We start from the raw sequence: 57,174 nt of genomic DNA, 5'->3' as shown, positions 1-57,174 counted from the left end.
CGGCCATCGCTTCGGGAGCTCATGTATCTCTATTCCAATGTAGCGGGGTCTTCCTTCCTGGCATCGGAGATAGAAGATCTGGATATCTCTCAGCAGGTAGAACCGGTCATCAGTTCATTTCTGAAAAACTCTGCCGGCAAGTCCATCCCGGTGATTGGCCCTACGGCTAATATCATTCTCGATTCTCTGCTGGAAGGATCTACCAATGCTTTTCTCACCTTGCGTGTCGGCAATATTGCCCTCAAATACTGCGCATGTAACGAGGTGATGGACAAGAAGTCCATCAGGAAAAGCGCCTTTACGGAGTCTGCCAGTCAGCTAAAAGGCATCGTGATGAAATCCTCAGGCCAAATCATGACCGGCCTGCTTAAGGCCACCCGCAAAGCTGGTGTGGACACCCTGAAATCCGGCTGGGAGGGCATCAAAAACACAGGGGTGAAGGTGGCCGAAGGAATCTCCGAGGCTGGTCAAAAAATGAATCCTTTCAAGAAAAAGGAACCAGAAATTTAACCCTACTATTCGACCGATTTAGGTTGATATAATCCATCAAACCCAGGTGTCCAGCTTTCCCCATCCTTTGAGTTCTCAAAAAACTGTCGCACGGTTCCGTCTTCGTTCTGAGTAAAGGTGAGTCGGGATTTGACCACATTACCCTGCTGGTCCCCCCGGTAGTCGCACTGAAACTGAATCATTCCCGGTCCCCGCTCAGTCTCCACATAGTCCAGCACGCCGCCAGCACTGCCCACCCAGGTCTGATGCCATTTATTGTCCAGCTTGTCAAAGTAGTTGATACTTTGTCCGGTATAGGTACCGGGAGTGGTGTAGCTTTCGTGCAGCGCACAACCCCCATTGGCCATGGTGATGCTGTTTTCTCCTACTTTAGCCCCATTGACATACACGTCCCACTCACCCAGCCAAAAATCGAAGTGCCTCCGTACAGAATCGGAGAGGCACGGGTAGGTGTTTACTTTACAAGCATCCACAAGCGCCAAAAACTTCTCATCCTGCTGATAGGCCGTCCATTCCGGATCTTGCTCCATCAGGCGGAAATTGCCAAAACCCCTATCCAAAGCCTGCTGCAGGCTTTCAAAGGCACTTGACTGCTTACCCTGGAGTGCATAGACCTTAGACTTGGTATAAAGCGTGTATCCCGGATAAAAATTACCGGCCACCGCCCGATCGAAATTCTTCAGCGATGCCTCATACTCACCAAGTTTCAGCTGGCAGTTGGCCAGTCTGAACCAGGCCGAAGAATCCTGCTCATTTGTTTTAAGATACTGCTGATAGCCTTTGGCTGCTTCAGCCCATTGCTCATTGGTGTACTGCTCATCTGCAGCTTCACGGGATGACTGAGCCTGAAGCTGTACAGCCACCAGGCAAAATAGTAAGACAAGTATTCGCATGGTTTTTTATGTACCAATGTAGCAGAATGGAGGGGGAGACCGTAAAATCCTAAGATATTTTACTGTTTTTTAGCCGCCATGTGACGGATCATTCTTTCTATAAAGGGCCCATTCACTTTCATTCCCTCTTTGAAGGCTATGAATTTTCCATCCGCGGTGAAGGTAAGCTCAGGGTCAGTAGCGACTTCCAGACCTGTGTAAGGCATTGGCCAGGCATAAGATTCCAATTTGAAGCGAAAATGAATCAATATCCCCTCCGGTCGGAGTTCGATGTTGGCATGGGTGACGTAATGTCCGGCTTTCAGATAATGAGCGAATTCCGGACTTATTTTCGAGATCCCCATTCGCTTAGAACCTATCCCGCCCATCCTGAGTCTTTGTATCAGCGTGTAGGGCTTGCCTACCAGCTGATTGATCTGCTGGATGGTCTCCCGTTTATTATAAGTGGTTTCTAAAATCATGGGTATTCCAAACTTAATAAACCTCGGGCTCCGCCTGCACCACCCGCTGATAGCCCAGGTAGCCGCCGATGGCCGCCCCGGCTAGTCCGCAGAAGTAGCCACCCATCAGGTTATTGAAGATGGTCAGACCTATAAATGCACCGACAAACTCAAAGCCCAGCCACAGCAGCACCATTCTCACAATATAAGGACGTGGGTTCAATCGTTTCTCCACTGCAATATTTCGAATGGTATTCCCAATGGAAAACATGGCAATCAATTCCAGCATATCGAATTCTTTTTGATCCTGTAAATTAGTCGTTCTCGGCGGAAAATCGCGAAAAGAAGTCCGTCATTGCAGCTGAGGATGTTGCCGATTGAGTGCTTTTTTAAACTGAGAAGGTGGAACCCCAACAAATTTCTTGAAGGCGGAGTTGAAGGTGGCTTTATTGTTGAAGCCAGCTAGATAGGCAATCTGAATAATCTTGTAGTGATGCGCTTCGTCCTGGAGTAGTCTCTTCGCTTCCTGTACCCGGTACCGATTCACAAAATCTGTAAAATTGCAGCCTTCCAGCTCATTGACCACCTGCGAAATATGATTGGCCGAAATGGCCAACTCATCGGCCATATGCTGCAATTTAAGGTCATTGTTCAGGTAGCCCTTGTCCTCCTCCATGTACCGCTTCACCTCCGCCAGGAATGCCTCCGCAGCACTTTGTGAGAGCCCCGAACGATCGTATTTAACTCCAACATTGACATGAAAGACCTCTGTGCCTTGATACCCTTTGTATCCGATGGTATAGATAAATGCGGCCGTTACCACAGAAATGAAATAGTCATATTCAATCTTCAATAGACCTGTCCAGACGAGCACATAGTACAGCAAAAAGCTCAGGGCATAGCCCATAAACAGTACAGACAGCACCAGCTTCCATCGGCCACTGGCAAGGGCATTTACCCATGTCCATCGGAGAGCGAGACCAGCATAAATCAGCAAATGGGCGGCTTGCAAGACTGTGACAGAGCGAATTAAGATCCTCCGAACCTCAGGGGATTCCAGTGGAAGTACAAGGAAATGAGTCAGGTAAATGATGAAGGGCACGAAATGCCAGGCTCCTACGCGGAAAAGACGTTCATCGGACCGAACGTAACCATAGAAGAAAGGGCCAAGCAGGAAAGTCATACCCTGAAGCACACCCAGCCAGCGTGGAGTCATGGTATAGTACCCGGTCCAGTAGAGCACATAGTATAGCAGCATCAAACTGAAGGCCAGCATGACACTCCCCAGGTATCCGTTGGCCTGGTGGCGCTTCATCCAAATCACCGCTGCCAGAAAGATTCCCTGTGAGGCGGCAATCAGAAAAATAATGGTCCAGGTATTGAGTGAGGGCTCCATGCTTTTACAAAAACAAGGAAGTAACCCAAAGCCCTCATTCCTTTTTGGAGTTTGCCAACTTTCATTGACACTTGACGGGTATGTTATTAAATCCTATATTCCCTATTTAGTTCTAACCAAACCCGATTTTATGAAAACCAACACCGCTTTACTTTGGGTACTCATCGCCATTCTTTTTGCGGCATGCGGCCCCTCCAAACAGGCCATGGACTGTCCTCAGTTTTACAAAAAGAAGCGTAAGATCAGTCAGCATGCACTTGCTTTCAGATCGATCAAAAAGGTGAAAAAAGAATCTGAAAAAGCCCCCAAACCGATTCAACTTCCCCATTTTGGACTCATTGATGCACCTGAACAATCATACCCTGAAACGGTATCCCTTCATGGCCTGACCATTTCGCCAGCTGAACTCATCGCTTACCGATATAAGCCCGATGCCTATGAGCCCGATGATAAAACCGAAGAACGTTCATTGACTGGAGGGACATTGATCAGGGATGTTTCTCAACCGAAAAAAATAATTTCAAAAAATGAAGTCAAATCCCTTAAAAAAGAGATCCAAAGAGTCAAAGAGACCAAAGGTTCAAATCCCGGTGGCATGGCCATTGCCTCTCTTGTGTTGGGAATTGTAAGTCTGTTTGTAGCCGGTCTGCCTCTGGGAATACTCGCTGTAATTTTTGGAAGTATCTCCATGAGAAGACTTGAGAAAGGTAATGGAAGAGGAATGGCTATTGCCGGATTGATTTTAGGTCTGGTAGGCATTCTTGGAGCGCTGATCATCCTCACCACCATGGTGTAGCGTGTGCAAAGCCGCTCCCACTCAGACAAGTAAAAGGCGCCATGAAGCGCCTTTTTCATTTCTTAAAGAATGAATCTACAAACTCAATCTTATCGAACACCTGTAGGTCTTCGACCTTTTCACCTAACCTATTTGTATGAAAGCATTTTGTCCGGTACTGCCATCCAGTACCAAAAGTACATCGTGGGTGAAGGAAGTAATCAACAGCCCTCATTACTTTTTGGAGTTTACCAACTTTCATTGACACTTGACGGGAATGTTAATAAATCCTATATTCCTTATTCCGATCTAACCAAACCCAACTCTATGAAAACCAATACCGCTTTACTACTGGTACTCATGGCCTTGCTTTTCACAGCCTGCGGTTCCTCCCAACAGGTCATGAATTGCCCTCAGTTTTACAAAAAGAAAGACAGAATCAGGAACCAACACCTCACACTGAGGTCATTCAAGAAGACCAGGAAAGTGGCCAAGGCACCTCAAAAGATTCAACCGAACCAGGAGCGCATCGATGCGCCAGACAATCATTATCCCGAAACAGTATCGCTGCATGGTCTCACTACTCCACCAGCTGACCTGATCACCTACCGATACAAACCCTATGAGTATGAGACTTTTGAGGTGGTCAGAGAAGAGTCGGCCGAAAAGACATTAATCGGAGATGATTTCCCACCTCAAAAAGTAATCTCAAAAGATGAGCTCAAATCTCTTAAAAAGGACCTGAAAGAAGTCAGAAATACTGTCAAAAATACCAAGGGCATGGCTATAGCTTCCCTGATAGTGGGTGTCCTGAGTCTGTTCGTAGCTGGAATACCACTGGGCACATTAGCAGCCATTTTTGGTAGTATTTCTATGAGTAAGCTTGAAAGAGGTAACGGCCGGGGCATAGCAATTGCCGGATTCGTTATAGGCGTCGTGGGGATTTTTGGAGCGTTGATTTTCCTCATCACCATGGCCTAACCATGACCTGAATGAGTTGCTAAAGAAAGAAAGACACAAAGCGTCTTTTTTATTTCTTAAAGAATGAATCTACAAACTCAATCTTATTAAACACCTGCAGATCCTCCACTTTTTCACCTACTCCGATGTACTTCACGGGTATTTTGAATTGGTCCGAGATGCCAATGACCACACCCCCTTTGGCAGTGCCATCCAGTTTGGTAATGGCCAGGGCAGTGACATCAGTGGCTTTGGTAAACTCCTGTGCCTGGATAAAAGCATTTTGCCCCGTGCTACCATCCAGCACCAACAGCACATCGTGCGGCGCATCCGGAATAAACCGCTGAATTACTTTCTTAATTTTGGTCAACTCACTCATCAGGTTCACCTTGGTATGCAACCTGCCGGCCGTATCTATGATTACCACATCAGCGTTATGATCCACGCCATACTTGGCCGCATCGAAAGCCACGGAAGCCGGGTCTGTATTCATGCCTTTTGATATCACAGGGACACCTACCCGCTCGCCCCACATGATGAGCTGATCCACTGCAGCCGCCCTGAAAGTATCAGCTGCTCCCAGCACTACATTTTTACCCAATCCCTTGAGCTGTGCCGCCAGCTTGCCAATGGTGGTGGTCTTGCCTACACCATTCACACCCACTACCAGCAGAACGTACGGGCCATCCACTTTAGGCAATTCAAAACTATCCTGGTCTTTGGTGTTGTTTTCAGAAAGCAGCCCCGCTATCTCCTCCCGGAGGATTTTGTTGAGCTCAGAAGCATTAAGGTATTTGTCTTTGGCGACGCGGGCCTCTATTCGCTCAATGATCTTGATGGTGGTTTCTACCCCCACATCAGAGGTAATCAGAATTTCTTCGAGCTCATCCAGCACGTCTTCATCCACCGTGGATTTTCCTACCACCGCTTTGCCAAGCTTGCTGAAAAAGTTCTCTTTTGTCTTTTCGAGGCCCTTGTCGAGCGATTCCTTTTTTTCCTTGGAGAAAAATCCTTTCAGACCCATAGAGCTATATTTGAGATGTATAAACGCAAAAAGTCCCTACTAAGAGGGACTTCTAATTAGAATATTTTTAAGAACTGATTAGTTTTTTCTAGCCAATACGTTCTTCACCTCTGCCTCAGGTACCATGTCCTCTTTGTAGACATAATTACCACTCTCAGTCTTGATGGCTCTTATAACCTTAGCGAATTTTGCTCCGCCGGGTTGTTTCAGGGTTGCAACTACTTTCTTAGCCATGGTTATTTAATTTCTTTGTGTACAGTATATTTTCTCATGATAGGGTTGTACTTCTTAAGCTCAACGCGCTCAGGAGTGTTTTTCCTATTCTTGGTAGTGATATATCTCGAGGTACCTGGAAGCCCTGTAGTCTTATGTTCGGTACATTCCAGTATCACTTGTATTCTATTACCTTTCTTTGCCATTTTGTTGCCTGATTATTAAAAGGAGTGCAAATGTAGAAAAGAAAATCTAATTGGGCAACTTATTCATCTTCCAAAGCAGGTAAAATAAAATTATCCAATGGACTGCTCTCTTTCATCAACGCCTCTATCTCTTCACTTTTTCGTGGCGCCAGATCCGACAGAAGCTCACAACCCTCCTTGGTGATCAGAAAATCATCCTCGATGCGTACTGGAATGCCCCACCATTTTTCATCACAAGGACTGCCCTCGGGGATGTAAATTCCCGGCTCAATGGTGATGACCATATTCTCTTTCAGCTCGGCATAATCCCCCTTGTCATGCACATCCAGCCCAATGTGGTGGCAGCACCCATGAGGGTAATACCTGTTTCTTCCTGTTTCCGGATTGATCATATCTTCTTCGTCGGTACTGGCATATAAACCCAGCTCTACCAGGCCTTCATTCACCACTTTGGCCGTAGCGGCATATACGTCCTTGAAAGTAGCTCCCGGCTTGCACGCGGCCCGGCCTGCCTCCTGAGCTTCATAGACCAGGTCGTAGATCAATTTCTGCTCTTTGGTAAATTTTCCATTCACAGGAATGGTGCGGGTCACATCGGCCGTATAGCCGTGGTACTCAGCGCCAAGGTCCATCAGTATGAGTTCACCGTCCTCAATCGCAGGTTTATAGTTGTCAATATAGTGCAGCACACAACCATTGTGTCCGGCACCCACAATGCTCGGGTATCCCTCAAACTCTGCCTGGTACTTTTTGAAAACGAACTCATGTAACCCCTGAATTTCCTGCTCAGACATTCCGGGCTTCATGGCCTTCATGACTTCCCGCTGACCCATGGTAGAGATGTCCACCGCCTTTCTGATCAGACTTAACTCCTCTTTGGTTTTGATGCCCCTGAGGCTTCTCATCAGCCCATCCAGGGACTTGGTGTCCAGATTGCTCACCTGAGGCTCAGCACTAATCGCCATAGCGTCCTCGCCATAGTTTGCTTTCTCCTTGAACGCGGCGATCAGGTCAAACAGGTCCGCCTCCTCCTGGGTATCCCGCACGTCTTCTTTGAAATCATAGAAGAGTACTTTATCAAACTTTGAAAAATCGATGTTGAAATCCTGAAAATCCGGTCCTTCAAAGGCCAGTTCAAATTTCAACTTGTCCACGGCACCTTCTTTGCCCAGCCTTGCGCCATCATAGAGCTCTTTCAGGGCATCGTGCCTGCGCACAAATATCAACTCATCGAAGGCATAGTCAGTCACCACCTGTTCATCCTTGAAAATCAAAAGCACGGCATGGGGCTCCCTGTGCCCTGTGAGGTAATAAAAGTCAGGGTCCTGGTGGTACATATAATCCACATCGTTGGCCCTATTCCGCACAGGATTGGCAAAAAAAACAGCCACAGAGTTCTCAGGCATCTTTTCCCTTAGCAAACCCCTTCTCTCCTGATGAAATTCTGTAGAAAGAAAATCATCCGGAAGCTGAGTAGCTTTTTGTCCAAAAGAAAGGAAGGAAATGCCGGTGAGTAAAACGGCAATAATGCTTTTAAGTACCATATTCATGCAAGTTTCGTTCGGGGGCAATTTATCCGTATCAGATCAATAAACCTTTTGAAGTTATTTGAATGGTAACTTTTGTATACGGACTGACTATTTGGCGCCAGTGGTGAAAACCGGATAGATGTAATAATTGGAATCCACCTTCAAAAGAGCCGGATCCTCCACGGAGATTTTTTCCTGATCCCTGAAGTTCCATCTTGTGGTTGGAGTAATGGTATAGGACTCATCACCCACATTAATCCTTACCGGCATGTCAAACCCTTCGATGCAGTTGGTCCAGCGATACAGCAGGTTTCCCTCATAGGTAAAGTATTCCAACACCGGCACTCTGGGATCGCGCAGGTACTGATCGAAAAAGCTGGTCAGGTCAAGTCCGCTTTTTTCTGAAATATAGCCTTCTACATCTGCAGTAGTAACCGTCTGATGATAAAAGGTCTCATTCAACCCTCTGAGGATTTCTCTCCATTTCGTGTCGTCGTTCACCCACTGACGGAGTGTATGGAGCACGTTTGACCCTTTGTTGTACAAGTCCGCACCACGGCCATTTACGCCATAAGGCCCGATCATGGGCTCCTCATTGCCAATACCGTAGCGCATACCCCGAACATATGCCGCCCCGGCTTCCTTGCCATAGTGGTAGTCCACAAAGAGTCCTTCCGAGTAGGTCGTAAAACTCTCATGAATCCACATGTCAGCAGCATCCTTGTAAGTGATGTTATTGGCGAACCACTCATGACCCGATTCGTGGATGATGATGTAGTCCCATTTCAGGCCCCAGCCAGTCAGACTCAGGTCTCGCCCACGATATCCCAGCTCATAGCCGTTGCCGTAGGTCACTGAACTCTGATGCTCCATGCCCAGATAAGGCACCTCCACCAGCTTGTAGCTATCTTCATAAAATGGATAGGGTCCAAACCAATATTCCAGCGCTTCCATAGTGCGTCTGGCATCCTGAAAATGGGTCTTCGCTTTGTCTAGATTGTATGAAAGCACGTAGTAGATCATGTCCAGGTTTCCCTTTTCCCCGTCGTACTTTTCTTCAAATTTCACATAGTCCCCCACATTCAGGTTGACACCATAGCTATTGATGGGGTTGGTTACTTGCCAGGTGAATGTACGGGTACCTTTTCCCTTTTTCACTTTAATTAGTCGACCATTTCCAACGGCAGTAAGGTCTTTGGGCACTGTGAAATTCATGGTAACGCCATTGTCTGGCTCATCCGCCGGGTGGTCCTTGCAGGGCCACCAGATACTGGCACCAATTCCCTGATTGGAAGTGGCAATAAAGGGTTTACCATTTTCGTCTTTGTTCCATGTGAATCCCCCATCCCATGGAGGCCTCCTGGCTACCACCGGGGTACCGGCAAACCGGATGGTGAGTTTCTGAATGCTGCCCACTGGCTGGTCCTCGACCAAAGAGACAAAATGTGCATCTCCTTCATGTCGCACGTCCAATAGCTGATCTCCTTGCTTTGCTTCAGTGATCTCCATAGGGGCCTGCAAGTCTATTTGCAATTCTGTAGCCGCTGACACCACCTTGTAAGTGATCACATTGAATCCTTCGATAGATCGGGCCGCAGTATCAATACTCACACTCAGGTCATAATGCTGCAAATCCCACCAGGCACGCTCCGCTGTGATGGATCCACGCAAGGTGTCCTGCCGTGTAAAAACCTTCTGGGCAAAGCCAGCTGTGCTGAGGAATAAAACAAGTAATAGGGTGAAGGACTTGGATGGGTTCATAGTTGTATAATTTGGGGCACTAAAATATCAAAAACTTCTGAAGTACGGCAGCCACAAATAAAGAAAGCCCAATCCCGCACCGTGATCACATTAATTTCGGGCAATTGAGGGGTTTGCGTGTGGAAAGGATACATCTGGAACTGGCTTGCCCAGGAAGGGACAAAACTCACTCCAGCCCCCTCCTTTGGTAAAATCAACCACCAGCAAGTCTTCCTGCCGCATCCTAAAATAATCAAAAACACCTTGATGATATGCAACATATTTAGCTGCAAAGAGGTCACGATTATAAATAGATGTATCATAAAAATGCGTGTGGATTTCATCTCCTACTTGTCTCAGGTCGCGCGACATTTTTGGCAACTTTCGAAGGAATAACCATTCTACACTTTCCAGCCAACTCTCCAGAGGTCGGGTGGTCATCACAAATCGACTACCCGGACATTTTTGATCTAATTCACGGTAAATCAGTGGAATTGGATTATCCATGAAGGCATCATGTTTTGTGAGAATGGGATGATGTATGTCATAAAATAGAGGAATGCCATGTGGCGCAGGATGAAAACCCAGCACGGTCAGAGCTTGAAACAATGAGGTAGTCCCGGTTCTTTGTAGCCCAATGCCAAATATTTTCCCTCCCAATATCAGATCATTCAAGTGAATTGCTAAATGACTTTTGTATATTATTCATTAATCTATAACAAAATATAGCCATGACTGCCGACAATCCCATATTGAATCCGGAAGAGTTTATCCAATGGAAAAAATCTATGGGCCAGGTCAAAATGACTGTAGTCCCCAGGCGGGTTATATTTATTCCTGAGTCTCTTCATTCCAGAAGAATCAAATGGTCAGGCAGCTCTCTGAAAGGGGTAGGTGCCTGCCTAACCTGTACAAGTAAGGAAACGGGCACTTATGTAGCTTCCAAATGGGGTGTTGGTGCTCCGGCTCTTCTATCGGTTTCCGAACTTCTCCGGGGCCTGGGAGCCACACATTTTGTCCTTTTGGGATTTGCGGGACATCTTAACTCCCCCTCATCTCCAAACCGGGTATACTATGCCTCAAGTGCTCATAGTGAGGTAGGTACTTCTTTTCATTATGCCCCGGAGGGGGAGCTACTCTTCCAGCCAACCACTGATCTGGTCAAATTGGCCACTGAGGAGTTATCCCTGAAAGGTGCTAAATTGATCTCCACTGATGCGCCTTTTCGAGAAACCCTTAGTAAATATACCCATTGGAAATCCCTCGGCGCAGAAATGATCGACATGGAAATAGCAGCCCTATACAGTTTCGCCGCTTTCTATCAACTCAGTGCAATTGGCATAGTTGCCGGAGCTGATTACATAACGCCCTCTGGATGGCGACCCCCCGAGTCACTTGCACAATCTGTAAGTAACCTCAAGAGTATATTACATAAATTACTGGCAACATGAGTCTTCCTGCTATAGTAATCAATGCCTACAATCGACCAAAATCACTGAACAGGTTGCTATGTAGCCTGGATCAGGCGGATATAGTAGAAGGAGTTCAACTGGTCATTTCACTCGAAGGGGAATCCGATCCGGAGGTAGTGACGCTGGCAGAAAATTACCATTGGACTTACGGAAAGAAAAGGATCATCCGACATTCATCCAAATTAGGACTTATTCAACACTTCCTGGCTTGTGGTGATCTTACGGAAGAATATGAGTGCATCATTTACCTGGAAGATGATCTGTTCGTGGGGCCGGGTTTTTATCAATATTCCTGTGCCGTTTTGACTGAGTATGGAGGTGATCCGTCCCTGGCCGGATTTAGCCTTAATAGCCTCTGGTTTAACGGCTATTTGCATTTACCCTTCGTCCCGATCAATGATGGCGGCCTGACATTCTTTTTGCAGGTGCCCTGGTACCAAGGTCAGGTATACACTTACGCTCAATGGACGGCTTTCAAAGGTTGGCTGAAAAACTTCAGGTCCCCTGATTCGGATTTTCCGATGCACCACCTTTTGAAAGACTTTAAGTACTCGGATGACTGGTTTCCGATCAAAACACAATTTCTCATTGAAACAAACAAATACTATTGCTTTCCCCGCGTATCCCACTGTGTTAATTTTGGAGACTCCGGCACCCATTTCAAAAACAAATCCGGCTACTTTCAGACCGAACTAGCTCAGGGGTATCTTCCCGGCCCTTTTCTGTCCACTGACAGAGCCCTGGCCGTCTACGATTCTTACTTTGAAATTTTACCAGAAAAACTCAAGCAATTAAACCATGCGCTTGAGCCTTACGATTTCGAAACTGACTTATACGGCACGAAAGACCTCTCCCTGATCCAAAAAACCTTTGTCCTCACCTCGCAGCTTCACAAGCATTCGGATGATTTAGGTTTTGGACTGGAAATGCGTCCTCATGAACTGAATATTGCCTATCAGATTTCTGGGAGACATTTCGTCATGACAGAAAACAAGAACAGAAAAGTCAGGAATCCCTTTTTGAAGCAATTCGCCTATTTTTTCAGACACAAATTGACCCTGAAGAGAAGAATAAAACTCACACTCCAAAATCTTATTAGGATTTGGTAAAGGATAGAATATAATAGTCTCCAATGCGGTTAAATATGGGCCAGCGACATATTTTTCGGTCTAAAAATATCAAAGCCCTGTAAACCCTGGGTAATTTCGACGGGAAGTTTCGCATGAAGCTTGGTGGAACCAACACGCACAAACCCATCAAATCAATCTCAGTGGCACCTAAGGTTTTCACGTGATCTCTTAAAGAGAAGGGATCGTGATACCAACAACTAAAATACTCTCCTTCAATGTGAGCTGATGATGCTGACCTAAATTTCCTCCTGAAGGCCACCTTCCAATTGGCTTTGAGTACATGAAGTTTTTCCCATAGGGAAAAGGGTGGCATGATCACCAATGTAGCCTGACCGCCGCCGCAAAGTTTCTCATGTAACCTGGATACAACCTCAGCAATATTGGGGATGCAGTTGAGCCCGCCAAAATTACTATATACATAATCATACTCCGACTTCAGGGTATCCAATTCGTCAAAGCCCATCCGCTTAAATGTCACACGGTCAGAAAGTCCCGCGCTTGTAATTTTTGCTTGTGCCTTTTCCACCATGGGCGCACTGATGTCGCCAGCCAATACCCGAAAACCCCGCTGCCCAAAGAAAATAGCATCCGTGCCAGTGCCAGCATTAACCTCCAACATTTTGCTGCCTGCAACAGCTCTATTCATGACATGGTTCCTGATGATCTCTCGCATGTAATTCACGATGGGGTTGCTATCGTAAATCTGATCAAAAATCTTTGACTGTTTGCCAAAAGCCTTCGCCACTATGTCTTCATTCTTCATGGTCAGTGATTGGACTTCTGGAAAGGTACTGAATAGCTACCCACTTATAAAGGCACAAAGGGAGGTAAATCACCGCCTTAGCCACGGACTTAATCATGGAAAGATCGGGAAATACAGGATGAGTAAGTAATGACCAAATCGTATTCCTTCCCTTTTGAATATGGTAGATGAGATGTGTATATCTATGTAGCGTCCTGTAAAATATGGGAGAATAGGTATTACTAAACATCATGTCCAAATCAGAAGAGTCCACCCAATTGTGCTTAGTATCAGCGTCCTTCATTACTTTGTTGTAAAACCCGGTCCCGGGCAGTGGGTAAGAAACCGAAATTCCTAAACGATCAGGCATAAGTCTCTTTATTAAGTGGAGAGTCTTTTTGATATCATTCATAGTCTCCCCCAGATAGCCATATTGAATAAAAAATCCCACTTTCACTCCTTTCGCCTTCAGCATCTTTGAGGCGGTCTCAATTTGGTGAAGTGTAGTGCCCTTCTCCATATCGTCCAGGATCTTCTGGGAACCGGATTCGGCACCAATCCATACCTCGTCAAGCCCCGATTTCACCAGATTGTCAATGGTATTTTCCTTGAGCAGGAGATCAGCCCGCGACTGAATCTTATATCGGATTTTCAGCTGTCGTGCTTCCAATTCCTCTCCAAACGCTTCAACCCAACCAGGCTTTAATCCAAAAATATCATCGCACATCCAAAAATGCTCAACCTGATGATGTTTCAGGTGCAATTCGATCTCATCAACCACATAAGTCGGAGATCGGGAGTTGTATCGGTTGCCGTAGATAGGTTTGGCACACCAGTTGCATTTGTAGGGGCATCCCCTTGTTGTGGCAATGTTTAAATAAAATGGCTGACGGCCCCGGCTCCATTCCTTCCGATAAGAATTGATGTCTACCAAGTCCCATGCCGGCAAGGGCAATTCGTCAAGAACCGTCATGATAGGCCTAGGCTGGTTCAGTATGGTTTTTTTTCCTGCCCTATAGGCAATACCGGGCTGCTCTTCAAAAGTGTCGCCATGTTTCAGTAGCTCAAGTAAGGTCATTTCCGGCTCACCCCTTATTACTACATCGGCTCCATGGTCAAGGTATTTTTCATAGTGGTCTGTGGCATCCGAGCTGGCGGTGATCACTCTGGCTCCGTACCTTCGCCCATACTCCTGCATGCGAAAGGCAGCAGATCTCATGGTAGTCAGGCACATCTTGGTGAGGTAGTTGAAGCCATCATCCACCAATACCAGAAAATCCGGAGCAAAACTCTCCAGGTGTTGTTGGATTTCTTCCGGCGAATTCTTCAACCCCACATCAAACAGACCCACCTCAAACCCATTTTCTCTGAGCAACGCAGCAGCAGTGATGGTCATAAGTGGCGGAAAAGGCTGATGCATCTTCCATTGCTTCTGGTCGTACTTATAGAAATAAGAATGAGTTAGGAGTACTCGCTCAGCCATCTGTCAGTCATATTTGGTGTAAATTCTCAAAGTATTTCTCAATTCCTTTGGGCTGCGAGCTATAGCCGAAAAATCATAATCGACTGATTTGATTTTCTCTGTCAAATCATCCTTGAATAAAATCTCCATCATGTAGTCCTCCTGATAGGCCGGAAAATTTCTGTCCATATTTTTCTTAAACTTTTCTACCACCAGTAGCTGGTATCCCCCCTGCGCCGTTGATTTCCGGCTCAGATTGTAAGCCCTCCAGGGATCAAACTTGAGCTTAAGGTCTCTAAATGGACCAAGCGAAAAATTCTTAACACATCGAAGCAGAGTAAAGAAACCAAAAAGTAGAACACCTAATACTGAAAACCCAACAGGCTCATTGCGAACCTGACCATTTACTGCCTTGGCCCGGAGTTCCGGAAAGAATTCCCAGGACCATTTATTGGTTTCCAACAATGAAGTATATACCCCTTTGTCAACAATAGGGCGCATATTTCGCAACTCATGAGCAGTATAGAAGTTCTGATTATAAACAAGCAAATCAGACTCCTCCATAATGTAATTAAGGCATAGCGGAAGGTTCACGAATCGGAAGTAGAAATTTCTCAAAATGGCCGCCAGCAATATCACAAGCCAAACAGTATTTTGCCGGGCTATCAGAAATAAATCCACATCCACTTTACTCACACTGTTTTCGGCCGGATTACCGGCCGCCAGTGAACCACTCACTCCCACAAACTTAATGATTGGCAGACTGGCCAAATATTGAATTTGCTTCATTCGGCGATCAAGAAGATACCCCGAAAGGCGCTCCTTATCTGCTTTCATTTCCAACTTCTCCTTCAAGTCTGTCACGGCAACATAGGTGGAGTTCTTCACAATCAAACCTTCCCGCTCCAGCTCTTCGAGCTCCTTATCCACCTGCGCTCGATTAGAAGTTCCTATTTTGGCACATAAATCTGAGATGGACAATGCATCATTAAACACGGAAGCATAGTTGATAAAGTAAACTATGCGATGCTTTAGAGAGAGGTGATCCCAGTGGTTTTTTGACACATCAGGTGGGGATTAGTGAATATTTGTCCCAATCGTGTGATCGAGAGTCAACTAAATATAATCAACTCACCTCGAAATCGCACGTCACCAATTATAATTAATCTGGGAAAAGGCATGACCCGGCCAGTAATTGGACATCCGGGAATCGTTTTTGAAGCCTATAAACCAACAAAAGCCCAACCGAATGGCAGGGCTTTGAATATCTATTTGGAAAAATCCGAAGATTAAAGAGAAGTAGTCCCTTTAGCTCTGGCTTTTTTGATCTCAGCGTAAATTCCGTTTTTGTTGATCGTTCTCAACATGGAAGTAGCGACACTAATAGTGATCCACTTATCTTCCTCAGGAATATAGAATCTCTTTTTCTGAAGATTTGGATTGAATCTTCTTTTTACCTTATTGTTAGCATGAGAAACATTATTTCCCACTCTTGGTCTCTTTCCTGAAATTTCACAAACTTTTGACATGATTTACCGGCTTTTTGAAAACGGACTGCAAATATCGCAAGAAAGTTCTAATAAGCAAACCCAGCCCTCATTTTCTTTTAAAGTCGTAAGGGCAATGTCTGCACCCGCTCTTGCAGCAATATCCTCGCTTCAGGTGGTACTTCTCAGTGAATACCATAAATCCCTCCCTGGTAAAGTAATAATCCTCTTCTGCTAATCCTTTGGACTGGTTTCGCTGTGACATCTTCAGACTAAATAGTACTTTTGGAAACTTCTATTTGAAGCGTTTGTTTACATAGTTAATCCAAAAAATATATGACAACATCAACTTCCAAAAAAAACAGCCAGGAATATATAAACCTTGAGAATCAACATGGAGCGCACAACTACCACCCCCTACCGGTTGTGCTGTCCAGAGGAGAAGGTGTATACGTCTGGGACGTCTCCGGCAAGCGATATTATGATTTCCTCTCAGCTTACTCGGCTGTGAACCAGGGCCACTGTCACCCCAGAATTGTGGAAACCCTGAAACAGCAGGCCGAAACCCTCACCCTCACCAGCAGGGCTTTTTACAATGATGTTCTGGGCCCGTTTGAAAAATACATTACCGAATACTTTGGCTTTGATAAAGTACTCCCGATGAACACTGGGGCAGAGGCCGTAGAAACAGCCATTAAAATCTGTAGAAAATGGGGTTATGAGAAAAAAAGAGTAGAAGAAAACAAAGGCCAGATTGTAGTCTTTGATCAAAATTTCCACGGTCGTACGACCACCATTATTTCATTCTCCTCGGACGCAGATGCCAAAAGGAATTTTGGCCCTTACACCCATGGTTTTATCAAAGTCACCTACAATGACCTGGATGCTTTGCGAGAAGTTTTCGAAGACAACAAAAATATTGTGGGGGTCCTGGTCGAGCCTATTCAGGGTGAAGCCGGAGTAATGGTGCCCAGCGACACGTTCCTGGAAAATGTGGCCAAAATCTGCAAGGAAAACAATGCGCTGTTCATGGCTGACGAGATCCAAACCGGCATAGGCCGCACCGGTAGCTTGTTGGCCGTCTGTGGCAACTGTACCTGTAGCGGCCATTGTGAACGTCAAAAAACCTACATCAAACCAGACCTGCTAATCCTCGGAAAGGCACTTTCTGGTGGCGGATATCCGGTTTCTGCGGTCCTTGCAGATAATCCTGTCATGGAGGTGATCACACCCGGCACCCATGGATCTACATTTGGTGGAAACCCTCTGGGTGCCAAGGTAGCCATGACCGCCCTGGAGGTAATCCGGGATGAGAAGCTCACTCAAAATGCGAGAAAACTGGGTAAAGTCTTTAGAACACGGATTGAAAAACTGATTGAAAAAACAGACCTGATCTGCCTGGTGCGGGGCAAAGGCCTGCTGAACGCCATTGTGATCAACGATCATCCGGACAGTAGCACGGCATGGGACATCTGCGTAGCCCTGAGCGAAAATGGTCTGTTGGCCAAGCCTACTCACGGAAACATCATACGCTTTGCACCTCCACTGGTAATGGACGAGGAGCAACTGCACGAGTGCTGTGACATCATAGAAAAAACCATTCTTAATTTCGAGCAAAAGGCCTAGCCTTACGAGAGACAAAGATTCAAAGCGAATGACGAAAGTGGTTCGCTTTTTTTATTACCGCTTCATGGGTTTCCTGAAAGGTGTATGAATGCTTAAATTAGCTGGAAACAGCCTTGCCAAATGAAAAAGCTAATCATCCTCCTGTGTGTGGTGCTCATCGGGTGTGAGTTTACAGAAGACCCCGTAGGCCCCACGCTGCCGGAATCAGTATCTGCGCTTGCTTTTGTGGACTCGATCAACCAGTATTTTTACAAACTCCACAGCCAGAATTTTGAGAATGCCAAAACACAAACCGAAATCGCCATTGCGATAAGCCGGAAAAATACCTGGCCGGACAAAGAAGCCCTGGCTTTGAAAAATTATGGCGTGGTGCTATACATGCAAGGCAACTATGAGCCTGCACAGGCTGCCTTTCTTCGCTCCTACGACCTTTACGACTCCCTTTCCAATAAAAGTGGCCTGGCCAGAGTGTGCAACGAGATGGGTGCCTTTTACAGAAAACACGGCTATGAGGAGAAAGCCATGAACCTGTGGAACCAGGCCGAAGAACTGGCAAAAGAGGCCAATGATCTGGAAGCACTCGGCACCACCTATGGCATGAAAGGCACCTTTTACTGGCTGAAAAAGGAGTACGAGCGATCCGATACTTATTACTTTCAAACCTATGACATCCGCGTGCAGCAACGTGATAGCGTGGGATTGGGGTATGTGCTGGTGGACCTGGCAGACATGGAGCAGCGCAAGGGAAATCTGGAAGGAGCCCTCAGCTACCTGGAGCAATCCAACGCGATCAGGAGACTTATTGGTGATGATCAGGGTGTCACGGACAACCATAAAATGATCGGTGATCTTTACATGAATGTAAAATCCTACACCAGGGCAATCCCCTTTTACCAACAATGTGCACAGGAATGTCTGGCACTTGGTTACCCTGACCTGGCGCGAAAATCCTACGACTCTCTGGCCAGTGCCTATTCGCTCACCGGAGATTACCAGCAGGCCTTCCGCCATCATGTAATGGCCGAGGACCTTGAAGACAGCTTGTTCAACCTGGAAAAAACCAGAACCATTGATGAGCTCCGCACCAAATATGAAACTGCTCAAAAAGAAAAGGAGCTGGCGCAGAAAGACCTGACCATTCAACGGCGCAATCTTCTGACGGCCAGTTTGGGTGTAGGACTCGTGCTCTTGATCATACTCGGCGCGCAGCGCATGCAACGCCAAAAACTGATACATCAAAACGAATTGTCACTGGAAAAAAACCGGTTCAAAGAAGCCCAGATCGAAGCGGCCATTTCTTCACAGGAAAAGGAGCGCACCCGGTTTGCGCAGGATCTGCATGATGGCTTTGGCCAGATGATCTCTATCCTTAATCTGAACCTGAAGTCCCTGGAAAATGAAAATCACGATCGGCATGAGGTATTCCGTGAGTCCGCCAAATTGCTGGAAGACATGTACCAGGAGCTCAAAGGCATTTGTTTTAATCTCATGCCCCAAACCCTCATCAAAAGTGGAATCGTGGCAGCTGTCAAGGAGTTTGCCTCCCGGGTAAACAACACCGGCAAAATCGCTCTGGAAACCGACTTTTTTGGATTGGAGAAACGGCTCACTGAAGTGCAGGAAATCTCCCTTTACAGAATCACACAGGAATGGATCAACAACATTCTCAAATACAGTGATGCTGATCAGGTAAACATTCAGATCACCACCGACCAGCAGGAAATCACCCTGATGATAGAAGACAATGGAAGTGGGTTTGATGCGGATGTACTCCGATCGGGTTCCGGCAATGGCTGGCGAAATATGACCTCCAGAGCCAACCTCATTAAAGGGGAGCTCGAACTAGACACTACCCCGGGACTCAGGGGCAATACGCTGATCATAAATGCACCGGTACAGTTCCTATCTCACCACCAAAATGAAGTATTAGTTTAGGAGTTTGTTAAATTTAACATCGACTAACACCACCTGCCTGAATTAACTAGATTATGAAATTTCCCCTTTTCCTCCTCGCACTGCTTTTACTTGCTGGTAAAATCGTTGCCCAACCACAGTTTGATCAACTGAATGCCGACAGCTTGAAACTGATCCTCTCCAATGCGCCGGACGACACCAGCAAAGTCAATACTGCCCTGCTCTTACATGACAAATACCGACTGTCAGATTTTACTCAGGCCGCCCAATACGCTCAAACTGCCTATGAGCTTTCTAAAAAAATTCAGTGGAATAAGGGGATAGCCTTGTCCGCCAACAACCATGCCGTGGCATTAAGCCTTACGGGCAAGGGAGATGAAGCCGTACCACTGCTTCATGAGTCCATCCGTCATGCAAGGTTGGCCGGAGACACCTCCACTGTAGCCAATTGCTACATGACATTAGGAAACATCGAGTATGACCAAACCAACTATAGCGAGGCCTTGCCTTATTACTTCAAGTGCTTTGAAACTTATCAATCCATCGACAACTATGCCGGTATGTCCAGCGCGCTGATCTGGATTGGGATCATTTATCAGTATGCTCAGGAGGATTACACCCAGGCAATCAACACCTACAATGAAGCGATGATCTATGCCGACATGGGCAAGGCCAATCTCAATAAAGGGTATATCGCTTCAAACCTGGCTACCATCTACTACAACCAGGAGCAGTACGACTCGGCCATCACCTATTACCAAAAAGGGCTTGAGATCAAAATGAAATATAATGATTCAAGGGGTATTGCCAATGGCTACAATAACATCGCCAATTGCTATTTTGACATGAAAAGATATCCGGAAGCCCTGGAGCTATACAACCGCTCCCTGGAAATCAGAAGTGAGCTTTTAGATAGTACAGGCATTGCCACTTCGTTTGTCAATATTGGTAAAACCTATGCCGAAATGGGTGATAACCAAAAGGCCATAGACCTGATGGTACGGGGCCAGGAAATTGCCAGCCGGATTGGCTATAAAGAAGCTATTCAGGAGTCCTATTTGCGCATCAGTGAGTTAGAAGAATCCAACAGAAACTATCAGGCCGCACTGGATAACTATAAACGCTACAAGGAACTGTCTGATGTCATTTTCAATACATCGCGGGAAGAAATCATTTCAGACCTGAAGACCAAATACGAAACCGAAAAAAAAGAGCAGCAAATTGTTCTTCAAAGCGCGGAAATCGCTGAGCAAAAGGCAGAGAATCAGAGGAACCTGGCCCTGATTGTTGGCCTGGTTGCCGTGATCACGCTCCTGACGATTGTCCTCCTGCTCCTCAGAAGCAGAACCAGAAAGAAGCATGCACTTTTGATCAAAGAGGGGCAAATCAAACTGCGGGAAACACAGATAGAGGCGGCTATTTCCTCACAGGAAAGTGAGCGCTCACGATTTGCCAAAGATCTTCACGACGGGTTTGGTCAGATGATTTCTATTCTCAACCTCAACCTGAAATCACTGGAAAGTGAAAATCGTGACCGTCACCAGGTTTTTGAAGAATCTGCCAAAGTGCTCGAAGAAATGTATCAGGAGCTGAAAGGCATTTGCTTCAACCTGATGCCCCAAACTTTGATCAAAAGTGGAATTTCTGCAGCGATCCAGGAGTTTGCAGCGCGGGTTAATACCACAGGTAAGGTCTCCCTGGAAACAGACTTTTTTGGGCTGGAAAGCCGACTGACCGAAGTACAGGAAATATCCCTTTACCGCATCACTCAGGAGTGGGTGAATAACATCCTCAAATACAGTGATGCCGACAGGGTGAGCATACAAATCACTAAAGATCAGGAGGAAATCACCCTGATGATAGAAGACAATGGATCGGGATTTGATCGGGAGCAGCTCATCTCCGGCAAGGGCAATGGGTGGCGAAACATGAACTCCCGTGCCAATCTGATCAAAGGTGAGTTGGAACTGGACACCACCCCGGGCATGAATGGCAACACCCTGATCGTGAATGTTCCGGTGGGTGAGCAAGTTCAGGAGTCCGCCACTTCCATACTATCCTGAGATACGGAGAAACGGAGTTACTTTCTGATGAAAGAATCCCGCGCTTAATATGGGGTACCCTGAGCAATAAAATTCCTGTTATAGTAGCTGAGAATACCCTCTCAATGGTATATCATGCCATCAGGAGTGCCGTTAATTTTAGCCCAAAATTATTCACCATCATGAGGCGCTAAAACCACGGATACGCATGAATTTATTATCTTTCCTGAAAATCAAAACTGCCGCCTTGACCATGAGAATATTCTTGACCGATGATCATGCTGTACTGATCGGAGGACTGATCAAAATCATAGAATCTGAGCCCGACCTGGAAGTAGTAGGAAGTGCGGGAACTGTATCTGACACGATGGATCAGCTCACCCAGAGAAAAGTGGATCTCCTCATTACCGACTATAACTTACCGGATGAAGACGGACTTACCCTCGTCAGAAAAGTCAAAAGAAAATACCCCGACATCAAAATTCTGGTGCTCAGCATGCACGATGAAGCCCATCTGGTCAAAGAGATCCTGAAAGAAGGCATTGAGGGTTATCTGATTAAAAAAGACTCTCACAATGAACTGATTAATGCCATCTACACCATCAGGTCCGGCAAAACCTATCTAAGCTCAGATGTCAGCAAAATACTGATCAAAGGCCTCAATGGCGTAGAAGAACAACGCCTCCTCACGGAGCGTGAGCGAGAGATTGTCAAGCTCATTTCCAAGGAGTTTACCAACCGGCAGATAGCGGAAGAATTGTTTATCTCTGAACGAACCGTAGAAACCCACCGCAAAAACATTTTCAGAAAGACCGGAACAAATAACCTCGTCGGATTAATTAAGTTCGCCTACGCAAACAACCTGATTTGATCGAACTATTTTCTTTCCAGTTTACCTATCTGGAATTCGGCTTTTTTCTATGTGTCCCATTCCTGATAGGTATGGCTAAGACCGGCATTCACGGTGCAGGAATGGCTGCGGTGCCTTTACTGGCACTGGTTTTTGGCGGGCGTCTGTCCAGCGGCATTATGCTGCCTATTCTCTGTATTGCAGACGTGTTTGCAGTAGCCTATTACAACAGACACGCCAACTGGACGCACCTGGGTAAGCTTTTTCCATGGGCCGCTGGCGGGGTGGTTTTGGGGACTTACATTGGAGGAATGATCGACGATGAAGCATTCCGAATGATCATGGCGGTCATCATCTTCGTGAGTCTGGGTATTATGGTCTGGCGTGAAAAATCCACCAATCAGCATATACCTCAGGGCATCTGGTTTGCGGCTCTGCTCGGGGTTTTAGGGGGATTCACCACCATGGTGGGCAACCTGGCCGGCTCGGTGATGGCACTTTACCTTCTCTCCATGCGTCTGCCTAAAAATGAATTCATCGGTACTGCCGCCTGGTTCTTCATGATTGTTAATCTCTTCAAAATCCCTTTTCATGTCTTCGCCTGGGAAACGATCACTCTTGATAGCTTTTTACTGGACCTGACCTCCATACCAGCGGTGGCGCTTGGCGCTTTTGTCGGGATCACCATTGTCAAAAAAATACCGGAGCAGTATTACCGGTGGTTCATCATCGCTACCACAGCCCTGGCAGCCCTCATGATGGTGTTGTAGCCTTCAGTCCTGATCTCATCCAAAAATACCCTGCTCAGGGTATGCGTTTTACGTTCTCGTACGGATGGATTTCTCCTGGCTTCGTTCGGAGATTTGTATTAAAAAACAATGAAAAATCCCGTCTTACTTCTCGCGCTTGTTCTGGTAACACTTGCCCAATTTTCATGCTCAGAAGATCCTGATGATGTCAATGTAGTAGAGCAAAAAGGCATGCTCACAGTGGACATCTCCGGAACCAGCACCATCAATTTTGAGGACGACACCCTCACGGCTTATACCCATGCTGGCCTGTTTATAGTGAAAGCTTCAGATGCAGCTGAAAACAACATCTGGATCATGATGGACATGACCAAAATTGACAATATGATCGGGGAGCATACCGTAGCCACTACTGGTGCTGAAGTGCAAATCAATTTCAACCTTGGAGATGCCTCACACTATTACAGCGCTACTTCAGGAGTGGTCACCGTAACAGAATACGACGAAAAATTCATCAAAGGAACGTTCTCCTTCGAAGCAAAGGATGCTTCAGATTCGAAAGCCACCGTTTCGGGCGCCAACGGTCAGTTCCAGTCCTCCATACAATGATAGAAGCAGTCTCCATCCAAATCATTCAAAACCATCCATCTCATGATTCTCCAAACAAAGAAAATATTGACAGCAGCTCTGCTGACGCTGGTAGCAGCAACCCTGCATGCGCAACAGGTCACCTACCAGGTGTTGGAAGACAATCCGGATAAAGTTTACACCAGGTTTATTGCCCCGGAGTTCGGCATGGAGTCCAACTCTACCAACCTTTCCTTTTTTGCCGGAGCCAATACCCGAATGGGTTTAACGGAAGCCATCACCCTGGAAGGAATCGCCAGATTGGACCTCTATCAACTGAGCGGATCAGGCCCTTCCTTCCTGCTGGAAGCCGGTGGGTTTCTTCCCCTTACCTCCAAAATCAAAAAGAAGGAAGTGCCGATAGTCCTGAGCTACAACCCCTATGCGGGTACGGTCTATAAAGATGGCCGATCGTACAACGTGGAGGAAACCAAATCCATCAAAATACCAGAGGGCCAGTACCGAAATGAGCTTGGAGGACGTGGAGGATTGTACATGCGCAAAACCGGAGCTGAAAGCCTGGCCGGAAATGCTTCCTCACACATTTTTCTCACCGGTGCCTATCTGGGCGGACAGTGGACCTCACAGGCCTACGTGAAAGCCAAGATCAACAACGATGTAGAGCGTATTGGCGCAGGATTCACCAGGGTTTATGCAGATCTGCTCGTGCTTCCGGTCTCCACTTTGGATGACCCTGCCGCCAACGAAGGGCTAAAACCAGACGGTGCCATAGGCTGGCGACTGGGCTTTCAGTGGTATGTAAGTCCGCACGACGGAGACTACAAATTCCTGAGCAACTCCGTTTTCACTGCCGAGCTGGGTAAGCGCCCCTTGACCGGGTTTTTATTCAATATGTCCTGGGGCTTTGCCTTCATGAATAATCGATAATCACTGCCTCAAAATTTCAAATTCAATCACAACAATGCACTTTTCAATAAAATCAATTGACATGAAAAAAATCGTTCTAACAATGGCCATCATCGGCATGATCTGCGGATCAGCCCTGGCTCAATCCGTCACTGAAAAAGAGGTCAAAATCTCAGGATACGGTGAGAAAAAACTAAAAAAAGCTCCCAGAAAAGTTTACATCGCCAATTTCCGGGTGTACTTCCATGTGATCGCTTCAGCCACCGCCAAATCCACTGGTGGATCTACCATAGGTGGCGGTTCTTATAAAGGCAACACCTCCACCACCATGACTGTAGCCGTAGACGGGGTGGATGTACCGGATTTCCAAAAAATAACGGACGAAACCTACAACCGATTTGTGGCTGACCTAAAGTCCAAAGGATTCGAAATCATCAGCACTGCTGATGCCTCTAAAATCGACTTTTATGAGGACTGGGAAATGAAAGAAGGCGGCCAGGTGAACTATGCCAACGTGCCCGGCTATGTATCAGTAACCCCTACAGGCACACAGTATATGGTGAAAAAAGAAACCCGTAAGGGCCGTGAAAAAGCCACCTTCATAGACCGCACACCACGCATCTCCAAAGAGCTGGAAGACGCCATCATCATCGAAGCTACATTTGCCTTCCCTTTTATAGAGATGAAAACCAACTCTTCCAATATGGTGGGCTTTTCATCTGTGAAAGCTAAAACCAGCTTCGAGCTGGGTGGAGCAGCAGGTTCTGATGGGCTTACTAACCTTTATGAAAACTCTCAGGTTAAATTCACCTCCGGCAGCGGAGCCGGAGCTGCTGCTGAATCATACCTGGCGGCCGATCTCAAAAAACCCATTGCGCTACCTGGTGTATTCAAGGATGAGAAATTCAAGGAGTTTTCTGCCGCCAAGAGCACCCCGGCCTATTATGGAATTGTATTCGTGACCAATACCAAAGATCAGGTAACCAACACTGCCACGTGTGACCAGCAGAAATATGTAGAGGCCACCACCAAAGCGATCAATGGATACATTGACCTGGCACTGGAAGCCTTCTACGACAATGCCATTAAATAATCTTTTCAATTATTCACCTTTCAAAGGTCAAGTGAAAGGTGCATAGTTTGCCCTGGCGGATTTCCGTCAGGGTTTTTTATTTTACATAAAAATACGACCATGTTTTTCTCCAGAAAACCCAAAGGCCCGAGCAAAACGTACATCGCCTACAAATCCAAACTGGCGAAATACCGAAGTGTGATGACCGTGCTTACAGAAAAATCCGGCAAAAATCTGATGGTATATTTCTTTGAGCAATCCGCGAAGGAAGTGCGTCAGCTATGTGAAGTTCTCCACCTGAGTATCTCCGAGCCGGGCATTTCTTCTGGTGGAGATATTACACTGGTCAGTGCTTATGATCTGGGCAAGCACCCTTTGCTTGATTTTTCAGAGATCGCCTGTATAGAAGTCCATCCTTTGTCCGGCGTGAATGTGCTGGTGGAAGAGGCATTTCAACACAAGACCGGGGGACAAATCACCTACTATATCGGGATGGATGAGCCATTATTTGAGGTCTTTGGTGCAGAGCGGATACTCCGGATGATGGAGCAAATGGGAATGGAAGATGATGAACCCATTGCCCATCCTATGATTAGCAAGAGTCTGGAGCGCGGGATGGAAAAGCTTCAGAAAACCCTCGTCAATCCCAGGGACATCCGAACTTCACCAGAAGATTGGCGTGCCGCCAACCTTGCCACGTGATCCGGAACCCGCAAAACCTTACTCCTCACTTTTGAGTTTACTAGCCTCATGCAAAGTCTGCGTTTCCATCTGATCCCTTTCTCCCTGCTTGGCATCCTGGCCTGCAGTGAACCCCCTATGGTCATGGTGCTCTCTCCCACCCAGGTGGCAGTACAGCATGCAGATGACATACTTGTCATCGATGACACCCTCGTCAAGCCGGTGCTCTATCACAACCTGCCACACTTTGAGGAGCTCCCCGTAGAAGAATCCAAAGCAAAATTTATTGGTGCGGTACTGCCCGCCATCCTCATTGCCAAATTCAAAATAGACAGTGTGCGTGAAGAAGTAAAGGCCCTCACCCTAAAGAAGAAGTGGAACCACAAGGATTCGGCCCTTTACATGGCTCAGTCGGAAAGATTCAGGGCAAAAAGTACCGCATCTCTGCTGGATAAAATGCGGACGCACCCCAACAGCATCGTGTTGGCGCAGGCCATAGTAGAAAGCGGCTGGGGATCATCCCGCTTTTTTCAGGAGGCCAATAATCTATTTGGAATCTGGTCCTACAACACCTCGGAGCCTCGAATCGCTGCCGGTAAAAGCCGAAACGGCACCCGCATCTTTTTGAGAAAATATGAGAATATTTCGGAGTCCATCGTGGACTATTTTGAAACCGTAGCCCGGGCCCAGGCCTACAGGCACTTTCGGGAAGCCCGCAAAAACACCAATGAAGTAACCTCCCTGGTGCCCTATCTCCGATATTACTCCGAGCGGCGAGATGAGTATGTGGAACAGCTCCAGACCATCATCCGACAAAATGACCTCACCCGGTATGATGGCCACCAACTCGATCCGGCCTATTTCATTGCCAAAACACTCCCTAAATGACAGTAATTACCGTACATATGCTGCTCGCTCTGAGCATATTATTTAGCGGCCCTGCGGATGCTGTGACTACAGATAGCAAAGAAGTGGTTTGCTTTGTTTATCACCGCTTTGGCGATGACAGGTTCCCTTCCACCAACATTTCATTTACAGATTTTGAAGCGCACCTCCAATACCTCAGGGACAATAACTATCAGGTTTTATCTTTTGCAAAAGCCATCGAATACCTTCAATCCGACCAGCCATACCGTAAAACAGCCGTCATCACCATCGACGATGGCTATAAGAGTTTTTATGCCAGTGGCCTTCCCCTGCTGGAAAAGTATGGCTACCCAGCCACGCTCTTTATCAACACCAAAACCGTGGGCGGCGGGGATTATATGGATTGGGAAGCACTACAAAATGCTGCAGCACGTCAAATAGAAATCGGCAATCACACGCACAGCCACGCTTATTTCCTCAATATGCCGGAAAGCAGCCGCTACAAGACCTTCGAAGATGAAATACGTCTAAGTCAAAAAATCATTACGGAGCAGCTCGGCAGTGCGCCCACATCCTTCGCCTATCCCTATGGAGAGCTGGATTCCAAAATGGAGGAGATCATTCGCAGCGCCGGATTTACAGCCGCAGCAGCGCAAAATTCAGGGGTGATTTCCTCCCGGAGCGACTTTATGAGGTGTCCCCGGTTTCCCATGTCAGAATCGTATGCTGCCATAGAAAAGTTTTCCGCAAAAGCCCGGATGCATGCCTTGATCATTAAAGAAGAAAACCCGAGCTCCTTTTTGATGCCAGAGGATAATCGTCCGGAGCTCACCCTTCGGTTCGACAAGGGTGAGCTTCAAACCAACCAGATTCAATGCTTCATTCAGGGGAGTGAATGCCAGATGACCGTGACTGAAAAAGGTGGAGAAATCATCCTGAAACTATCTGCAACAGGAAAACTGACCCGGCGGAGAACACTGTACACTGTCACTGTTCCAGATAAAAATGGACAATGGCATTGGCACAGTCATCTTTGGATAGACCCATCAGCCAGGTGAGCTTATCTCCCCAAAATCAGAAGCAATAAGCCCAGCAGTATTCCGCCGAGGTAGACCCCTTTCTTTCTGATATTTTTCTCCTGATAGAAAATAGCCCCAAAAAGGAAAACGATGAGCACATTGGAGCGACGCACCAGGCTGATGACCGAGATCAGTGAATCGGGCAGTGAAATGCTGTAAAAATAGAGGTAATCCCCGATCAGCAGGAAAATACCAATGAATGGAATGCTCCACCGCCACTGGAAAGTCGTGGTTTTGGCTCGCCCCGGATACCAGAGTAGCATCAGCACAGGTACCAGCAGCACGGTCTGGTAAAAGGTGAAGTAGGCCTGTACGGCCAGCACATCCGTCTGACGAAGCAGGTGCCGGTCATACAGGGCGCTGCACGTGCCAAAAAGTGTTCCGGCAATCAGAAACCAAATGAACTTATTGTTTCGGAAGGAAATGCCCTCCAGCTTACCGGCGGTGGAAAACAGGTAGAAAAAGACAAAAATAACCAGCACTCCCGCAAGCTGGAAGAAGTTCAACCTTTCTGAGAAAATCAAAAAAGCCCCGAGCATGGTCCAGAGCGGCCCGGTGGAGCGAATGGGAGCCAAAATGGTCAATGGCAGATTTTTCATGGCAAAGAAGGTGAAAATCCAGCTGCTGAGGACGATCACCGTTTTGAGAATAATTCGGAGGTGATCAGCCAAACTCACCGGAGGCACGTACATCAGCTGATCACTGGTGAGGTATCCCATCGCAGAGACAAGTACCAGCACCAACATAATCACTGAGGCCATTACCGTGGAAAAGAAAAGGGTCGGAATCACTGCATTTTCATTGAGCGAAATCTTTTTGAAAATGTCATAAAAGCCAAGAAAAAATGCTGAGGCAAAAGCCAGGATGAGCCACATGTATATCTGTAATTGAGTGGCCACAAAGGTAGGAGAAAGACATCCCATGAGCGGTACTTCTTCAAAACCCTCAAAACAGTTCTTTTCAATATTTAACAGAATTTCTTAACTTTAGTCAGCTATCCGCCCAAACCATGGGATCAAATAGAACTTTGACCGCCCTCCTTTTTGCGCTCGCCATCTGCTCGTCAGGTTTGCTGATCAACTGCGCCTCCTATTCGAGTTTTCAAACCGCGAGAACGCTACCCCAGGGTAAAGTATCCGGTACCGCCGGTCTGGGATACAATTACCTCGGGGAGGAAAGTTTCGTAGATCTGGCCCTGCGTGTAGGACTGAAAGACAGTGTGGACATCGGTCTGAAGGCCAATTTCACCAACTGGGGCAGTTCCCTGATCATGGGTGATTTGAAAAAGCAATTGGCCACCTCATCACCCAATTTCAGCAGTGCCCTAGGTCTGGGGTTTTCGGCAGTCACTGCAGATGATGAAGGCATGGCCTTGCACGTTCCGGCCTTTTTCAGTTTTCACTCTACCAATCAAAAACTGGCATTGTATCTCAACCCACGGGTTTTTTATTATTTCGACCTAAGAAACAGCGAGGACAGGTCACACAACAACTCCGGACCGGGGGTTGGCAATTCGGTGGGATTAAAACTTGGAAATAGATTTGCCATCATGCCAGAGTATAGTTTTTTCGTGGGGCAGTACAATGATGAACTCAAAGTCAACACCTTATTCAGTGTAGGTCTGGGTTTTCGGGTGCCGTAAACCTCACCGAACACAGCCAAATATTTATCTTCGCTACCAACCAATTGATCAAAATCAGATGCAAATAGTCGTGGCTTCTAAAAACCCCGTGAAAATCAATGCCACCGAGGAAGGATTCCGGCAAATATTTCCAAAGGTTGAGCATTCGGTAACAGGGCTGAGTGTTCCATCCGGTGTCCCTGACCAACCCATGACCGATGAAGAAACCCTCCAGGGGGCTGCCAACCGGGCTCAAAACGCCCGCCTTGAGCGACCTGATGCCGACTATTGGGTAGGCATAGAAGGTGGCCTGGATGAAACCCGCCAGGGGCTGATTGCTTTTGCATGGGTGGTGATCCTCTCCCAAAATCAAATGGGACAGTCCCGAACGAGCACCTTTCACCTTCCCCCTAAGGTCACAGAGCTTATCCATCAGGGCATAGAGCTTGGTCATGCCAACGATCAGGTGTTTGGTGAGCGGAACTCCAAACAAAAAGGCGGTGCCGTAGGATCACTCACTGATGGTGTGCTGGGCCGAACAGAATACTACGTGCAGGCTGTCATGCTCGCGCTCGTCCCTTTCAAAAACCCCGATATCTACCCCATTCTCTGACCACAACTGGCACAATTCAGCAAAGCTTAAATAAAATTACCTGAGAATAAGTATCTTAGAGAAACTGGTTGTTTCTATTGAACACATGAAGATTCTCTACACCTGTCTATTGCTCTCCTGTCTGCTGCTCACTTCCTGCTTTGAGTACGAAGAAGAACTCTCTCTGGTACAGTACGGTAGTAGGGACTATGCCCTCTCCGGGGTCCTTCAGGAGGACTGGGGGGCACATTCTGGTGAGCACTATAACATGGATTTTACCATCATAGGAGAGCATTCTGTTTTTGAGGAAAACCAAAACGCTTTGGGTCAAACCTACTTCACCCTCAGTGAGGATTTTGACTGTTACATTTTCACAGAATTTTTTTCCCCGGGTAAAGATGGATTTCAGGAAGGCACATTTACCTCGTTGGGAAATCGTAAACTCTCAGAGGCCGAGGGCGAGTTTGTATTTAGGCGGGTGCAATTCGGGCGATCATTGGAGGAGGCCATCTATGGCGATAGCGGCACCATCACCATTGTGATCACCAGCAAAGGGGTATATCGCATGAAATATGACATCCTGATGCAAAACGGAAGAAAGCTGGAAGGCACATTCATAGGAACGCCCCAATACCTGGACAGGAAATAAAACCTCACTACTCGTAAACTATTTGTAGGTGATCCGCTGTTTCATCTCCGTTACCGATGAATAGGAAAGAATTTATTTACCGATCATTAAGCAGTCTATTTGCCATGTCGCCACTCAAGTCTTTTGCTCAAATGACCAACGACCTGCCTGTGCAGGACAAGAAAATGCCAGTGCTTTTCATGGGCCACGGATCTCCTATGAATGGCATAGAAGACAATGAATTTACCAGAAAGTGGGAAAGCATAGCCAAAGAGATCACCCAGCCTGCGGCAGTGCTCTGTATCTCCGCCCATTGGCTTACGCGGGGTACGCACGTCACAGCCATGAATCATCCCAAAACCATTCATGATTTCGGAGGTTTTCCGCAGGAGCTTTTTCAGGTACAATATCCGGCACCTGGTGATCCCGCTTTGGCGGCAGAAACCAGCAAACTCATTCAATCTACCAACGTGGGTCTGGATCATGACTGGGGGCTGGACCATGGCTGCTGGTCGGTGGTGAAGCGGATGTACCCAGAAGCTAACATCCCGGTACTACAGCTCAGCATAGACTACCATCAGCCTCCGGCCTATCATTATCAACTGGCACAGGAGCTTTCTACCCTTCGCAAAAAAGGTGTGCTTATTCTGGGCAGCGGCAATATGGTGCATAACCTGCGCATGGTAGACTGGCAGCATTTCGATGTGCCCAATTATGGATTTGACTGGGCACAGGAAATAAACGAAAAATTCAAAACGAACATCTATTCAAAGGAGCATTCCAAACTGATTAATTACACGGACCTGGGGCCGGCCGCTAAACTGGCGATCCCTACTCCGGATCATTATTATCCGTTGCTCTATGCGCTGGGCCTTCAGGATCAAAGAGAAGAAGTGGAAATCTTCAATGATCAGTATGTCGCCGGATCATTAACCATGACTTCCGTCAAGATTGGATAGCATGACACTTGGACTGGGCGGAGGATGTCACTGGTGTACGGAAGCCGTTTTTGCAAGACTCAAAGGGGTATCCGCTGTATCGCAGGGTTGGATCTCTTCGGTAGCGCCTAATGAAGCTTTTTCGGAAGCTATTGAGGTACAATTCGACCCTGAAATAATCCCTCTGGAAGTCATTATCCATATTCATTTACGCACGCATTCATCTGCTTCGGAGCACGCCATGCGGCACAAATATCGCTCAGCGATTTACACCGTCAGGGAATCCGATGCCCTGGCAGCGGAAGCGTCACTTGCAGCCCTTCAACCTCACTTTCCGCAGCCCCTCATCACTCAGGTATTGCCACTTGTTGCCTTTCGACTAAATAGCGAGGAATACCTTGATTACTACCTCAAAAACCCTGAAAAGCCTTTTTGTAAAATCTATATTGATCCCAAAATCCGGCAAATTACCCACGATTTCTCCCCCTACTGCTCTTGAAATCCCGCAGCGTTGATTTTCTTTAGTGCTCCTTTTCTGGTAAATTGAAGGAAAGATTTCTTCAAATCAACCAACCTACTAAAATGGAAAATCAAGACGTAAAAGTACCCGTATGGTTCTGGATCGTGGCGGTGGCCATGCTCATTTGGAACCTGATGGGGGTAGGCTCCTTCATACAAAACATGATGATGTCGGAGGAGGCGCTGCTGGCACTCTCTCAGGCAGAGCAGGATCTGTATGCCAACTATCCCAATTGGACCAAGGTTGCATTTTTTGTGGCGGTATTTGGTGGCTCCATTGGGTCTCTGGGTCTCGTGCTTCGCAAGGCCTGGTCCCGATCAATCCTGATCGTTTCTCTGGTGGCGATAATTGCCCAGATGATTCACAGTTTATTCATTGCCAAAGCCATGGATGTGTATGGGCCTGGTGCCGCCATCATGCCGGTGATGATCATCGTGTTTGGATTTTTTCTGGTCTGGCTGTCCAATTTTGGCATTCAAAAAGGCTGGCTGAGATAAGTCAACTCCCGGTTTCTTTCAGCGTCCGGTAGAGAATTTTCCGGGCGTTGATTTCTTTGAGTTTCTCCTGAACATCGGAAACCAGTCCCATACTCACATGTTCATCTGCCCTCAACAGTATGATCATCTGATCTTTTTGAGCTTCCGGAAGCTGCTCCCTTTGCTCAATCCCCCACTGTGGCAGTTCTTCAAGTGAAATAATCCGGCCACCAGCCTCAATCGAGGGTGATGACCCGTAACGACTGCTCTTTGGCAAGCCAATGCTGATTTCCCTAAGGAGTGATTTTTGATCCACCTTAGTCAGTGCTTGCGCTTTTGGAATCTCCACCGTGATCATTTCCTCTTTGGTCTTGATGGTCGCACTCACCATGAAGAAGAATAACAAAAGGAAAACAATGTCTGGCAATGAGGCCGTTGATATTTCGGCGGTATGCTGATTCTTCTTTTTGAATCGATTAGCAGTGTTCATAAGCTTGATCTTTAGGGTTTAGTCTGGGTCGGCTATTGAAATATTCATCGGTAGTCCTTCTTTTCCTTGCAGGTAAAGTTGATACTCTGAGGGGTCACGCTGGTCCAACTGGCGGTACGCTTCAGCGGTCATTCCTACCTGCTCTCCATACAGTTCATAATAAGCTTCCTTCACCTCATCCAGCACTTCAATAAAATATTGGTATTCCGTCCCCCGATTGGTTTTGATAGAGATGATGGCCTTTTCCGGGTGGTCCGAAAGTGTAGGGATGGCTCCACGGTTCATCACGAAGCTCTTCACCTGTGATCGGAGCCCGGAGAGGTCGGGACTTATCTCACCTCTTATGAGATATTGATTCTGGGAGTTGATGAGAATTTTGAATAGGTTCCGCTCAGAAATTTTGGCGGTATTCTGCTCCTCTGGTTTGGGGGGAAGCTTCAGTATAAGCCCCTGTTCCTGAAGGATGGTGGTAGATACCAGGAAGAAAATCAGGAGGAGGAAGGCAATATCGGCCATTGAGCCGGTATTGATCGCTTCGGGTTTTAAGGATCTGGGTTTCATTGGCTTTTTCTCCTATAATCCCGTTTATCAAAATAGTCACACTAAAAAAACGTTTAACTATGTGACTATTTAGCCTTTCAGGATTAGTCATTTGACAATGACCGGGTCTTCAAATCATATTGACCTAAAGGAAGAAAAGAGGTGGATTGAGTTGTCCCAAGAGGACATTCAGAACTTCAGACCTCTTTACGAAAGATACTATGCCTCCATATTCCGGTACATTTTCAGAAGGACAGATGATGAAGACCTGACTGCAGACCTGTGTTCTCAGACTTTTCTGAAGGCCATTACTAACATTAAAAAGTTCCGGTGGCAAGGAAAACCACTCGCATCATGGCTCTTCACTATTGCCGGCAACGAAATCAAAAAACACTTCAGGGATCAAAAAGAAATTTTTGTGATCGAAATCGATAAGTTTTCAGAGCTCCCGGAATTCAAACCGGAATGGCGCCACCTTACACAAGACCGAATGATCGCATTACTTAATGTCCTTGATGAAAAGGAGCTTCGAATCATCGAGTTAAAATATTTCGAAGAAAGCACCTTTATGGAAATGGCCGTTATTCTGGGGTTGAAAGAAAGCACCATCAAGATGAAATTGTATCGACTCCTGAAAAAACTGAAATTACAACTTGAAACCCATGACACGGTACGACTTTAGGTTCAAACGACAAGCATTCCGCTCTCATAACATAGCCAAACATAAAGACTTTGGCTCGTTGGAAAAACTCTATTCCGCACGAAAAAGGAGCAGAAACATTGGAAGGCTCTTGCTCATCCTGATAGGACTCATCCTGCTCATCATCACCCTGGTATTCACCTCAGCGGCGCAGAACCTACCAACAGATCAGTACAACTCAACAGAACAAGCCTTTAAAAATTTACCGAATCGCCTATAAAATATCGGTCGTCCCATGATTAAACTTCGCGTCCTTCCGTAACAACCTACTTTATTTCATCTAACGCTCTCATTTTAACCTGTTATTGTGTATTTTTTCTCACCAGATCATTAAGACATAAAATAATACTCACTATTTAGTTCTATTAAATTCATGAATGACTTCTTAATTTTTACCCTGGCCGTGCTGGCTGCAGGGAGTATTCTGTTTGGAGCCAACTACATCATGTTAAAACAATCATTCCTGTACAGGATAGGAGTGGTTTTGATTGTACTCACTTGTGCGATCGCTATAATCACTATGGTAGTTGGTGTTTTTGGGATTCAGTACATGTTCCTGACCATTCCCCTCGGATGCGGTTTTGGCGCTATTGCACTATTGGCAATCATCCGAATCGTGCGCAAGCCCTTCCACGAAATGCGCAGTTACCTCAAAGCCATCTCCACCGGAAGCATCGCGATGGACGGGCAGTCAAACGCACTGGAGAAAGACACAGAGACGGGCAGATTATTCAGTCTGCTTCATTCTTACCTTCAGCGGATAGATAATGTATCGGTATTTGCCTCGGAAATAGGCAACGGAAATCTGGAAGTGGAGTTTATCTCCGCCGGAGAAAATGACCTGCTGGGAAACTCCTTAATAAAAATGAGGGATAATCTGAAAGCCGTCATAGACGACTCCAAGGCCGTAGTGAAGCAGGCCACCGAAGAAGGTAAGCTGGAAGCCAGAATAGAAACCTCAGGAAAAGAAGGCGCCTGGAAGGAGCTCGGAGAAGCCCTGAATAGTCTTTTAGTCTCTTTCTCTATGCCTTTGCTGAGGTTCAACACCATCATCAATGCCCTGGCCAATGGTGACCTCACCAACCGATACGACGATCAAGCCAAGGGTGACATTCTAGAAATGACCCAAAGCCTGAACTCCGCCCTGAGTAGTATTGATGAGTTGCTCAGTCAGGTGGCACAAAACGCCACAATTATCGAGGAATCTTCCAGCGATATGCGGGTATCTGGCATAGAAATGAGCTCCAATACCAACGAAATCGCCTCCTCTATTGTGGAGATGAGTCATGGTGCGCACCTTCAGGTGAATAAAGTGGATGACGCGTCCAGCCTCATGGAAGGTATCTTAAACTCTTCGAAAGAAATGGGCCATAAGGCCGAGACTATCCATAATGCGGCGAAAATGGTAGCAGAAAACAGTAAAAAAGGAAATGTGATGATTGATGAAGTGGTAGCCAACATGGGGCAGATCGCTGGTTTCTCAGATAAGACCAACGATTCCATTAAGGTGCTGACGGAGCGATCTCGTGAAATCTCCCGGGTACTGGGGGTGATTACTGAAATTTCCTCACAAACCAACCTCCTGGCACTCAACGCCGCCATAGAGGCGGCTCAGGCGGGTGATGCCGGGAGAGGCTTTGCCGTGGTGGCCGAGGAAATCAGAAAGCTTGCCGAAGATTCTAAAAAATCCGCGAGGGAGATAGAAGCGCTGGTAGTAGATGTGCAAAATGACACCCTCAAAGCCTCGGATGCCATGGCGCAGATGAGTACAAGTGTAAAAAGTGGGGAGACCACCTCACGGGAAGCTGCTGACTCATTCAAGGTCATTCATGATTCTTCACATTTGAATCTTGAAATTTCCGAAGAAATTCTAAACGCTACACAAAATCAAATTCTGGATATCAATAACGTAGTGAACATCACCGAGGGTATTGTGGTCATCGCAGAGGAAACAGCTGCCGGCACTGAGCAAATTGCCAGCTCTGCGGCAGAACTATCCACCGGAATGGAAGTCTACAATCAGAAAATAAAGAAGCTGGCAGAGGTAGCCGAATCCTTGAAAGCCGGGGTGAGTATTCTCAAACTGTCTGGTCAGAATCACCCGTATAGCATAGAGCATAATCAGGAAAAAGAACCCCTGTTGCTGGATTCATTAGTGAGCGAAACTGCCGGCGAAATGGAATATGAAGAAATGGATCAAAAAGAGGGTTAACCCTTAATCTTCTGTTGACCGAAAGGATCGGATCAGCGCACTATCCACTACTAAGCGTTCATACTCTGAAGAGTGGGTAGTGCCTCCCATGATCACATTTGGGTTTCTGTGGGTCATCTGGCTTTCCAGAAGCTTCCGGCCTGATACGTGACATTCCCGTACGCCTGTTTGAGCAACGAGCTGCTGAATGTTGTGAGGCCGCACTCCACCCCCGGCCAGGATAATAATGTTGGATGCAGCGTGGCTTACCAGGTCAGCAATCATCCCTGCCCCGTCCGAAGCAGTGGCATGCAACCCCGATGTTAACACCCGGTCGACACCCAGAGTCACCAGAGCGTCAATGGCTGAGAATGGATCCCGCACCATGTCAAATGCCCGATGAAAGGTCACATTCATGGGTCTGGCTAAAGCCATCAGCTCAGACATACGCTCCATGTCCACATCGGCCTCTCTGGTCAGGCAGCCAAATACCACTCCATCAGCCTTCAGGTCTTTGGCTACCTGAATGTCGTATTTCATGGCCTCTATCTCAGCGGGTGAGTACAAAAAATCTCCGCCGCGGGGCCTGATCATCACCTGTAGCCCTATGCCAATCCGGACCCTAACCGCCTGAATGATCCCGGCACTTGGCGTGGTCCCTCCTTCCGCCAGGTTATCACAAAGCTCCACCCGATCTGCTCCGCCTGCTTCAGCATTCACCGCAGATTCTATAGAATCAACACATACTTCAATGATTGTTTTCATTACGTGCCTTTTGACCCGCTAAGCTAAATCGGAAGACTCACAATAAACGTGCTACCTGTACCATTCGGCGTTTCCAGCCATACCCTTCCCCCCAGGTCTCCTACATATTTTTTCACAATGGAAAGGCCCAGGCCCATGGACTGTTCGCCTCCAGTAGGTTTAGCACTCAATTTTTGAAATCTGCTGAAGAGCAGCTCCCGATCCTCCTCTGTAAATCCCGGACCCTGATCACAAACTTTGAAAAGCACAGATTCATCCTGCTTTTCTGTTTCCAGCCGGATACATGTGTTCGTATCCGAAAATTTCACCGCATTCGACACCAGGTTTTCCAGAACCAAAAAGAGCAACATGTGATCCGTCTCTATGATCTGATCATCGTGTTTGTGTGACAATTCCATTTTAATACCCTTTTGGGCAGCCGCCATCCGGTACCGACTGACGATATCTTCGGTGATCTGGGTGACATCCACCTGCTCCCGAAGTACAATGCTGCGGGTCCCTTCCACCACCTCCACATCCAGTATTTTAGAAATCATCTGATTGATCCTTTTGGCTCCCGTGCCAATCTGTATCAGCAGCTCTTTATCCTCCTCAGACAACTCCTCGGCGTGTGTATTCAAAAAATCTGAAAGACCAATGATCTGGCCCAGGGGTGACCTCAGATCATGTGCAAAAACCTTCATCAAAACATTCTTCTCTTCATTGAGGGCAATGAGCTGCAAATTCCTGTTCATAAGCTGCTCATTCTTCTGACGGATGTCATTCTGCTGGGCCTCGATCTGATCCTTTTGGGTTATCAAAAGCCTGGTATTTCGTCGGTTTTTGAAAAACAAAAAACCAATCACTCCCAAAAAGATACTGACAAAGATGATCCCGACTATGAGCACACGCTTGATGTTCCTGTCCTTCTGAAGTTTCAGGTTGGCGTTCTTGATCAGAGCGAGCTGAAGCTCCTTCTCCTTGGTGAGAATGGAGGTTCCTATCTCCGTGCCTCCGTAGAGGTTTTCTATAAATTCATACAGTTCGGCACCCAGGTAGTTGGAAATAATGCGAGCCACTTTTTCACCATAGCGGGGATCAGACAGGAACTGATTGAAGGGTATCTGCCAGTCGCTGGCCCTGGGCATGATCACTCCATAACCTGTCCCGCGAACATTATAGAGGTTTTGACGGGTCAGGTCACCTCCCTTTTTCATCAGCATCAGATAGATTGGCAAATCAATAAACCCAAAACGATTCTCCGATTCTGCAATGTTATCTAACACGTTTTGATCGCTGTGTATATGTAAAATCTCAAAATCAATATTCAACTGATCCTTGAGGTTTCGAAGGAGATTTTCATAACTGGTGCCTTTGATGGTGACTGCCACCTTCCCGTCCAGCATTTCCTTAAGTTCCTGATAGGTCCTGGCAATGGGGGTTCCCTGACCCGTGACCAGCACGGTAATATCCGGGAGATAAGCGTCAGAAAAATTCAAATACAGTTTTCTATCCTCAGTGATAGAAAAAGCCGAGGTTCCCAGAATGTCGGGACTTTCAGGATCTTTCATGATATCAAGAATGCTATGAAAGTTTTCAGCCTCAATCCACTCAATAGATAGCTCCACTCCCTGGGTTTCCTGCAGGTATACCGAGAATTCCATCAGCAGGTCATATTCAATCCCATGCAATTGGCCTTGCTCCTCATAGATGAAAGGCACAGAAGTAAACCAGTAAACTTCCAAAGTGCCGGTTTTGTGCTTTTGAGCCTCCTTCCAGCTGTTACTGATGCACACCTCGGGAATCAGAAACAAAAACATCCAAAAAAATAACTGCCGATACATAGCCTAAATATGTTCATTATTAGAAGGCTGTACAACGGGCTCAGACTGAACAGGAGAAAGCAATGTCTAATCGGGAGTTTTAGTGCCAAATCTGGAAATGATCTTGCTCACCAATAGAAAAAATTAATTTCTGAAAAGTTGAGGTATTTATATATTGTAGGATTAAATGTTTACCCAAAAGCAAAGGGATGGATACAAGCGAAACAGTGGAAGAATACATTGCCAGGCACCCGGAGTATAACGTAGAGCTCAATAAATTAAGGGCGATCATTCATACCACAGAACTCAAGGAGACGGTCAAATGGGGGATTCCCACCTACACGATCAATAACAAAAATGTAGTGGGAATAGGTGCCTTCAAAAGCTATGCCGGCTTGTGGTTTTTCCAGGGCTCCTTTCTCAAGGACGAAAAAGGCCTGCTTATCAACGCACAGGAGGGGAAAACCAAGGGCATGCGCCAGATGCGCTTTCAGTCCATCGAGGCAATAGATGAGCAAATCATTCGTAGGTACCTTCTGGAAGCCATAGAAAACCAGAAACAGGGAAAAGAAATCAAACCCGAAAAGAAGCCTTTGGTCATTCCCGATGAGCTCAAAGAGCAGCTCAGCAAGGACGGTAAACTCTCGGAAGCTTTTGATCAGCTGAGTCTCTCCAAAAAGCGGGACTATGCCGAGTATATCCAGGAAGCTAAGCGTACGGATACCAAACAAAGCAGACTGGAGAAAATCACTCCAATGATTTTGGCAGGAATTGGCCTCTACGATAAATACAAATAAATGCATATAAGTAAAAACCTGGGTGTTGTCCTCCTCCTCACAGCAATGGGCTGTGCTCCAAAACCCACCACCGTGAAGAAAGCTCCAATAACGAGCCCCACCAAAGCATTGTTGCAGGCCATCAGCATTGTAGATGAAAAGACCGCCTGGGTGAGTGGACACAAGGCAACCTTTCTCCGCACCGTCAATGGCGGGTCAGACTGGAGGACCTTCACCTATGAGCTGATAGACTCCCTACAGTTTCGTGACATACATGCTTTCACCAGTGAGGAAATCGTACTTATGAGTGCCGGGCCAGGCAACCTCTCCCGAATCTTTCGGTTCAGCATTCAGAAGGGTTTTGAAGAAACTTATGTCATGCCCTATGAACAGGGCTTTCTTAATACCATCGAGTTCTGGGATGATGAAAGAGGCCTCGCCTTTGGGGATAGTTTTAATGGGGAGCTTTTTGTCTTAAAAACAGTGGATGGTGGGCGCAGTTGGACCAGACTGGATCCTAAAAGCCTGCCACCCGCCGGAGAAGGTGAAGGGGGGTTTGCCGCAAGTGGTGCATGCATCTCCACCAGACCTGATGGTAAAGCCTGGATCGGCACAGGTGCCGGGGGAAACTCGCGGGTGCTCTGCACCAGTGACTTTGGTCAGACGTGGGAGACCTATGAAGTCCCCATGGTTAAAGGACCCTCAGCGGGAATCACCTCCATCCGAATGTCAGATGATCAAACAGGACTTATAGTGGGTGGAGATCTGGCCATCACAGATCAGTACACTAACAATGTGGCCCTGACGGATGATGGGGGGAAAACCTGGCAACTGACTAGCCACCCAGTGACCAAAGGAGCATTTTATGGAAGCGATCTGATCCCCAGGGATAACGCATTTGTAATGATCGCCTCTGGTCCTAATGGCATTGACTACAGTACCGACCTGGGACGAACGTTCATCAACCTTGATACCGGCAATTACTGGGCCGTGGACCTTCACCCCTCCGGTTTTGGACTGGCCACCGGCACAGACGGCAAGATTTTGAAGCTCACCCTCGAATAGCGTGATTGCCCTCCAGAGATCTGACAAAGACGCTCATATTAGTGGGTGGATTCACTTTCCACTGATTGGTCTCTTCGTTAACTTTGGGTCATGGAAAGACGCCCCAGAAGAAACCGTGCCTCCCAGGCCATCAGAGACCTGAGTCAGGAAACACATGTCACCGCCAATGACCTGATCTATCCTTTATTTCTCCTGGAAGGGAGTCATAAAAAGACGGAGGTAAAGTCTATGCCGGGGATATTCAGGCTAAGCATTGACCTCATGCTTAAGGAAATGGAGGAGTGTCTGAAATTGGGCATTAAGGGATTTGATGTGTTTCCGGTGGTGGAAGATTTTCATAAGGATAAGCTGGCTACGAAAAGCTACGATCGTGGATTTTTCTATCTTCAGGCCCTCCAGACCATCAAAAAAGAATTTCCTGAAGCACTGATCATTACTGATGTGGCCATGGACCCCTACAGCTCAGATGGGCATGACGGTATCGTAAAAGACGGAAAAATCCTCAACGACGAAACGCTCGACGTATTGGGCCAAATGGCGTTGGCACAGGCGGAAACCGGCATTGACATGATCGGGCCCTCAGACATGATGGATGGTCGGGTCGGTCACCTAAGAAATGTACTGGACGAAGCGGGATTCTCCCATGTGGGTATCATGGCTTATACTGCCAAATACGCGAGTGCATTCTATGGTCCCTTCAGGGATGCCCTGGACTCAGCTCCGAAGTTTGGGGACAAGAAAACCTATCAGATGAACCCCGCCAACCGCAAAGAAGCCCTTATAGAAGCGGAGCTAGACTATATAGAAGGTGCAGACGTGCTGATGGTAAAGCCTGCCCTTAGCTACCTGGATGTAATCTCCGACCTGAAAGCAAATTATGACTTACCCATAGCCGCTTACAACGTATCCGGAGAATATGCCATGATCAAGGCTGCCGGGCTTCAGGGCTGGCTGGATGCGGACCGCGTGCGAGACGAGGTGTTGCTCTCCATCAAGCGATCCGGAGCAGACATGATTCTCACCTATTTTGCCAAAGAATTTTGCTCCAAAACCAGGGCATGATCTGAGGACCCCATGGATAGGAATGACTTTTGATTAGTCAGGGGTCCTTCTTTTCATAACGGTATTTCTTGTCTGAGGTCCCCTTGTTGCGAATCGACCGCTTGATCGACAAAATCGGCCTGTTCGACTAACAACATTATGCAACACTTGTCGGCATTCGTACATTCGTTAGACAACCAAGCCCTAACAATTATGATCACCATAGACAACGACCCCAACGAAGACGAGATGACTCTTGACTGTGCTTTGAAAATTGTACAGCATCTGGAAAGGAACATTATTAAGCACCGCGAAAACATCAACACGGCGAGTAAGCTTGCATCTATGAATAAATTCATTCAAATGAATTATATCCATAATATGGCAGAGACAGCCTAGATCAAAAGAACGATAACAAGTAGTCATTCCGTCGTTAGCCAACCTCCCATCGGGCATAACTCATCGACTAAAAAGGAGCACTCACCTAAAAACCATTATTTAGGATAGAAATTTTAATCAGTTTTGTGACATAAGACCTCACGAATATGAAAAACATGACCGAACAAGAACTGATTGAATGCGCCCAAAAAATCGTCCGTCATCTGGAAAAAAACATCGTCAAGCATAGGGACAACCCTTCTGTGGCTTGTAAGCTCGCCTCGATGAACAAATACATCCACATGTGCTACATCCAGCGAGTCACCGCCCTCTAATCAAACAGATCTTCCTCCCGCTCCAGCATGAGTATCGAGCTTTGTGGTACAATGAAATATTTCTCACCTTCATACACCACCTCAAAGGCGCCTTTTTGAAGAAAAATGGCCAAATCTCCGGCCTTAGCCTGTAGAGGAATGTATTTCACCTTTTCCTCCTCTTGCTTCCACGCATCATCTTCGTCAGCCGATACCGGGATCGGATAGCCGGGTCCGGCTTTTACGATATAGCCGGTCTGTATTTTTTCTTTTTCCTGTACTCCAGGTGGGAGATAGATTCCACTACTCGTCTTCTCCGATTCGGCTTTGGGTCTGATCAAAACCCGATCGCCCACGACAATGATATTCTTTAGCTTATTCTCTGCTGTGAGTTGCGTTCTCATTTTTTTCTTCTAACACTCTTTAACCAAACAAATTTCCGGAAGGGGTCTCCTCAGGCTTTTTGATCGCTGCAGAGGCATCGGCCCGCTCCAGCAGTTTCTCATTCATATCCTTGCTCGTTTTGGCACCAAGTTCCTTCAGGCGCTCTGTTTTTCGGATCAGGTTGTCCTTGCCATCATAGAGCTTCTTCATAGCTTCCGTATACTGCTGCTTTGACTTATCCAGCGATCGCCCCACTTCCATAAGGTCATCCACGAAAGCCTTAAATTTATCATATAAGGCTCCACCCTGTCGGGCTATTTCCAGTGCATTTCTATCCTGATACTCATGCTTCCAGATGCTAGCCACAGTGCGTAATGTAGCGATCAATGTAGCCGGACTCACTATGATGATGTTCTTGTTGTGCGCCTCGTTGTAAAGCTCTCCGCCCTGCTGCACCAGCAGCGCAAAAGCTGACTCTATGGGCACAAACATCAGCACATAATCCAATGTTCCTGATTCGAACAGTTTGTGATAACTCTTTTCACTCAACCCCTTGATATGCGCCCGCAATGAGATCAGGTGCTCCTTGAGGTATTGCTCCCGCTCCTGCTCCGAGTCACTGTTCACATATTTTTCATAGGCCACCAGCGATGCTTTTGCATCGATGACAAGGTTCTTATTGTCGGGTAGCCTGATGATCACATCCGGCCTCAGCCTGCGACCCTCTTCGTTGGTAAAAGACTCCTGAGTAAAGTACTCCCGATCCTTCTCCAGTCCGGATTTCTCCAGTATTCTCTCCAGAATCACCTCTCCCCAGTTACCTTGCACTTTCGTGTCGCCCTTGAGTGCCTTGGTGAGGTTTTCTGTTTCTTTAGTCATCCGCTGATTCAACTCCCGCAGGCTTATGATCTGCTCTCGCAAGGCTGTACTTCGCTCCAGGCTGTCTTTATTGGTTTGCTCCACCTTCCGCTCAAACTCCACGAGTTTTTCGCCAAGTGGTTTCAGCAAATGATCCAGGTTAGACTTGTTCTGATCAGTAAACTTTTTACTCTTCTCCTCGAAAATCTCATTGGCCAGGTTTTTAAATTCTGCGGCAAATCGCTGTTGCAGATTATTCACCTCTTCCTTTTGCTCACTGAGTCGCTCCTGGAGATTTCTGAAATTGGCCTTCAGACTGGAGTGTTCGCTGTTGATATCCATGAAGCGCTCTCGCTCCTCCCTCAGCTCACCATTGAGTTGTGCCAGTTCGGCCGTCAATTTATTGGATCGCTCCTGCTCCATCTGCAACTCCATCCGCAGCTTGGGAGCATCATCCACCACTCCTTTGGATTGGAGCCTGGCTACCAAATAGCCAATGATCGCTCCCGCCACCAACCCAATAATCAAAACCATCAACGAATCAAACTCCATAGGTTAAAGTTAAATGAAACTCTGCAGATAGCCGAACAACTCCATGGCCCATGCCACTCCCATATGTATTATTATTCCTCCCCATACATTTTTACTGTTGTAGGAGATAATACCCAAAATATACCCACCAAACACCGAGCTGATGGCCTCCGTCAGGGGCTTTCCGAAATGGAGAAAAGCATAAGAAGCCACCATCGGTAATACCGCGTATCCACCAAGTGTCTTTACAAAAGCATGAATCAGAAATCCTCTGAAAAACACTTCCACCGAGACAAAATCACTGCCATAAGCGATTTCATAAATCAACACTGACATCCAGACAGGAAAACCATGGGCCTCGGCAAAATTGTCACCACCGGCATACTGAAACCGGGGATAATAACTTTGTATGTCAGAGAAAAACGAACCAATACCGATGAAAACCATGGCACCTGCCAGAAGTATGAAATACGGTTTTGGATCAAATCGCTTCAGTGCCAGTCCATAGTAGGTCTTTGGTCGTTCCGATTCGAAGATGGCATAGACCAACATCAGCGGTATTACATTCAGAAAAATACTGGATGACCAGTTGAGGCACCTTGCCATAAAATGATAATCAGCCGGGCGAAGGCCTTTGATCACCTGCATGTGTCCTGTAAAGGACCTGTCCAATGCCAGAATCGCAAATCCAATCACCAACATCAGCCAGAATGAACCCGTGAACACGGTTATTTGTTTTACCCGTGCAATGAGCAGGCTCACACCCAAAAAAGGAAACATCATCCACAAAAACATATACAGCCAATGCAGGAAAGTGCCTCTGTAACTATCAATTACAGAATCTTCAAAGTCATAGGTATAGTTAAAGACAAAGCAGAGGGTGAGAAATAGACCAATGAGAAGGTAGAGTTTGAGGTCAAAGTGTTTTCTTTGATACTCTTTTAGGTAATCAAAAATTTGCCGCATGCTAAAAATTTGCCCAAAGATATGTGTCTCATAGTATTTGCCTGGGATGTACACCCAAAATATCGGCTCATAGTGGCCGCTAATCGGGATGAGTTTTATACCCGCCCCACAGCACCCGCAGACTTTTGGGATGACGAGCCCGATATTCTGGGTGGTCGCGACCTGCAAGCGGGTGGCTCCTGGATGACGGTTTCAAAGCATGGAAATTTCGCGGCGGTCACCAACTATCGGGACCTGGCAAATATTAGAGAAAATGTGCGGTCGAGGGGTGAAATTCCCATCCATTTTATGGATCAGAACCAAAAACCACTGAGCTATGTCAAAGGTCTGCACGAGTACTCGACAGAGTACAACGGATTCAATGTGCTGACTGCCAACCCTCAGATGATGACCCACTACAGCAACTATGAGCGCAAGGCCAACGTCATTACTCCGGGCATTCATGGATTGAGCAATGCCCTTCTGGATACCCCATGGCCTAAAGTAGAATTGGCCAAAGCCAAATTTCAGGAACTAATCAGCAATAGCTTCAACCATGGAGAGTTAATAGAGATGATGAGTGACACCTCAACCGCCGAAGACAGCATATTGCCAGACACGGGAGTGTCCAGGGAGATGGAAAAAGCATTGTCAGCCATGTGCATTCGTATGGAAAATTACGGCACCTGCTGCTCCACGGTTATTACCCTGGACAGAGATGGACTCATCGAATTTTCAGAAAAGTCCTATCCCGTCGGAGGCAGGACAGAGAAGGTTGTAAATTATCAATTCAAAATTCAAGAAAATTGAGCCTGAAAAATATTGTACCGCGACTGTTATTGCTGATGCTTTTACCTGCCGCAGGGTGCTTATCGTCATGCGAAGACGATATCAGTGGTTTTGATCTGGAGAAGGATCCCCTCAAGGGCAAAATAGGGGGCGAAGAGTGGCAGTACGCCGTTGGCAGTGCGAATACCAATAACTCTTCCTACTACCTGGAAGGGCTCATCGTGGGCGAAAGTGCTCAGGATCCCTGCGCCATCAGGGTCTCAAGCAAACCTCATCTTTCCCTAAAAATCCCTGGCAGAAAAGGAAGCTACAACCTCCCTTTTGCGGCAAATGAAGGTTATGTTGTTTTCAATTTGCCCAATGGCGCCAAAAAACTCACCGCTTCCGGTGGGTTTATTGAAGTGGTGGCCGTGGGGAGTCAGCAACTGATCGGGTACATAAGTGCCGATTTTGACGATGACAATACCGTGAAGGGTTCATTTCTGTTAGAGTTTTGTAACTAGCCGGCTATTCATCCTTTAAAATATCTGCAGGGTTGGTTTTTACCCCCTTTAAAGTCTGAAGCGCGATAGTACTCAACAAAACAAGTCCAATAAACCCCAGGGTGATCATGTAACTCATGGGTGAAACGTCCACTCGATAGGCAAAGCCCTCCAGCCATCTGGAAATGAAGAAATAGCTAAGTGGAATGGCTACCGCCCCGCTGACTATTAGAACCATGAGGTACTCCCGACTTATCAATTTTACTACCGAGATAAATGAGGCTCCAAGGACCCTTCTGATGGCCACTTCCCGGGTACGTGTTTTTAAAGAATAAACGATCAAACCAAAGAGGCCAATGAAAGCAATAACCATTGCAAGACCACTCAAGAGATAGAGGAGTTGGAGCTGTTTTCTTTCATTCTGATAAAGTTTAGCGTACAGGTCATCTACAAAATGATACTCGAAAGGGTACTGTGGAAAAAGCTGATTCCAGTTATCTTCAATCAATTCTAATGTGGATTCCATATGATTCGTTTCCACTTTCACCAGAAAGTTTCTCAACCAAAGGGGCTCGAAAACAAAGACTATCGGATCTATCTTATTCTTCAAAGTTTCCTGATGGTAATCTTTGATGACTCCTACCACCGGTCCTCTGGCCAACTTGTATTCACCCTGCGACCAGGCAATGCTCTTGCCCAAAGTCTCTTCGGGAGACTCCCAACCCATCGCACGCATAGCCGTTTCGTTCAGCAGATATGCTCTTCGTTGATTAATAAGGTACTCGGATACCCCATCTCCATTTAGAAACTCTGGAATAGGAAGATAGGTTAGGCTCTCAGGAAGAGGTTCGCCGGCTGCCAGTGATATCCCCATTACCTCCAGGTAATCATGATCAATCACCTGAATGTCCATAGATGGGGCACTCTCATCATTTTCTTCCATTCCCTCTGATGTAACGACTCCACCATCCCTTATTTCACGCGAAGGGACTTCCAGGCTGGCAGTCACCCCCGCAATACCCGCCTGACCCGATAGCTGATCTTTGAACAACTTAAACTTATCTTTTACTTCATCCGGCACATCCGTCATCGCCAGAACCTGCTCCCTTTCTATCCCAAGGTTTTTCTCATTGAGATATAAAAACTGGTCCCGGGCAATCAGAGCACTTGCGATCAATAAAATAGAAATGGCAAATTGAAGCGTAATAAGACCCCGTTTGAGATTGAACTGACTCGAAGTTTTTCCCAATGAAAAAGTAGTGATGTTCCTCATGCTCTTCACCAGATTAAGCGACGACAGTACCACTGCAGGATATACCCCTGCTACCAAACCCGTACAAATAGCGCTGGCTGCAAGTCCAATAACGAGGGTCCCTGGGTAAAGCAAATTTTGGACGCCTATCATCTCACCAAAAGACGGAAATAGCAGGAATGCCAGACCTCCCCCTATAGTGGCAGCGATCAGACTGAACAATACTGATTCTGTTAAGGAATAGAAGATCAATTGCCTACGTGCAGCACCCAATACTTTACGTACACCAATTTCCCTGGCCCTCGCCATAAACAAGGCGCTTGACAAATTCATAAAATTGACGGTGACCAGAATCAGTATTAGCATCGCCACAATTGAAAAAACCCGCACATATAAGATAGATCCATTGGCACGAATCTCCCTGGCAAGATCAGAATGCAAATGAATATCCGAAAGGGGCTGAAATACATAATCAGTGCCCTCCAAAGCATTTGATCCATATCTTTTTATGGCCATAGCCTCCAGCTTAGACTGAACAGTGGCAAGGTCAGCTCCCTCCTGAAAAAGCAGATACGTGTAGGCCCACCACGATCGTTCTTCTTCATTTTGAAAAGAAAGAAGCATATCCACTGGTAAATGAGTATTAGCAGGAAGGCTCTTCATTATCCCCGTGATCTGATAACGATTTTCCTCGGAAGACCAAAAGCCCGTAATGGCTATTTCTTCACCCATAGCATTGCCATCGGGGAAATATTTCTCCGCCAAAGCTTCAGAGATCACTACCGAATAAGGAAGCCTGAGTGCACTTTTGGGGTCTCCACTTAACAACTCAAAATCAAAGACGTCAAACACATTTCCGTCTGTTGAAAAAGCGTTTTCTTGTCGAAATTTATGCTCCCCAATTTGTACATACCGTGTCTCCTGATTTTGAAAACGAATGAGGTGCTCCACCTCAGGGATGCTATTGGGAATGTCATTAATCCAGTCAGCATCTACCCGGGCAAAATGAGTATCATATCCGTTTGGGGAAGTGTAATGAACCGTAAGTCGGTAAATGCGTTCAGATTTACCGTGAAAATTCTCGAAGCTAGTTTCAAAGTGCAGGTAAATAACGATGAGCAGTACGGCGGCAAAGCCTATAGCCAGGCCTGAGATATTGAGCAGCGAAAACAGCCGATGATGTTTAAAATTTCGTCGGATGACTTTGAGGGAATTAATGAATATGGAATAATTCCAAAACCTACCTCCAGAAACTTCTTTTCTCCAAGCGTAACCTCTAAAACACCGCATGACATTGTACCAAAATAGCAGATTGGCAATAGTAAGGTTTCGGGCATTCAGGCTGGCATAAAACATTTCCAGAAGATCACCCTCCAGCTCCTCCTGTCGATCTCCACGGCAGTACCATCTGAAAAAGCGCAATGCCCACTTTGGGGGCTCAGGTCGATTTGGATTCATTCTTTCGGCGGTTTAGTTCTGTGTGGCGATGGTAAGTGGGGGAATTTGTCGGCGTAGTTGCTCTCGCAATTCTGCTAGCTCATCAAGAGCCTTTCTACCATAAGGAGTTATGGAAAATAGCCTCTTACGTTTGCCTCCCCTGTAGTCGCCGGCTTCTCCTAACCTGGATTCCAGAAAACCCTTATCCTCCAATCGATAAAGCACCGTATGGATAGCGCTTATATTAATGCTTTTCCCTGTTTGCTTTTTGTATTCCTCGACTATCGTTACTGAATAAGCCTTATCACACAAGACTCCTACGAGCAACAATACCAATTCCTCAAAATTCCCCAGTTTCAAATTTTCCATTTTTGTCACATTTGTAAGGAATATACTGAAGGAGGGATCCAAAAGTTTCACTTTTGTAAGTAAAATAATCACCATCACAAGAGATCAGAGGTTTTTAGGCATAAAAAATGCCCTGATTCGCTTCGAACCAGGGCATTCTTTGAAGTCAGATATCCAACCGTCTACACCAACTCAGCAGCCTCTGCATAAGCCTCTACCGGCACACAGCTGCACATTAGGTTTCGGTCGCCGTAAGCACTGTCTATTCTGCTCACCGAAGGCCAGAATTTATTGTACTTCAGCTCTGGCAGTGGGAAAGCCGCTTTCTCTCTGCTATATGGCAGCTCCCAGTGCTCCGCTATGACCGTGCGCTGAGTGTGTGGCGCGTTCTTTAGCACGTTATTGTCCTTATCAGCCACTCCGCTGACGACCTCTTCTATTTCTTTGCGAATAGAGATCATCACATTGCAGAATCGGTCAATCTCCGATTTGGTCTCGCTTTCGGTCGGCTCTATCATCATGGTGCCAGCCACAGGAAACGAAACTGTAGGTGCATGATAGCCATAATCCATTAATCGCTTGGCAATGTCCTCTACCTCCACTCCAAATTTTTTGAAGTCCCTGCAGTCGATGATCAGTTCGTGAGCATTCCTGCCTTTTTCATTGGCATAAAGCACAGGATAGTGGTCCTTTAGTTGCTGCCCGATGTAGTTGGCATTCAGGATGGCTAGTTGAGTAGCTGCTCTAAGTCCATCGCCGCCCATCATGGCTATATAGGCATGAGAGATAGGTAAAATACTGGCACTACCATAAGGAGCACTGGAAACATTCACGTCATCCACTCCTACGTGTGTGTTCCCTGGCAGATAAGGTGCCAGATGTGCTCCCACTCCGATCGGGCCCATGCCCGGGCCGCCTCCACCGTGAGGAATACAAAAAGTCTTGTGAAGATTCAGGTGACAAACATCCGCTCCAATCATCGCCGGTGAAGTGAGTCCCACCTGGGCATTCATATTGGCTCCATCCATATACACCTGACCTCCGTGGGCATGAACAAGCTCACAGATTTCTATAATGCTTTCTTCAAAAACACCATGAGTAGAAGGATAGGTCACCATCAAGGCGCCTAGGTTTTCACTGTGTGTTTCTACTTTGCTCTTGAGGTCCTCCAGGTCAATGTTTCCCTGATCATCACATTTGACGATCACCACTTCCATACCAGCCATCACTGCACTGGCGGGATTGGTACCATGTGCTGATGAAGGGATCAGGGTGATGTTTCTATGATGGTGTCCATTGGCCTGATGATAGGCCCTGATGACCATAAGTCCTGCAAATTCTCCCTGAGCACCGGAATTGGGCTGAAACGAAACCGCTGAAAAGCCTGTAATCTCCGCCAGCCAGTCGTGTAGCTCTCCGATCACCTCCGCATATCCCGCGACCTGTTCTTTAGGAGCAAAAGGGTGGATACTTCCAAACTCCGGCCAGGTGACGGGAATCATCTCAGTAGTGGCATTGAGCTTCATGGTACATGATCCCAGCGAGATCATTGAATGAACCAGCGAAAGGTCTTTGTTCTCCAGTCGCTTCATATAGCGCAGGATCTCATGCTCACTGTGATTCACATTGAACACCTCATGAGTCATAAAGTCCGACTGCCGGGCCAGTCCATTCGGATAAGCAATTTCCACCTGCGTGCTTATGGGATATGCTTCCTTTCCCAGCGCTTCCGCGAAAATAGAAACCACATTTTGAGCGTCTCCCGGAAGATGCGTCTCATCAAATGAAAGCATTACCTGTCCGTCCAGATATCTGAAGTTGAGTTGATGGGATTCCGATACTTTCTTTACCTTTTGAAGAGTGGCTTCATCCAGTGTAAACCTGAGTGTATCAAAATACTCAGTATTTTCTTCTTTCAATCCCATGGCTGAGAGTGAAGCAGCAGTTGCCCTGGCCAGGCCTCTCACTCTGGAAGCTATCTGCTTGAGTCCCACCGGCCCATGATATACTCCATACATGGAGGCCATGACCGCCAGCAGTACCTGAGCCGTACAAATGTTGGAAGTGGCCCTTTCTCGTTTGATGTGCTGCTCTCTCGTTTGCAGAGCCATCCGATAGGCCGGATGACCCTCATCATCCTTTGAAACACCGATGATTCTTCCAGGAATGTATCTTTTGTATTCTTCCTTTGTAGCAAAGAAAGCCGCATGCGGGCCTCCATATCCCATAGGAACGCCAAAACGCTGTGAAGTTCCAACCACCACATCCACTCCCCACTCCCCGGGAGGGGTCAGCAGGCAAAGTGCCAAAAGATCAGATGCTACTGCGACCGAAACTCCATGTTCCTTGGACTCCGCTACAAACGCCGAGCGATCAAAAGTCTCCCCGAAATTATCCGGGTACTGGAAAAACACCCCGAACAGGTCAGCATCGCTAAGATCAATATTTTCTATTCTGGCCACCACCAGCTCCAGACCAAGAGGCTTGGTTCTGGTTTTCAAAATTTCTAAGGTCTGTGGAAAAACCCGTTCGTCTACCACCACTTTATTGGCATGCTTTTTCTCCTTTTTTCGGGTGGCATGCAGCATGGCAATAGCCTCTGCCGCTGCAGTCCCTTCATCCAAAAGAGATGCATTGGCTATCTCCATACCGGTGAGGTCAGAGACCAGCGTCTGAAAATTGATGAGGGCTTCCAATCTGCCCTGGGCAATCTCGGCCTGATAAGGCGTATAAGCCGTGTACCATCCTGGGTTCTCAAGTATATTCCGCTGGATCACAGCCGGCACCACACAGTTATAATACCCCTGCCCCAGAAAAGATTTGAACACTTTGTTTTTTCCAGCCGTCTTCTTGAGCTTGTTGATGTACTCATATTCATTCAGAGGAGCAGGCAGGTTGAGCCCCTGTTTCAGTCGGATTTTCCCGGGAATAGTTTGAGCGATCAACTCGTCTAAAGAGGAGACACCCAAAGCATCCAGCATTTCCTGGATTTCCCCTTCAGAAGGTCCATTGTGGCGTGTTTGGAAGGCTACTCTTTCGTTTAAATCAACAGTCATAATGTGGTGGTATTATGGATGAAATTTCAAGGTGCAAATGTATAATGAATTCAACATTTTATTCGCGCATCTCCACGGGATAAAAACGTATAATATTTGTTTAGCTTTGGGGTTTTCAAAATTTATACAAAATGAAGCATCTATTATTTGGCTCAATCCTGCTTTTATTCTTTATAAATGGGTTTTCACAGGATAAAAGAGCTGTCAAATACTCAAATACAATAACAACTTCGGATTTGAAGGATTATCTCTCTGTGCTGGCATCTGACAGCCTTGAGGGGCGTGAAACTGGAGAAAGGGGTCAAAAAATGGCCGCTGCCTATATCGCAGAAAAATTCAACTCTTTTGGGCTTGAGGCTCCCGTAAAAACCGATGAGGGAATGTCCTATTTCCAGAGCTACCCACTGAAGAAAATGACTTACCGCACGGCCTATCTCAAAAAAGGTGAAGAGGTAAAAACGAACTTTGAGGATTTCATCTACAACTCACGTGAGGAAACACTGGGCGAAGAATATGTAGACATTCTTTTTGCAGGCACTCAAACCATAGAGAACCTCAAGAAAATGGATCTCAGCGGGAAGTTCCTGGCGGTAGTCACCCAGGAAATGGGCAACTGGCGAAAGGTACTTGCGGAGGTCAAAGACCTGGATGCCGCCGGTATTATCCTCATCGTGGAAGACGAAAGCAGATTCGGGTTCATCATGACCAGGTACAGCAGGTATCTACAAGGGTCGAGAATGGCTCTGGAAACCACCACCAAAGGCAATAAAATAATTATTGGGAACCCGGAACTGGCCTCCTGGATTTTTGATATGTCCTACGACGAACTAAAAGAGAAAGGCAAGGGTAAAACTTCCAGACTGATCCTCAATGCGGATATGTTGGTAGAAGATATCACGGCCGAGAATGTTTTGGGTTTTCTGAAGGGAAGTGAGAAGCCCGAAGAGGTGCTGGTGGTCACTTCACACTATGATCACATTGGCATTTCAGAGAATGGCGAGATCAACAATGGCGCCGATGACGATGGATCAGGTACCGTCACCGTACTGGAGATTGCACAGGCCTTTTCTGAAGCTGCTGCCAAAGGGATCAAACCCAAACGAAGCATCCTTTTCATGACGGTGTCTGGTGAAGAAAAAGGGCTACTTGGCAGTGAGTATTACACCGAAAATCCGGTATTCCCCTTGGCAAACACAGTGACTAACCTGAACGTGGACATGGTGGGAAGAGTAGATGAGGAGCATGAGAAAAACCCGGGTTACGTGTACGTGATCGGTGCGGATAAACTCTCGAAGGAGTTACATGAAGTTTCTGAAATGGCCAATAAAACCTACACACAGCTGGATCTGGATTACACCTACAATGCGGAAACCGACCCGAACAGGTATTACTACCGTTCGGATCATTACAATTTTGCCAAAAAGAATGTGCCTATCATCTTCTATTTCAACGGATCACATGCTGACTATCATCGCCCTACGGACACGATCGAGAAAATTAACTTCGAGATCATGCAAAAGCGAGCACAGCTTGTTTTCTTTACAGCATGGGAGCTGGCCAACCGAGAGCGCCGGGTTCAACTGGACTAGAACAATAGCACAATGGCATCAAAGTACCTGATCAAAAACGCACAAATAGTTAACGAGGGCAGTATCTATTCCGGAGATCTGTTGATTGAGCATCAGCGGATCGTGAAAATAGGAGCTGACCTGAAGGTGGATGGGGCAGTGAAAGAAATCAATGCCGAAGGAAAATACCTCCTGCCCGGGCTCATAGACGATCAGGTACACTTCAGAGAACCGGGACTCACCCATAAAGCGGAAATCTATACAGAAGCCAGGGCCGCGGTAGCTGGCGGGGTTACCTCTTTCATGGAAATGCCCAATGTCATCCCGCAAACCACCACGCAGGAGCTGCTGACAGCTAAGTATGAAATAGGAAGACAAAAGTCACTGGCCAACTATTCCTTTTTCATAGGAGCCACCAATGACAACCTGGACGAGGTGCTAAAAACCAACCCTATGGAGGTCTGCGGCATCAAAGTATTCATGGGCTCCTCTACCGGTAACATGCTGGTGGACGATGAAAAAACATTGGAAGAGCTTTACAAAAATGCACCGATACTCATTGCCACGCATTGCGAAGATGAAGCCACCATCAGGAAAAACATGGAGCAATATGTGGCTCAATATGGGGATGAAATCCCGTTTGATCTGCATCCGGTGATCAGAAGTGCAGAAGCATGTTACAAGTCCTCCTCGATGGCTGTGGCATTGGCCAAAAAACACGACACCCGGCTGCACATTCTCCACATCTCCACAGGCATCGAGACGGCTCTTTTTGACAATACCATTCCTCTGAAAGACAAGAGAATCACTGCTGAGGCCTGCATTCATCATCTGTGGTTTTCAGATGTAGATTACAAAGAAAAGGCCCAGTGGATCAAATGGAACCCTGCCGTGAAAACGGCTGGCGACCGGGACAAGGTATGGGAGGCCCTGCTGGATGACCGGATCGACATCATCGCTACAGACCATGCGCCCCACACCATTGCAGAAAAAAATAATCCTTACACCAAAGCACCATCCGGAGGCCCTTTGGTACAGCACTCACTGACGGCCCTGCTGGATTTTTATCATCAGGGAAGGATCAGCCTCGAGAAGATCGTAGAAAAGGCATGCCATGCCCCAGCGGAGTGTTTTCAGGTGGCAGAGCGAGGATATATTCGGGAAGGCTATTTTGCGGACCTGGTGCTGGTAGACCTGCATAAACCCTGGAAAGTTACTTCGGAAAATATCCTGTCAAAATGCGGCTGGTCACCCTTTGAAGGTCATACATTCCAGTCCTCGGTGGAGCAGGTTTGGGTGTCGGGACACCTGGCCTATTCGGAAGGAAAATTTGATGAAAGTAAAAAAGGAGCAAGACTCACTTTTGATCGCAATTAATTTTTGCTAAAATCCTTGAATGCATTTACATTTGCATCCCAATTTAGACGGTGGTTGTAGTTCATCCCGAAGTATCGGGAGGTTAGAACGCAACAACCCAAACATGGTGGTTGTAGTTCAGTTGGTTAGAACGCCTGATTGTGGTTCAGGAGGTCGCCGGTTCGAGTCCGGTCTTCCACCCTTAATAAAAGCAGTTACATTCATTTGTAGCTGCTTTTTTTGTTTGAAGGACATCTAACTCCCCTCTTGAGAGGGGTCGGGGGTGTGTCCTTATTTTCTACACCATTTTTAAAGGTCATCTCCAAGAAATAGAACCTGACACTTGAACCTGCCAAGGTAATTTTTTAAATAAGATCAAGTCACGTCGCCGGCCAAAGGTTGGCCCCGTCGTGTCCGGTCTTCCACCCTTATCAAAAGCAGTTACATTCATTTGTAGCTGCTTTTTTGTTTAAAAGGGCTTCCAACTCCCCTCTTGAGAGAGGTCGGGGGTGTGTCCTTATTTTCTACACCATTTTTAAAGGTCATCTCCAAGAAATAGAACCTGACCCTTGAACCTGCCAAGGTAATTTTTTAAATAAGATCAAGTCAGGTCGCCGGCCAAAGGTTGGCCCCGTCGTGTCCGGTCTTCCACCCTTATCAAAAGCAGTTACATTCATTTGTAGCTGCTTTTTTGTTTAAAGGGCTTCTAACTCCCCTCTTGAGAGGGGTTGGGGGTGTGTCCTTATTTTCTACACAATTTTAAAGGTCATCTCCAAAAAATGGGACTTGATTAAATAAGATCAAGTCAGGTCGCCGACCAAAGGTTGGCCCCGTCGTGTCCGGTCTTCCACCCTTATCAAAAGCAGTTACATTCATTTGTAGCTGCTTTTTTGTTTAAAAGACATCTAACTCCCCTCTTGAGTGGGGTCGGGGGTGTGTCCTTATTTTTAAGGTCATCTCCACAAAATAGGACTTGAT

At 46.7% G+C, this 57,174-nt stretch carries 60 protein-coding genes, 1 tRNA gene and 1 pseudogene (1 of these 62 only partly in view); 35 read left to right on the top strand and 27 right to left on the bottom strand.

What is annotated here, in order from left to right:
* Positions 1-510 carry the 3' portion of a DUF697 domain-containing protein gene (locus RIH33_RS16185; protein ID WP_406654921.1) on the top strand. Its footprint begins 501 nt before the window's first position, so 510 of the gene's 1,011 nt are visible here — the last part of the coding sequence; its start codon lies beyond the left edge, outside the window; it ends in the stop codon at positions 508-510.
* Positions 511-515: 5 nt separating this feature from the next.
* Here RIH33_RS16185 and RIH33_RS16180 read toward each other — a convergent pair whose 3' ends face one another.
* The 4 genes from RIH33_RS16180 to RIH33_RS16165 all read right to left on the bottom strand — a co-directional run bounded on the left by RIH33_RS16180 (position 516) and on the right by RIH33_RS16165 (position 3,239).
* A complete protein-coding gene (locus RIH33_RS16180) occupies positions 516-1,403 on the bottom strand; it encodes a tetratricopeptide repeat protein (RefSeq protein ID WP_406654920.1) in 888 nt (295 codons plus the stop codon).
* Between the two features lie 59 nt (positions 1,404-1,462).
* The gene (locus tag RIH33_RS16175) at positions 1,463-1,864 is read right to left on the bottom strand and encodes a hypothetical protein (protein WP_406654919.1); all 402 of its coding nucleotides are present in this window, start codon (positions 1,862-1,864) and stop codon (positions 1,463-1,465) included.
* A 13-nt stretch (positions 1,865-1,877) separates the two neighbouring features.
* Positions 1,878-2,132, bottom strand: a complete 255-nt coding sequence (locus RIH33_RS16170; protein ID WP_406654918.1) for a hypothetical protein — start codon at positions 2,130-2,132, stop codon at positions 1,878-1,880.
* Between the two features lie 63 nt (positions 2,133-2,195).
* Positions 2,196-3,239, bottom strand: coding sequence for a helix-turn-helix domain-containing protein (locus RIH33_RS16165; protein WP_406654917.1), 1,044 nt, complete (start codon positions 3,237-3,239; stop codon positions 2,196-2,198).
* 130 nt (positions 3,240-3,369) lie between these two features.
* On the opposite strand from RIH33_RS16165, the gene RIH33_RS16160 reads away from it, so the two are divergent.
* Positions 3,370-4,035: a DUF4190 domain-containing protein gene (locus RIH33_RS16160; protein ID WP_406654916.1), complete on the top strand. Its 666-nt coding sequence runs from the start codon at positions 3,370-3,372 to the stop codon at positions 4,033-4,035.
* Positions 4,036-4,090: 55 nt separating this feature from the next.
* On the opposite strand, the pseudogene RIH33_RS16155 reads toward RIH33_RS16160, so the two are convergent.
* Positions 4,091-4,221, bottom strand: a pseudogene (locus RIH33_RS16155) (signal recognition particle-docking protein FtsY); the annotation flags it as partial.
* 120 nt (positions 4,222-4,341) lie between these two features.
* On the opposite strand from RIH33_RS16155, the gene RIH33_RS16150 reads away from it, so the two are divergent.
* Positions 4,342-4,995: a DUF4190 domain-containing protein gene (locus RIH33_RS16150; protein ID WP_406654915.1), complete on the top strand. Its 654-nt coding sequence runs from the start codon at positions 4,342-4,344 to the stop codon at positions 4,993-4,995.
* A 49-nt stretch (positions 4,996-5,044) separates the two neighbouring features.
* On the opposite strand, the gene ftsY is transcribed toward RIH33_RS16150, so the two are convergent.
* The 6 genes from ftsY to RIH33_RS16120 form a co-directional block, all read right to left on the bottom strand.
* On the bottom strand, positions 5,045-5,998 hold the full coding sequence (ftsY, locus tag RIH33_RS16145) for a signal recognition particle-docking protein FtsY (RefSeq protein ID WP_406654914.1): 954 nt from the start codon (positions 5,996-5,998) through the stop codon (positions 5,045-5,047).
* Positions 5,999-6,076: 78 nt separating this feature from the next.
* Positions 6,077-6,232, bottom strand: coding sequence for a DUF4295 family protein (locus RIH33_RS16140; RefSeq protein WP_159582666.1), 156 nt, complete (start codon positions 6,230-6,232; stop codon positions 6,077-6,079).
* A 2-nt stretch (positions 6,233-6,234) separates the two neighbouring features.
* The gene (gene rpmG, locus RIH33_RS16135) at positions 6,235-6,417 is read right to left on the bottom strand and encodes a 50S ribosomal protein L33 (RefSeq protein ID WP_159582665.1); all 183 of its coding nucleotides are present in this window, start codon (positions 6,415-6,417) and stop codon (positions 6,235-6,237) included.
* A gap of 59 nt (positions 6,418-6,476) precedes the next feature.
* Positions 6,477-7,967, bottom strand: coding sequence for an aminopeptidase P family protein (locus tag RIH33_RS16130; RefSeq protein WP_406654913.1), 1,491 nt, complete (start codon positions 7,965-7,967; stop codon positions 6,477-6,479).
* 87 nt (positions 7,968-8,054) lie between these two features.
* On the bottom strand, positions 8,055-9,707 hold the full coding sequence (locus RIH33_RS16125) for a M1 family metallopeptidase (RefSeq protein WP_406654912.1): 1,653 nt from the start codon (positions 9,705-9,707) through the stop codon (positions 8,055-8,057).
* Between the two features lie 90 nt (positions 9,708-9,797).
* A complete protein-coding gene (locus RIH33_RS16120) occupies positions 9,798-10,346 on the bottom strand; it encodes a sulfotransferase family protein (protein WP_406654974.1) in 549 nt (182 codons plus the stop codon).
* 71 nt (positions 10,347-10,417) lie between these two features.
* On the opposite strand from RIH33_RS16120, the gene RIH33_RS16115 reads away from it, so the two are divergent.
* Both RIH33_RS16115 and RIH33_RS16110 read left to right on the top strand, forming a co-directional pair.
* Positions 10,418-11,137, top strand: coding sequence for a hypothetical protein (locus tag RIH33_RS16115; RefSeq protein ID WP_406654911.1), 720 nt, complete (start codon positions 10,418-10,420; stop codon positions 11,135-11,137).
* The gene (locus RIH33_RS16110; protein ID WP_406654910.1) at positions 11,134-12,267 is read left to right on the top strand and encodes a hypothetical protein; all 1,134 of its coding nucleotides are present in this window, start codon (positions 11,134-11,136) and stop codon (positions 12,265-12,267) included. The genes RIH33_RS16115 and RIH33_RS16110 overlap by 4 nt, the downstream gene beginning before the upstream one ends.
* On the opposite strand, the gene RIH33_RS16105 is transcribed toward RIH33_RS16110, so the two are convergent.
* From RIH33_RS16105 to RIH33_RS16085, 5 genes are all read right to left on the bottom strand, one after another.
* Positions 12,254-13,051 carry a class I SAM-dependent methyltransferase gene (locus RIH33_RS16105; RefSeq protein WP_406654909.1) on the bottom strand — a complete coding sequence of 266 codons (798 nt, stop codon included), beginning with the start codon at positions 13,049-13,051 and terminating at the stop codon, positions 12,254-12,256. The genes RIH33_RS16110 and RIH33_RS16105 overlap by 14 nt on opposite strands.
* On the bottom strand, positions 13,041-14,513 hold the full coding sequence (locus RIH33_RS16100) for a B12-binding domain-containing radical SAM protein (RefSeq protein ID WP_406654908.1): 1,473 nt from the start codon (positions 14,511-14,513) through the stop codon (positions 13,041-13,043). Before RIH33_RS16100 ends, RIH33_RS16105 begins: the two co-directional genes overlap by 11 nt.
* A 3-nt stretch (positions 14,514-14,516) precedes the next feature.
* Complete coding sequence (locus tag RIH33_RS16095) at positions 14,517-15,557, bottom strand: hypothetical protein (RefSeq protein ID WP_406654907.1); 1,041 nt, start codon at positions 15,555-15,557, stop codon at positions 14,517-14,519.
* Between the two features lie 224 nt (positions 15,558-15,781).
* Positions 15,782-16,021: a 50S ribosomal protein L28 gene (rpmB, locus tag RIH33_RS16090; RefSeq protein WP_159582662.1), complete on the bottom strand. Its 240-nt coding sequence runs from the start codon at positions 16,019-16,021 to the stop codon at positions 15,782-15,784.
* Positions 16,022-16,088: 67 nt separating this feature from the next.
* Complete coding sequence (locus tag RIH33_RS16085) at positions 16,089-16,244, bottom strand: DUF5522 domain-containing protein (protein WP_406654906.1); 156 nt, start codon at positions 16,242-16,244, stop codon at positions 16,089-16,091.
* Positions 16,245-16,315: 71 nt separating this feature from the next.
* Between RIH33_RS16085 and rocD the strand changes: the two genes are divergently transcribed.
* The 11 genes from rocD (at position 16,316) to RIH33_RS16030 (ending at position 28,332) form a co-directional block, all read left to right on the top strand.
* A complete protein-coding gene (rocD, locus tag RIH33_RS16080; protein WP_406654905.1) occupies positions 16,316-17,605 on the top strand; it encodes an ornithine--oxo-acid transaminase in 1,290 nt (429 codons plus the stop codon).
* Between the two features lie 120 nt (positions 17,606-17,725).
* On the top strand, positions 17,726-19,540 hold the full coding sequence (locus RIH33_RS16075; RefSeq protein WP_406654904.1) for an ATP-binding protein: 1,815 nt from the start codon (positions 17,726-17,728) through the stop codon (positions 19,538-19,540).
* 53 nt (positions 19,541-19,593) lie between these two features.
* Positions 19,594-21,582, top strand: a complete 1,989-nt coding sequence (locus tag RIH33_RS16070) for a tetratricopeptide repeat protein (RefSeq protein ID WP_406654903.1) — start codon at positions 19,594-19,596, stop codon at positions 21,580-21,582.
* Positions 21,583-21,769: 187 nt separating this feature from the next.
* Positions 21,770-22,432, top strand: a complete 663-nt coding sequence (locus tag RIH33_RS16065; RefSeq protein WP_406654902.1) for a response regulator — start codon at positions 21,770-21,772, stop codon at positions 22,430-22,432.
* Positions 22,429-23,181 carry a sulfite exporter TauE/SafE family protein gene (locus RIH33_RS16060; protein ID WP_406654901.1) on the top strand — a complete coding sequence of 251 codons (753 nt, stop codon included), beginning with the start codon at positions 22,429-22,431 and terminating at the stop codon, positions 23,179-23,181. The genes RIH33_RS16065 and RIH33_RS16060 overlap by 4 nt, the downstream gene beginning before the upstream one ends.
* Before the next feature lie 108 nt (positions 23,182-23,289).
* Positions 23,290-23,769, top strand: a complete 480-nt coding sequence (locus RIH33_RS16055; protein WP_406654900.1) for a hypothetical protein — start codon at positions 23,290-23,292, stop codon at positions 23,767-23,769.
* A 42-nt stretch (positions 23,770-23,811) separates the two neighbouring features.
* Positions 23,812-24,675, top strand: a complete 864-nt coding sequence (locus RIH33_RS16050) for a hypothetical protein (RefSeq protein ID WP_406654899.1) — start codon at positions 23,812-23,814, stop codon at positions 24,673-24,675.
* 61 nt (positions 24,676-24,736) lie between these two features.
* Complete coding sequence (locus tag RIH33_RS16045) at positions 24,737-25,747, top strand: hypothetical protein (RefSeq protein WP_406654898.1); 1,011 nt, start codon at positions 24,737-24,739, stop codon at positions 25,745-25,747.
* A 99-nt stretch (positions 25,748-25,846) separates the two neighbouring features.
* On the top strand, positions 25,847-26,428 hold the full coding sequence (locus RIH33_RS16040; protein WP_406654897.1) for a hypothetical protein: 582 nt from the start codon (positions 25,847-25,849) through the stop codon (positions 26,426-26,428).
* Positions 26,429-26,476: 48 nt separating this feature from the next.
* On the top strand, positions 26,477-27,295 hold the full coding sequence (locus RIH33_RS16035) for a glucosaminidase domain-containing protein (RefSeq protein WP_406654896.1): 819 nt from the start codon (positions 26,477-26,479) through the stop codon (positions 27,293-27,295).
* Entirely contained in the window at positions 27,292-28,332 is a 1,041-nt protein-coding gene (locus RIH33_RS16030) for a polysaccharide deacetylase family protein (protein WP_406654895.1), read from the top strand. The genes RIH33_RS16035 and RIH33_RS16030 overlap by 4 nt, the downstream gene beginning before the upstream one ends.
* Positions 28,333-28,334: 2 nt before the next feature.
* On the opposite strand, the gene RIH33_RS16025 is transcribed toward RIH33_RS16030, so the two are convergent.
* Positions 28,335-29,276 (bottom strand): EamA family transporter, encoded by a 942-nt coding sequence (locus RIH33_RS16025; protein WP_406654894.1) that lies wholly within the window; start codon positions 29,274-29,276, stop codon positions 28,335-28,337.
* Positions 29,277-29,362: 86 nt separating this feature from the next.
* On the opposite strand from RIH33_RS16025, the gene RIH33_RS16020 reads away from it, so the two are divergent.
* From RIH33_RS16020 to RIH33_RS15995, 6 genes are all read left to right on the top strand, one after another.
* Entirely contained in the window at positions 29,363-29,995 is a 633-nt protein-coding gene (locus RIH33_RS16020) for a hypothetical protein (protein WP_406654893.1), read from the top strand.
* A 58-nt stretch (positions 29,996-30,053) separates the two neighbouring features.
* On the top strand, positions 30,054-30,587 hold the full coding sequence (gene yjjX, locus RIH33_RS16015) for an inosine/xanthosine triphosphatase (RefSeq protein WP_406654892.1): 534 nt from the start codon (positions 30,054-30,056) through the stop codon (positions 30,585-30,587).
* 85 nt (positions 30,588-30,672) lie between these two features.
* On the top strand, positions 30,673-31,215 hold the full coding sequence (locus RIH33_RS16010; RefSeq protein WP_406654891.1) for a hypothetical protein: 543 nt from the start codon (positions 30,673-30,675) through the stop codon (positions 31,213-31,215).
* 104 nt (positions 31,216-31,319) lie between these two features.
* A complete protein-coding gene (ygiD, locus tag RIH33_RS16005; protein WP_406654973.1) occupies positions 31,320-32,153 on the top strand; it encodes a 4,5-DOPA dioxygenase extradiol in 834 nt (277 codons plus the stop codon).
* Between the two features lies 1 nt (position 32,154).
* Positions 32,155-32,631 (top strand): peptide-methionine (S)-S-oxide reductase, encoded by a 477-nt coding sequence (locus RIH33_RS16000; RefSeq protein ID WP_406654890.1) that lies wholly within the window; start codon positions 32,155-32,157, stop codon positions 32,629-32,631.
* An 83-nt stretch (positions 32,632-32,714) separates the two neighbouring features.
* Positions 32,715-33,149 carry a hypothetical protein gene (locus RIH33_RS15995; RefSeq protein ID WP_406654889.1) on the top strand — a complete coding sequence of 145 codons (435 nt, stop codon included), beginning with the start codon at positions 32,715-32,717 and terminating at the stop codon, positions 33,147-33,149.
* Position 33,150: 1 nt separating this feature from the next.
* On the opposite strand, the gene RIH33_RS15990 is transcribed toward RIH33_RS15995, so the two are convergent.
* Together RIH33_RS15990 and RIH33_RS15985 are read right to left on the bottom strand one after the other, a co-directional pair.
* A complete protein-coding gene (locus tag RIH33_RS15990) occupies positions 33,151-33,618 on the bottom strand; it encodes an ExbD/TolR family protein (protein ID WP_406654888.1) in 468 nt (155 codons plus the stop codon).
* A gap of 18 nt (positions 33,619-33,636) precedes the next feature.
* Complete coding sequence (locus RIH33_RS15985; RefSeq protein WP_406654887.1) at positions 33,637-34,179, bottom strand: ExbD/TolR family protein; 543 nt, start codon at positions 34,177-34,179, stop codon at positions 33,637-33,639.
* 97 nt (positions 34,180-34,276) lie between these two features.
* Here RIH33_RS15985 and RIH33_RS15980 point away from each other — a divergent pair, with 97 nt between their 5' ends.
* The 3 genes from RIH33_RS15980 to RIH33_RS15970 all read left to right on the top strand — a co-directional run bounded on the left by RIH33_RS15980 (position 34,277) and on the right by RIH33_RS15970 (position 37,070).
* Positions 34,277-34,840 (top strand): RNA polymerase sigma factor, encoded by a 564-nt coding sequence (locus tag RIH33_RS15980; RefSeq protein WP_406654886.1) that lies wholly within the window; start codon positions 34,277-34,279, stop codon positions 34,838-34,840.
* Positions 34,821-35,078: a hypothetical protein gene (locus RIH33_RS15975; RefSeq protein ID WP_406654885.1), complete on the top strand. Its 258-nt coding sequence runs from the start codon at positions 34,821-34,823 to the stop codon at positions 35,076-35,078. Before RIH33_RS15980 ends, RIH33_RS15975 begins: the two co-directional genes overlap by 20 nt.
* Positions 35,079-35,231: 153 nt before the next feature.
* Positions 35,232-37,070: a methyl-accepting chemotaxis protein gene (locus tag RIH33_RS15970; RefSeq protein ID WP_406654884.1), complete on the top strand. Its 1,839-nt coding sequence runs from the start codon at positions 35,232-35,234 to the stop codon at positions 37,068-37,070.
* 3 nt (positions 37,071-37,073) lie between these two features.
* Here the strand turns inward: RIH33_RS15970 and RIH33_RS15965 are convergent, their stop codons facing one another.
* Positions 37,074-37,814 (bottom strand): copper homeostasis protein CutC, encoded by a 741-nt coding sequence (locus tag RIH33_RS15965; RefSeq protein WP_406654883.1) that lies wholly within the window; start codon positions 37,812-37,814, stop codon positions 37,074-37,076.
* Between the two features lie 23 nt (positions 37,815-37,837).
* Entirely contained in the window at positions 37,838-39,637 is a 1,800-nt protein-coding gene (locus RIH33_RS15960; protein ID WP_406654882.1) for an ATP-binding protein, read from the bottom strand.
* A gap of 188 nt (positions 39,638-39,825) precedes the next feature.
* Here RIH33_RS15960 and RIH33_RS15955 point away from each other — a divergent pair, with 188 nt between their 5' ends.
* From RIH33_RS15955 to RIH33_RS15935, 5 genes are all read left to right on the top strand, one after another.
* A complete protein-coding gene (locus tag RIH33_RS15955) occupies positions 39,826-40,413 on the top strand; it encodes a YdeI/OmpD-associated family protein (RefSeq protein ID WP_406654881.1) in 588 nt (195 codons plus the stop codon).
* A complete protein-coding gene (locus tag RIH33_RS15950; RefSeq protein WP_406654880.1) occupies positions 40,414-41,457 on the top strand; it encodes a WD40/YVTN/BNR-like repeat-containing protein in 1,044 nt (347 codons plus the stop codon).
* 90 nt (positions 41,458-41,547) lie between these two features.
* Positions 41,548-42,519 (top strand): porphobilinogen synthase, encoded by a 972-nt coding sequence (gene hemB, locus RIH33_RS15945; protein WP_406654879.1) that lies wholly within the window; start codon positions 41,548-41,550, stop codon positions 42,517-42,519.
* A gap of 192 nt (positions 42,520-42,711) precedes the next feature.
* On the top strand, positions 42,712-42,897 hold the full coding sequence (locus tag RIH33_RS15940) for a hypothetical protein (protein WP_406654878.1): 186 nt from the start codon (positions 42,712-42,714) through the stop codon (positions 42,895-42,897).
* A 155-nt stretch (positions 42,898-43,052) separates the two neighbouring features.
* Positions 43,053-43,211 carry a hypothetical protein gene (locus tag RIH33_RS15935; RefSeq protein WP_406654877.1) on the top strand — a complete coding sequence of 53 codons (159 nt, stop codon included), beginning with the start codon at positions 43,053-43,055 and terminating at the stop codon, positions 43,209-43,211.
* On the opposite strand, the gene RIH33_RS15930 is transcribed toward RIH33_RS15935, so the two are convergent.
* Genes RIH33_RS15930 through RIH33_RS15920 form a run of 3 tightly spaced genes read right to left on the bottom strand, consistent with a single transcriptional unit; the run spans position 43,208 to position 45,929 of the window.
* Positions 43,208-43,594, bottom strand: coding sequence for a co-chaperone GroES (locus RIH33_RS15930; protein ID WP_406654876.1), 387 nt, complete (start codon positions 43,592-43,594; stop codon positions 43,208-43,210). The genes RIH33_RS15935 and RIH33_RS15930 overlap by 4 nt on opposite strands.
* 19 nt (positions 43,595-43,613) lie before the next feature.
* Entirely contained in the window at positions 43,614-44,984 is a 1,371-nt protein-coding gene (rmuC, locus tag RIH33_RS15925) for a DNA recombination protein RmuC (protein WP_406654875.1), read from the bottom strand.
* Positions 44,985-44,993: 9 nt separating this feature from the next.
* Positions 44,994-45,929 (bottom strand): CPBP family intramembrane glutamic endopeptidase, encoded by a 936-nt coding sequence (locus tag RIH33_RS15920; RefSeq protein WP_406654874.1) that lies wholly within the window; start codon positions 45,927-45,929, stop codon positions 44,994-44,996.
* A gap of 21 nt (positions 45,930-45,950) precedes the next feature.
* Between RIH33_RS15920 and RIH33_RS15915 the strand changes: the two genes are divergently transcribed.
* Both RIH33_RS15915 and RIH33_RS15910 read left to right on the top strand, forming a co-directional pair.
* Complete coding sequence (locus RIH33_RS15915; protein WP_406654873.1) at positions 45,951-46,718, top strand: NRDE family protein; 768 nt, start codon at positions 45,951-45,953, stop codon at positions 46,716-46,718.
* On the top strand, positions 46,715-47,200 hold the full coding sequence (locus RIH33_RS15910; RefSeq protein ID WP_406654872.1) for a hypothetical protein: 486 nt from the start codon (positions 46,715-46,717) through the stop codon (positions 47,198-47,200). Before RIH33_RS15915 ends, RIH33_RS15910 begins: the two co-directional genes overlap by 4 nt.
* 4 nt (positions 47,201-47,204) lie before the next feature.
* Here RIH33_RS15910 and RIH33_RS15905 read toward each other — a convergent pair whose 3' ends face one another.
* The 3 genes from RIH33_RS15905 to gcvP form a co-directional block, all read right to left on the bottom strand.
* Complete coding sequence (locus RIH33_RS15905; RefSeq protein ID WP_406654871.1) at positions 47,205-49,889, bottom strand: ABC transporter permease; 2,685 nt, start codon at positions 49,887-49,889, stop codon at positions 47,205-47,207.
* 12 nt (positions 49,890-49,901) lie between these two features.
* Positions 49,902-50,237, bottom strand: a complete 336-nt coding sequence (locus RIH33_RS15900; RefSeq protein ID WP_406654870.1) for a PadR family transcriptional regulator — start codon at positions 50,235-50,237, stop codon at positions 49,902-49,904.
* A 161-nt stretch (positions 50,238-50,398) separates the two neighbouring features.
* On the bottom strand, positions 50,399-53,272 hold the full coding sequence (gcvP, locus tag RIH33_RS15895) for an aminomethyl-transferring glycine dehydrogenase (RefSeq protein WP_406654869.1): 2,874 nt from the start codon (positions 53,270-53,272) through the stop codon (positions 50,399-50,401).
* A gap of 236 nt (positions 53,273-53,508) precedes the next feature.
* Between gcvP and RIH33_RS15890 the strand changes: the two genes are divergently transcribed.
* From RIH33_RS15890 to RIH33_RS15880, 3 genes are all read left to right on the top strand, one after another.
* A complete protein-coding gene (locus tag RIH33_RS15890; protein WP_406658719.1) occupies positions 53,509-54,861 on the top strand; it encodes a M28 family peptidase in 1,353 nt (450 codons plus the stop codon).
* A 12-nt stretch (positions 54,862-54,873) separates the two neighbouring features.
* A complete protein-coding gene (locus RIH33_RS15885; RefSeq protein ID WP_406654867.1) occupies positions 54,874-56,217 on the top strand; it encodes a dihydroorotase in 1,344 nt (447 codons plus the stop codon).
* A gap of 105 nt (positions 56,218-56,322) precedes the next feature.
* Positions 56,323-56,398, top strand: a tRNA-His gene (locus tag RIH33_RS15880).
* Positions 56,399-57,174: the final 776 nt, after the last annotated feature.

This window comes from Marinoscillum sp. (genome assembly GCF_040222955.1).
Lineage (GTDB): Bacteria > Bacteroidota > Bacteroidia > Cytophagales > Cyclobacteriaceae > Marinoscillum.
This window is presented reverse-complemented; position numbering and strand designations above follow the sequence as displayed.

Coding starts and splice junctions, on each gene's coding strand:
- ftsY (WP_406654914.1), bottom strand. CDS start 5,998: ATGGGTCTGAAAGGATTTTTCTCCAAGGAAAAAAAGGAATCGCTCGAC.
- RIH33_RS16000 (WP_406654890.1), top strand. CDS start 32,155: ATGACACTTGGACTGGGCGGAGGATGTCACTGGTGTACGGAAGCCGTT.
- RIH33_RS15975 (WP_406654885.1), top strand. CDS start 34,821: ATGACACGGTACGACTTTAGGTTCAAACGACAAGCATTCCGCTCTCAT.
- RIH33_RS15985 (WP_406654887.1), bottom strand. CDS start 34,179: ATGAAACCCAGATCCTTAAAACCCGAAGCGATCAATACCGGCTCAATG.
- RIH33_RS15965 (WP_406654883.1), bottom strand. CDS start 37,814: ATGAAAACAATCATTGAAGTATGTGTTGATTCTATAGAATCTGCGGTG.
- RIH33_RS16070 (WP_406654903.1), top strand. CDS start 19,594: ATGAAATTTCCCCTTTTCCTCCTCGCACTGCTTTTACTTGCTGGTAAA.
- RIH33_RS16050 (WP_406654899.1), top strand. CDS start 23,812: ATGATTCTCCAAACAAAGAAAATATTGACAGCAGCTCTGCTGACGCTG.
- RIH33_RS16085 (WP_406654906.1), bottom strand. CDS start 16,244: ATGTCACAGCGAAACCAGTCCAAAGGATTAGCAGAAGAGGATTATTAC.
- RIH33_RS16125 (WP_406654912.1), bottom strand. CDS start 9,707: ATGAACCCATCCAAGTCCTTCACCCTATTACTTGTTTTATTCCTCAGC.
- RIH33_RS16130 (WP_406654913.1), bottom strand. CDS start 7,967: ATGAATATGGTACTTAAAAGCATTATTGCCGTTTTACTCACCGGCATT.
- RIH33_RS15885 (WP_406654867.1), top strand. CDS start 54,874: ATGGCATCAAAGTACCTGATCAAAAACGCACAAATAGTTAACGAGGGC.
- RIH33_RS15995 (WP_406654889.1), top strand. CDS start 32,715: ATGGAAAATCAAGACGTAAAAGTACCCGTATGGTTCTGGATCGTGGCG.
- rmuC (WP_406654875.1), bottom strand. CDS start 44,984: ATGGAGTTTGATTCGTTGATGGTTTTGATTATTGGGTTGGTGGCGGGA.
- yjjX (WP_406654892.1), top strand. CDS start 30,054: ATGCAAATAGTCGTGGCTTCTAAAAACCCCGTGAAAATCAATGCCACC.
- RIH33_RS15955 (WP_406654881.1), top strand. CDS start 39,826: ATGGATACAAGCGAAACAGTGGAAGAATACATTGCCAGGCACCCGGAG.
- RIH33_RS16055 (WP_406654900.1), top strand. CDS start 23,290: ATGAAAAATCCCGTCTTACTTCTCGCGCTTGTTCTGGTAACACTTGCC.
- RIH33_RS15935 (WP_406654877.1), top strand. CDS start 43,053: ATGACCGAACAAGAACTGATTGAATGCGCCCAAAAAATCGTCCGTCAT.
- hemB (WP_406654879.1), top strand. CDS start 41,548: ATGGAAAGACGCCCCAGAAGAAACCGTGCCTCCCAGGCCATCAGAGAC.
- RIH33_RS16040 (WP_406654897.1), top strand. CDS start 25,847: ATGTTTTTCTCCAGAAAACCCAAAGGCCCGAGCAAAACGTACATCGCC.
- RIH33_RS16175 (WP_406654919.1), bottom strand. CDS start 1,864: ATGATTTTAGAAACCACTTATAATAAACGGGAGACCATCCAGCAGATC.
- ygiD (WP_406654973.1), top strand. CDS start 31,320: ATGTCGCCACTCAAGTCTTTTGCTCAAATGACCAACGACCTGCCTGTG.
- rpmB (WP_159582662.1), bottom strand. CDS start 16,021: ATGTCAAAAGTTTGTGAAATTTCAGGAAAGAGACCAAGAGTGGGAAAT.
- RIH33_RS15915 (WP_406654873.1), top strand. CDS start 45,951: ATGTGTCTCATAGTATTTGCCTGGGATGTACACCCAAAATATCGGCTC.
- RIH33_RS15900 (WP_406654870.1), bottom strand. CDS start 50,237: ATGGAAAATTTGAAACTGGGGAATTTTGAGGAATTGGTATTGTTGCTC.
- RIH33_RS16075 (WP_406654904.1), top strand. CDS start 17,726: ATGAAAAAGCTAATCATCCTCCTGTGTGTGGTGCTCATCGGGTGTGAG.
- rocD (WP_406654905.1), top strand. CDS start 16,316: ATGACAACATCAACTTCCAAAAAAAACAGCCAGGAATATATAAACCTT.
- RIH33_RS16020 (WP_406654893.1), top strand. CDS start 29,363: ATGGGATCAAATAGAACTTTGACCGCCCTCCTTTTTGCGCTCGCCATC.
- RIH33_RS15940 (WP_406654878.1), top strand. CDS start 42,712: ATGATCACCATAGACAACGACCCCAACGAAGACGAGATGACTCTTGAC.
- RIH33_RS15920 (WP_406654874.1), bottom strand. CDS start 45,929: ATGCGGCAAATTTTTGATTACCTAAAAGAGTATCAAAGAAAACACTTT.
- RIH33_RS16035 (WP_406654896.1), top strand. CDS start 26,477: ATGCAAAGTCTGCGTTTCCATCTGATCCCTTTCTCCCTGCTTGGCATC.
- RIH33_RS16160 (WP_406654916.1), top strand. CDS start 3,370: ATGAAAACCAACACCGCTTTACTTTGGGTACTCATCGCCATTCTTTTT.
- RIH33_RS16110 (WP_406654910.1), top strand. CDS start 11,134: ATGAGTCTTCCTGCTATAGTAATCAATGCCTACAATCGACCAAAATCA.
- RIH33_RS15990 (WP_406654888.1), bottom strand. CDS start 33,618: ATGAACACTGCTAATCGATTCAAAAAGAAGAATCAGCATACCGCCGAA.
- RIH33_RS16115 (WP_406654911.1), top strand. CDS start 10,418: ATGACTGCCGACAATCCCATATTGAATCCGGAAGAGTTTATCCAATGG.
- RIH33_RS16180 (WP_406654920.1), bottom strand. CDS start 1,403: ATGCGAATACTTGTCTTACTATTTTGCCTGGTGGCTGTACAGCTTCAG.
- RIH33_RS16065 (WP_406654902.1), top strand. CDS start 21,770: ATGAATTTATTATCTTTCCTGAAAATCAAAACTGCCGCCTTGACCATG.
- RIH33_RS16030 (WP_406654895.1), top strand. CDS start 27,292: ATGACAGTAATTACCGTACATATGCTGCTCGCTCTGAGCATATTATTT.
- RIH33_RS15980 (WP_406654886.1), top strand. CDS start 34,277: ATGACCGGGTCTTCAAATCATATTGACCTAAAGGAAGAAAAGAGGTGG.
- RIH33_RS16045 (WP_406654898.1), top strand. CDS start 24,737: ATGAAAAAAATCGTTCTAACAATGGCCATCATCGGCATGATCTGCGGA.
- RIH33_RS16010 (WP_406654891.1), top strand. CDS start 30,673: ATGAAGATTCTCTACACCTGTCTATTGCTCTCCTGTCTGCTGCTCACT.
- RIH33_RS16025 (WP_406654894.1), bottom strand. CDS start 29,276: ATGGGATGTCTTTCTCCTACCTTTGTGGCCACTCAATTACAGATATAC.
- RIH33_RS15970 (WP_406654884.1), top strand. CDS start 35,232: ATGAATGACTTCTTAATTTTTACCCTGGCCGTGCTGGCTGCAGGGAGT.
- RIH33_RS15905 (WP_406654871.1), bottom strand. CDS start 49,889: ATGAATCCAAATCGACCTGAGCCCCCAAAGTGGGCATTGCGCTTTTTC.
- RIH33_RS16100 (WP_406654908.1), bottom strand. CDS start 14,513: ATGGCTGAGCGAGTACTCCTAACTCATTCTTATTTCTATAAGTACGAC.
- rpmG (WP_159582665.1), bottom strand. CDS start 6,417: ATGGCAAAGAAAGGTAATAGAATACAAGTGATACTGGAATGTACCGAA.
- RIH33_RS16150 (WP_406654915.1), top strand. CDS start 4,342: ATGAAAACCAATACCGCTTTACTACTGGTACTCATGGCCTTGCTTTTC.
- RIH33_RS16165 (WP_406654917.1), bottom strand. CDS start 3,239: ATGGAGCCCTCACTCAATACCTGGACCATTATTTTTCTGATTGCCGCC.
- RIH33_RS16170 (WP_406654918.1), bottom strand. CDS start 2,132: ATGCTGGAATTGATTGCCATGTTTTCCATTGGGAATACCATTCGAAAT.
- RIH33_RS15930 (WP_406654876.1), bottom strand. CDS start 43,594: ATGAGAACGCAACTCACAGCAGAGAATAAGCTAAAGAATATCATTGTC.
- RIH33_RS15960 (WP_406654882.1), bottom strand. CDS start 39,637: ATGTATCGGCAGTTATTTTTTTGGATGTTTTTGTTTCTGATTCCCGAG.
- RIH33_RS15950 (WP_406654880.1), top strand. CDS start 40,414: ATGCATATAAGTAAAAACCTGGGTGTTGTCCTCCTCCTCACAGCAATG.
- RIH33_RS16140 (WP_159582666.1), bottom strand. CDS start 6,232: ATGGCTAAGAAAGTAGTTGCAACCCTGAAACAACCCGGCGGAGCAAAA.
- RIH33_RS16105 (WP_406654909.1), bottom strand. CDS start 13,051: ATGAAGAATGAAGACATAGTGGCGAAGGCTTTTGGCAAACAGTCAAAG.
- gcvP (WP_406654869.1), bottom strand. CDS start 53,272: ATGACTGTTGATTTAAACGAAAGAGTAGCCTTCCAAACACGCCACAAT.